Genomic DNA, 57,671 nt, shown 5'->3' on the forward strand with positions numbered 1-57,671 from the left:
GGGAAACTATGGAGGCGAGTACACTAATTAGAAAGGTACATATGGATTGTCCATTATGCGACAAAATACATGAGGTTGAGGAAAGAAAGCGCTTTGCTACAATCACTCTGAAAGGTGATAAAGTAACCTATGAAGAGAGATTTTATTTTTGCGCTAATTCGGATGAGGAAGAAAATGAATTTGAAACTGGATCTATGACAAATGAGAATCTTCTAAATGCAAGAAATGCCTATCGAGTTAAGCACGGATTACTTACTTCTGATGAAATTGTGGCTATAAGAGAGAGTTATGGATTATCTCAAGTAGATTTGGCAAGACTACTCGGATGGGGAGAAGCTACGATTTCGCGATATGAGAGCAAGGCAATTCAAGATGAAGCATATGATACTATGTTACGTTTGATTAAAGATAATCCGCTACAAGCTTTGGATTTTTTGAAGAAAAATGCTGATAAATTTCCAAGCGTAAAGAGATTTGAAGTGAGATCAAAAATAGTAGAAAAGTTGGATTCCTATGGAAAGGAATACCTGACACGACAAGCATTTGAAGGTGAGTATGTGAGTTTTGAAGAGCCATCTGATTCAAATGGCTTTGTTTTGTTAAACATTGATAAGCTTGAGGCGGCAATTTCTTATATTGCTGAGGAGGTATCAAATCTTTTTAAAGTAAAGCTAATGAAAATGCTTTGGTACGCGGATGCATTATCATGTAAAGAGAATGGATATGCAATTACTGGACTGGTATATAGACACAATGAAATGGGGGCACTTCCTATTGGACATTATAGTCTTATGAATCTTGAAAACTTGAATGTTCACGAGGAAGTAAGTATCAATTATGATTCTATGCTTCATATTTATCCTACAAAGGGTATGGATTATAGTGTGTTGAGCAATGAAGATAAAAAGGCTTTAGATGCTGTAATAAAGAAGTTCAAGAATTATAAAGCTCAAGAGATAGTTGACTACATGCATGAAGAAAAAGCTTATTGCGAAACAAAGCCCGGAGATATTATTCCGTTTTCGCTGGCAAAAGAAATAAGGAATTTTTGAAAGTCGAAAGATAATATTTGAACATGGAGGAGAAAGCTTTTATGGGGAGTAAGCTTTTGATTTTAGGAAATGGATTTGATTTGGCCCATAATCTTCCAACAAAGTATGAACACTTTTTAGATTTTGCTAAGTTGGCAATGAAAATCTATGGATACGAAAAAAAGGAAGAGGAACTTGATATATTTAAAAGTGATGTTAATGGTTGGATGGGACATGATTTTCTGAAAAAAGAGTTGATAAGGCTGTTCGGCATAAGAACGGTAAAAATAAATTTAGATCCTAATAGTGATGTTGAAGACCAATATGTAAGTGTTTCAGATTGTAGACTGGATAAGTTTCATGAATGCCTAGTGCATAATATTTGGTATAGATATATTAATAAACTATATTGCTATAAAAAAATGCGAGGAGAAAACTGGATTGATTTTGAAACTGAAATTTCTGAAATAATTAAATTCATTGATGAGCGATATAATAGCATTAATGAACCATTTTTAAATATATACAGAGAAATGAAGTTCAATAATAGTGTGGAGGATAAGTTTTCAGATTTTACTTATGTTCTTGATGCATATTGGGAATTAAATGATTCTGTTGGTTCATTTAATACGTACAAGGGGGCTTCATTAGCTTCGATAAGTTCAGTTCGGGATAGATTATATAAAGATTTAGAACAGTTAATTGTGGCCTTTGAAATTTATCTTACTGAGTTTGTTGAAACTATACCTATTATTGACAAATTAAATGTCATTTCTGAAATAAAGCCTGATTATGTAATAACATTTAACTATACCAAGACGTATGAAAAGATATATGGAATAGAAACGCCTGTGTGCCATATTCATGGTTGTTGTGAAAAAGATCGCTCAGAAGATGATAATAACATGGTTATAGGTATCGATAAGTATAGCATGGATAATGGTAATGAAACTGATTATTTTGCCATATTTAAGAAGTATATCCAGAGGATTAGGAAACGCAATGATGTAACCTATTCAGTTTGGTCTGATAAGATGAGAAAAAATTATCAAAAATACTCGGATAGTATAGAAAATGGGATAGATGTAGAGTCGGTTGTCTTAAATGTACATATTCCATCATATGCCTTTAAAATTCCTAAGAAAGCCTTTTCTGACGTATATACTTTTGGGCATTCATTGGACGTGACAGATAAAGATGTGTTAGAAAGGTTTTTAATACCAAATTATACAAGACTTCATATATTTGCTGTGGATAGGGCTGATGAGGGTAAGCTTATTACAAATCTGCTCAGCATAGCAGGGGAGTCTGTTGTGATTGAAAAATCAACAATTTCTCCCCCAATGATTGAGTTCTTGCCGTGTAAGTCAAAATAATACCAAGTATGAAAAGCTTATGTATTAAGATTTTTGAATAAAGGGCATTAGTGCAGTGACACTTAAAGAAGCATACAAGATACTTGGCGTATCCAAAGAGAATACCGACAGGGAGATCAAGGCGAAGTACAAGAAACTCCTCATCATGTACCATCCGGACTCAGATCCCACCGGGAAAAGAGATCCCGAAGATGATGACAAAATTCGCCTTGTCATTGAGGCTTACAGGAAGATCAGAGAGTCTGAGGGTGAGCCTTATTTTGATACCTACGAGTTCACCTGGGATGCTATGGAAAATAAGGATGCATATGCCCAGCGAAATATCTTCTTCCAGTTCAAGATCTATGACGAAGCCCTGCCACCCTCCAAAATGGCCAGAGGCAGATTCGTATGGGATCCCGACATGGAGGAGTTCCATCTCTTTGCAAAAAGCGTTCTCGAGGCCTGCAAAGAGACAATATCAGGCCGGGATATCATCCAAGAGCCGGATATAGTAAAGAACATCTTCCACCTCATGATGCAGGAGTATGTCCTTCCCGCAGATGCCGCCAGGAAGATCGGCAAGAAGATCCGGCAGGAGGGCGACTGTGAGGTATATTCCTTCTCCGGTTTTATCAAAAAAGAACCCGGAAGCAGCCTTGGATCTGCACCTGCCTCTGCCACGCCCTTAACCATCTACCTTCGTGAGGACAGAGCAGTGGTGGAAGAGCTTGTCACCGGCAGGATCCTTGGCACTATCTCCTTCGACGAAGATGAGCTGTACTATGTGGTGCTGCCCCTCCTTGAAGATCCCCAGGTGGAGGCCCGGGTGGCCATAACCAAAGTCGAGACTGTTCGCCGGGGAAAAGAGCGGGTGGTGGTTGCCATAGAACTGGCTATACCCACAGGGCTGACGGATAGGCCCGTGATTAATGGGAAGTTGATAAAAAAATTGTTGAGGTGAGACTACTATGTGGATAATAAAACAGATATTTGACGGAGACTTTGGCTGCGAGGAACTCGCTCCCGGAGAGAAACCCAAGGTTTCTGTGACACTGGAAAATGAGGATGGTCAGACGAAGATGGTTTCGGTGGAAGATCAGTGGCTTACGGAGATAGGACTGGATGTAGGCAGTGTTTGGCCGGTAGATGAATGATTCGTCTCTATTTTTCTTTATATTATGATTGCGAAAAATGTGGATGAAGCACATTAAAATTTGTGATTAATTAAGATGTGTTTTATTGAAGTGATATCAATGCAGAGATTATAATTAGTATATGGCTGCAGGATACTTGTTAAAAGAAGCAAACTTCATAGACAGACCGCTCTCAGATGATGAGATGTGGTCTGCTTTTGCATACCTTTTTTCAAGTAAGTCTGTGAATGATACGAGCTATAAGTTTGGATTTTTAAAAGCTATTATCGATAATCTTTACAATACTGACAGCAAGCTTATTCTTACATTTGATCAGTTATTTGCTAAGTTTACTGAAATATATTGGAATTTGGTTCTGAAGCACCATATCAGGCAGAAAAATCCAGGAAAGCTGAATCGTCAATCTGAGTTAGAAAAAGCATTAATCTATGGGAAAGAGAAGTATGGGATACTTGAGGATATTCCATTTGAGAGTCTTATTAATGATATGCAAATAGATATATGCCATAAGGTAAAAATGAAGTGTAAGGAAAATGTTGTAGGTGCTCTATATGCTGACTTGGGAGGATTGTTTTATTCTTTTTCTAAAAGTGGAGAATGGATTCAGATCAATCCAAGGATGTATGAATTTGTTTGTAAGCATAAGGTGGCTATTGAGAAATTAAACTACTACGAATGGGCAAAGTTTCTTGAAAAGGTTAATGAGGACAGTGCGGTTGATCATCTTCTTAGCAAGATAGATGAAAGCACAATGAGGACTCGCAGCAGCCTTGCATATTATAGGGATATTCTGTTTGAAGAATTTGAAAATAAATGTTTCTATTGTGGAAAGCCTGTTACAAAAAGAAGTGTTGAGGTTGATCATTTTATTCCGTGGTCATTTATAAAGGATGACCAAATTTGGAATTTTGTTCTCGCTTGTCCTGAGTGTAACAATAGAAAACGTGACAAATTGGCCCAGGTAGATTTTTTAAATAAGATATCTGATCGTAATGAAATTTTGATAGAAAGAGATCATAGTAGTGAAGCAGACTCAGCGAGACGTATAAAAATGATTTATGACTGGGCAAAGAAAAATGGATATAACGAGATATGGACTCCAAAGAAGACTACAGTATAAGCAACTGGTAATTACTATGTACAGATGAGGGAATCGTATGTTAGAACCCGGATTATATGAACAGGTCATAAATAAACAGATACAGTCTGAACTGCAAGGATCCTCAGAGGATTTAAAGCTTATAGATAAAATAGACGGGGCTGAAGCGTCAGAGGTATTAGCTCGCTATGTCTCTGAAATTGTTCACAAGGCGTTGGATCGCATATCAGAGGATGGAGATCTTGCTGCAAAGGTCAATCTTGTCAATAAAGTAGTTGGTCTGATTTCTAGTGACGCGGAAATGGATGACCTTAAAGAAATGGCAGTTGCTGAAAATGCGGAACAATTATTGGCGCTGTTATCTGAGTCAGATCCTATGTACAGGATTGGACAGAAGAAGGCTAAGGATATTGTGCGTCCTGAGACTTCTGTGGCACAGAGCAGCTTATTTACTGGCGCAATCCATGAACCACAGATGTACTCTGAATTGAAAAAGGAAATGCAGACTGCGGATCGCATAGATATGTTAGTCTCTTTTATAAAATGGAGTGGACTTAGGCTTCTATTCGAAGACCTTAAGAACTTCGTTGATAGAGGCGGAGAGCTCAGGATTATCACAACTTCTTACATGGGAGCAACAGATATTAAGGCCATTGAGGAACTTAGCAAGCTTCCCAATACGGATGTGCGCATTTCTTATGATACTAAACGCACAAGACTTCATGCAAAAGCTTATATTTTCTATCGTAGGACTGGATTTACCACAGCATATGTTGGTTCTTCCAATATGTCTAATGTGGCAATGTCTAGTGGCCTTGAGTGGAATATTAAGGTTACCACCAAGGATATGGAACCTACTATCAAAAAGATTGCTGCGACCTTTGACAGCTACTGGAATTCTTCCAATTTTGAACCCTATAGTGCGGATAGTTACGACAAACTTAAAAAGGCTCTTAATGCTGAAAAATATGGTGAAATCAAAGCTGGATATGGATTTATTGTTGATGTGAATCCTTATCCTTATCAACAGGAGATTCTCGATAGGCTTGATGCTGAGAGAGTGATCCGTGGAAGATATAAGAACCTTGTTGTTGCTGCGACAGGTACTGGAAAGACTCTGGTTGCTGCTTTTGATTACCGGAGATACTGTAAGAGAAAACCTGGAAAGCGAAACACACTTCTTTTTGTAGTACATAGAGAAGAGATTTTGAGGCAAAGCAGAGAAGTGTTCAGGGCGGTCCTCAAGGATCCCAACTTTGGAGAGCTTTATGTAGGTGGAGAAAAGCCAGAAAGCTTGGACTACCTCTTTGTTTCAATTCAAACTGTAGCTTCTCAGAAAATATATGATCTGCTATCTCCTGATTATTATGATTTTATTGTTGTAGATGAATTCCATCATGCTGCAGCACCGACATATCAAGGTCTTCTGAGTTCTTTTACGCCGAAGATATTACTTGGACTTACTGCAACTCCTGAAAGAATGGATGGTAAGGATGTTCTTGAATACTTTGATGGACGCATAGCTGCGGAGATCAGGCTTTCAGAAGCTATAGAGAGAAAGCTTCTTTGTCCATTCCAGTATTTTGGCGTATCTGATGAAACAGATTTATCTCAGATAAAATGGGTGAGAGGCGGCTATGATAAGAGCGAACTTAGCAATCTCTTTTCCATGAACAGAGTAGTCGCATTAAAACGTGTAAATCACATAATCAACTCTCTGAACCGCTATATTACTGACATGGACAAGGTTCATGGACTGGGATTCTGTGTCTCTATTGAGCATGCGAGATTTATGAGCGAATGCTTCAATGAGAGAGGGATTCCTTCTATTGCGCTGACTTCAGACTCATCTGATATAGAGAGGGCTAGTGCGAAGGCAAAGCTTTTATCGGGAGAAATCAAATATATATTCGTTGTGGACCTATATAATGAAGGAATTGATATTCCGGAGGTAGATACTGTACTTTTCTTAAGACCTACAGAGTCGTTAACTATCTTCCTGCAGCAGCTTGGAAGAGGACTTCGTCTGTCTGAAGGAAAGGAATGCTTGACAGTGCTTGATTTCATTGGTCAGGCCAATAAGAAATACAACTTTGAAGAGAAGTTTTCTGCGCTACTTGCCAACACTAAGCATAGCGTTCAATACGAGATAAAGCATGGATTTACAGCGCTTCCAAAGGGGTGCTATATCCAACTTGAAAAGAAAGCTTCCCAGGTGATCCTGAATAATATTAGACAGTCCTTTGATACCAGAGCAGGACTTATTTCAAGAATTGAGACATTTACTGAAGACAGCGGAAAAGAGCTTAACCTTCGGAACTTTTTACGCTATTATCATTTGAATGTTTTCAGCATTTATGCCAAATATTCTTTTGCAAGATTATGTGCAGATGCAGGCGTAATCAGTGACTTCAGTGAGCCAATTGAAGAGAAACTTACAAAAGCGTTTGCGAAGTTTGCTGCTGTGGATTCCTACAGATGGATACAGTTTTTGGTTGATATCTTACCTAAACTTTCTGAAACAAATATAGATGCTTTACCAGCAGAAGAAAAGCGTATGCTTCAGATGTTCTATGTGACTGTATGGTTTGAAGCAGTAGAGGATTGGAATGCTCCAAAGGTAAGGCAGAATTTAGATGATCTTTGCAATAGTAAAGTTATGCTCTCTGAGCTGATTGAACTTTTATCATATAACCTGGAAACGATCGATGTTGTAGGTGGCAGAGTAGATCTGGGATTTGACTGTCCCCTTGATCTTCACTGTACATATACCCGCGATCAGATTCTGGTTGCCATGGACTTCATAAAGCCCAATACTGTGAGAGAAGGAACCAAGTGGCTTCCTGACAAAAACGCAGATGTATTCTTTGTGACGCTGAATAAGTCAGACAAGGATTATTCTCCAACAACTATGTATGAAGATTATTCCATAAACGAAGAGCTTTTCCATTGGCAGAGTCAGAGTACGACTTCCGATACCTCGCCTACCGGCCAAAGGTACATTAACCATATGCGCGAAGAAAGTAAGGTACTGCTTTTCGTGAGAGAATTTAAGAAAGACATAGCAGGTGCGGCTCCGTATACATATCTTGGAACAGCTAAATACGTGAGCCATTATGGCAGCAGGCCTATGAGCATTACATGGCATTTGGATAATCCTATACCTGCTAAATACATCAAGCAAACAAGTAAATTGGAAGTTGGATGAGTATGAATGATGTAAATGTAGAATACTACAACGAGAACGCCGACGCTTTCTTTGCGGGGAGCGTCGGCGCAGATATGTCCTATATGAGAGATAAGTTTATTTCTTTTGTTCCTGCTGGATCAAGTATTCTTGATGCCGGTTGCGGAAGCGGAAGAGATAGCAAGGCTTTTTTGGATGCAGGGTATGAAGTTACTCCTTTTGATGCATCTACAGAGATGTGCAAACGTGCTACAGAGCATATCGGCAGAGAGGTTTTAAATCTTCGTTTTGAAGAGATGACATTTGATGGAGAATTCGATGCTGTCTGGGCCTGCGCTTCTCTTTTGCATGTTCCCGTAAATGAACTTCCGGAGATCATGAAGAAGATGAACAAAGCCCTTAATGACGGCGGAATTATGTACGCTTCCTTCAAATATGGTGAAGGAACTAAGATGCGTGGAGACCGCAAGTTCAGTGACTTCAATGAGAAGAGTGTGGTTCCGCTATTCGAAAAAGCAGGCTTTACCATACTTGTTAATGAGATAAGCACGGATTGTAGGCCCGGAAGGGATGACGAGAAGTGGATAAATGTAATTGCAAAAAGAAAGTAAGCTTAAAATGGGGAAAAAAGGGATTTTTATTGCTGCTGAGGACTATTGGAACGATCATCACTGAGAAAATTAAATAAATATATTGCTAACGCAAAGAGCGTCCCTTGGCATCGGTGAAACGTAAGTCACCCTCGCTGTGGACGCTCTTAATAATTTTTTTCCTGATCTTCGATGAAGCGAAAGCCATCTGAACCAGCCCCTCTCATAAGAAAAACTAATAACTAAGGTGAAGCTTAAGCCACCGTTGCTTTGTATTTTTTTATCTGATTATTTATACGAACGAAAATGGTTTTGTGGCAAAAGATTTTTAATCAATAAATCTCCTGAAATACTCCCTGGTCGCATCATCGCAAACATACACATAGGTCCCTTTGATGCCCCTGGTAAGCAGCACATAGTAAATGTTCTTGATATACAGATCAAGCTCTTCATCAGTGGCAGACTGCTTTCCGCGTTTATCAAAGTATGTGCTCTTATTTGTTTTAAGAAGGCCTGTATTGCTGTCATAATACAGGTCTTTTCCTATGATCACGAAGGCATAGTTAAGGTCATAGCCTGCAATAGTGTGAATGCAGCCTACTTCGTCGATGGCACCGTCACTGTTAACCCAGTTGTTGAGACAGTGGTTCCATCTTTTGTTTACACCCTCAATACTGATATCGTAAGCGGTGGGATCGTTCTTGGTTTTCCATTCCCAGGCGTAGCCTGCCAACATACGGCAAAGCTCAAGCTCTTTTTCCTTTTGATATAAAAGGTCGTTAAAAAGCCTGAAGGAATCAAACATCTTAAAGTCATAATTATCAAAAGTCTTTTTCTCTTTTGCTTCCCCATGTAAAACAGCATTTACATAGTTGATATATTCGTCACCGCCCTGGACACGCATCTGCATGCGAAGGAAATGGGTGGTATACGCAGTTATCCTGTCAGTGAAGTTCTTCTTAAGAGTGGCCCGGACTTTTTCATTGAAGATCTCAATGGTAGTGCCGGAGGGACCTGATAACTGCTCGGGATCATAGAAGAACACAGGAGTCTTGGCTATGGTAAGGATCCAGTCAAGCTCTGTGGCATCGGTTGGGAGACCAAGCTTTTTATTGTTATTGTCATGTGCCTGATAGCCGACGATGCTTCTTCTGACCTGGAGCTTCTGGGCTTCATCAACAAAGATGATATCCCAGGAGCCTTTTTTGACTGCTTCTGAAGCTCCCATGACATCTTTGGCTGCGAGGCCTTCGATCTTTTTGAAAAGACTCTTAAGTGTGGACCTGAGAGAGGTCTGTGGGATGATGAGAGCCATTTTTTTATCAGCAAAAAGCTTCTTGCCGGAATGAGGATCCTCATAATCTCTAAGGTATTTCATAAGATATACGGCAACGATGGTCTTGCCGGTTCCGGGACGGCCGTTTACTGTGATGGGGATATTTTTGCCGGCAAGGATTTCTGAAATGATATCGCTTGCCAGCTGCTTCTGGTCTCTGTTCAGCTCTTTAAAAGGAGAGTACTTGTAGAATTCACTGTTTCTGATGTGCTCAAGGGTGTGATCCGCAAGCTTGCAGCTACGAAGCTCTTCCCATAACTCATTGAAGCAATCGTCGTAGGAAGACTTTTCATAATAGTCTTTATTGGCAATACCATCATTTTTGTTGGTTATGACAAACTTCCCATCGGCTGCGATGAACTGAATGAGTTTGGACTCATAATCAAAAGTCACAGACTGATTGAACTGATCGGAGTATATAAAATGGACCTGATTAAAGATCTTTTTCTCAGGATTCTGATAATGCTGGCGCATGCGCTCGGTGACGTTGGTGGATTCACCGATATAGACTTTGTCTCCATTCTCTAGGATATAGAGCATAGGCCAGTTGCCGAGATATCCCTGATCTCCGTAGCTGTTGCTGGGGAAGGGATGACCGGAAATTATATACAGTTTTTCGCCAGTTGCTGAATTAGTCATTGAGTGCCTGCTTTCCTGAAAATAGAGATATTAACTATATTTAAAATGATAACATTTTTAACGATGCTACGAAAGTTTGGGGTAACGTCAGGTTTCATGCGTGTTATACTAGTGATGAAATTCAAATATGCTTGAAAGTGAGATAACGAGATGACTTTTGAAGAGACATGCGAAAGAATCGCCAGATTTACTGAGGAACGCGACTGGGATCAATTCCATACGCCCGAGAACCTGGCTAAATCCATAGTGATAGAGGCGGGAGAGCTTCTGGAGTGCTTCCAGTGGAGTCCTGATGCAGATGAGGAAGCACTTAAGGAAGAGCTGGCTGATGTGATGAACTATTGCATACAGATGGCCCAGAAGAAAGGCTTTGATATATGCGAGATCCTGAACAGCAAGATTGATAAGAATGAAAAGAAGTATCCTGTTGAGAAAAGCAAGGGGATAAGCACTAAGTACGATAAGCTGTAAGAAGTGCTTTTGATTCGAATTGAATAGATGTAGCATATAACGCAAAGAGCGTCCCTTGGCATCGGTGAAACGTAAGTCACCCTAGCTGTGGACGCTCTTTATATAATTTTTTTCTGATCTTCGATGAAGCGAAAGCCATTTAAACCAGTCCCTATAATAAAACAAAATAACTTATGTGATGCATGCGATATCATTAGAAATTTTTTATATTTTAATGAGATTATTACCTGAGAAAATATTCAGCAAACAAGTAAATAGGAAGTTGAATGAGTTTGAAAAATAAAACTGCGTAAATATGCATGAGAAGGGCGATTTTCCCTTGAAACGTAAATTGTGATTGTTGTATCATTATCTTGTTTGTGAAAAAACAAAATAAGTGTTTGGGGGTAGTAAAAATGATAAGTGAACAGTGTAAACTATTGGCTAGTGTTGCTGTTGTAAAAGGACTCAGTGACACAAATATGGGAATTTATGATGTTTTAGAAGAATTTATTAAAAATGTAATAATACATTACAATTTTAATTCTTTTTCTGTGGAAGAAATGACGGGAGCATTGAATGATAGTTTTGGATTTAAATTGCCGCCATCTATAATCAAGCAGTGCATAAGACATATGGATGTTGTAACTAGAGATGGTAAGGATAGTTATATTTGCGAGCCTGCTAAGATATCTTCAAAGATTTCATTAGGCAAAGGACAGTCTACAACGGTATTAGAGTCTATTGATGATTCTACTAAGAGAAATAATCAGCTTTTAGATAAGCTCTGTAAATATATAGAAAAGTGCGAGAATAGGCCACTGTCTGAAAATGAACAAAAAAATTATAAAAACTCCTTTTGTGATTATCTGATGGATAATAATTGGCTTAATGTTAAAGAACTTACATACTTTAACAATTTTATTCTTTCAATCGAAGACAATGAGGAGCTAAAAGACATTCTCAACGATCTGAAAGAAGGTGTCATTCTTTATGAGGGTGTTCGTTATTGCGGAGACTTAAGCGAACTGGGTTCGTGGAAGACAAATCTAACTCTTGTATGTGACACGGAAGTACTATTTTCTTTATGCGGATATAATGATAAGGCGTCACAGGAATCATGTGCTCAGCTGGAAGAGTATATTAAAGAGATAAATAAAAAAGGCAAAAAGATTTCATTTTGTTATTTTCCAGAGACCAGAGAGGAGTTAAATAGTCACTTCAAGAAAGCGAAAGATATCCTTGCTGGAAAGGATATTCTTGACCCCACCAAACAAGCAATGGTTCAAATATTGGATGGATGCTCCAGGTTCAGTGATATTGAGTTTAAGCGGGCGGGAATATTTGCTAAACTGCGTGCAAAGGATATCCATCAGATCGATAGGGACTTCTATGATGTTAGTAACGAGGATAACAAGACATATAATTTAGAGTCTTTGGACATAAAGGATAAGTATGCTTCTGTTTGGGGATATAGTCCAGAAGCAATTTTAAATAGTGCCAAGATACTGAGTCATATAAATATATTACGAAAAGCGGAGAGTAAAAAAGGCTTTGAGAATTGCAAATACATATTTTTAACGGCAACAAATAAGACTTTAAGGTTGTCAGCTTCTCCGGAATTTGTTAAAAACGGAGAGGTGCCGCTTGCTACAACTTATGACTTTTTGATAAACCATTTCTGGTTCAAGCTGAACAAGGGCTTTGGAAATGGCAATAAACCGAGAACAGTTGATATGATAATGAATGCTAGGAATGTACTTTTCGGTATTATACAAAGCAAGGCCTCAGATGGTTATGATCAGTTCAAAGAAAGTATTGGAAAGGTCTCTGAAGATGGCACAAAGATTGATGCAAGCTATTATGCTTCGATTAGTGCGGAATTTCGGAGTGTTTTGAGGCAGCCTGAGGACCTTACTCCCGAGAATGTATATGATGCAATTGCTTTTCTTGATAATTGGGATCTTGATGAAGCTATGCGTAGAAAAGAAGCGCAGGATCTTGAAGTTATAGAGAAAAACGGAATCATAGCTGAGAAAGATAAAGAACTGGCAGAGCAAAAAGCACAGTTACAAGCTGCTGAGGAGGAGAAACAAAAGTACGAAGATACTATAAGCGATAGAGAAAAGCAGATTGAGATGGTAAATAATGAAAAACAAAAATTGATTGACGATGCGAAAAAGGAGAAAGAAGAAAAAGACGAACTTGTAGATAGAATTAAGAAGCTAGAGGGCAGCGAGAAGAAAAGAAAGGAAAGAAATAGAAAAATATTTATAGGTATTATTATTACTGCTATAGTAATGTGCTTGATTGGTTTTATAATTCTATATGGGTATGGAACATATTATGATAAAGCATGGGCAAAAGTTACTGGAGCTATATTGGGATTAACAGATGTTGTTAGTATGTTAATAGCCGTTGTTAAATTTATTTTTTCAAAAAGAAACTCTAGTCAAGATGAAAAGTACAATAAGGCTGCCTGAGGAAATAAGCATAAACACAGAAAGGTCAAAAGTATTAAAATGAGGCTGTAATTTTTTGAGGGACCATTATGGGAATAGCTGCCTATTACTGTAAACAATCTGTGATAAAATGCTTATGATAAGAATTGAATAACTGTAGTTTTCAACGCAAAGAGCGTCCCTTGGCATCGGTGAAACACTCGTCACCCTAGCTGTGGACGCTCTTCATAATTGTTTTTCCTGATTTTCGATGAAGCGAAAGCCATCTGAACCAGTCCCTCTCATAAGAAAACCTAATAACTAAGGTGAAGCTTAAGCCACCGTTGCTTTGTATTTTCTTATCTGATTATTTATACGAATGAAATTTGAGTTGTGGCAAAAGATATTTAAAAGTTTTTTGGTACAATGGAATGGAACCAGAGAATGAGGTGGGGGAAGGTATATCGTGGGAATAATGTTTGCTTTCATTTCTCTTTTATTCATAGCTCTTTTAATTGCACTTGTAACCGTTGCTATTTCCAAAGGTAAGCTTCCCTATAACTTTGAATCACCTGAGAAGCGCGCCGGTAGGTATGGTGAGCGCTTTGCTACGCAGATCATTGGAGAAATACTGAAGGAGAATGACACTCTTTTAACCAATCTGCATATAGTGGCAGCAGGCAAGCAGTGCGAGCTCGACAATGTGGTTATCAATAATCGAGGCGTTTTTATCATTGAAGTGAAGAACTATACCGGAGAGCTATTTGGCGAGGAGGATGATGAGCAGTGGATCAAGAACAAGATAACGCTGGGAGGCTCTTTTTACCAGGAAACCATAAGGAATCCCATTAAGCAGGTTAACCGCCAGATCTACATTACGTCTCAGTATCTGAAGGAGTACGGCCTGGATACATGGGTAGAGGGATATGTGTTCTTTGTGGAGATGAATAGTCCTGTTGTCAGTAAGCGAGTGCTGGTAACCCAGAAGGATATTGATGATGCCATTCATTATGGGTATAACAATAAGCTTACGGTGGATAAGAAGAATAAGATAGTTGAGCTGCTAAAAATGAAATAAAATCCAACGCAAAGAGCGTCCATTGGCATCGGTGAAACGTAAGTCACCCTAGCTGTGGACGCTCTTATTTTTTCTTATCTTTATTGCTAATACGAACGAAAATGCTTTTATGGCAAAAGATTTTTGTTACAATGGAATAAGCGTATTCCTGGGAAGCAGGAGCTGGGGCTCTGATGCTGAAAAAAACTAATTGGGGGTAACTATGAAAATACTTATTGTTGGAAACGGATTTGATTTGGAACATAAATTGGGAACTCAGTACACTCAGTTTATGGACTTTGTAAAATGGATTACGACAAGAGAATATCCTATTCCAGAGGGCAAATGGAAAGATGATGCTGAGAAGCTCAAGAAATACAATATAGATACATATGAGAAACTTTCTTCATCAAATCCCCAAATAATAAAAGAATTTAATGAACTTATTAAGGACAATTTTTGGTTACATCATTTTGAAAAGGTTAGAGGAGAAAACAATAAAACATGGATTGACTTTGAAAGTGAAGTAGCTTCATTAATGAGGGTGATTGAGAAGTTCAGAGAAGCGTATCTTAATCGTGCTACATTCGAAAACGAAGCATTGGATAGTACAGATGAGGAACGATTTTTTTATTTATCAGTTATTTACGGATATGATATAAACACCGTATTTGCAAGGGAATTTGAGGGGAATACTATTGGTGGTAATAAAATAAGTAATGGAGCAAAAAAGTTTAATGGGAGTAGCTTTGATGGAAAGACATTTAATGATATAAGAGATCTTTTCTTGAAACATCTTAGAAAATTAGCACGTGCCCTTGAAATCTATTTTGTATATTGGATTGACCCGGCCCCTGTAGATATAATAAATCCGGCTATTATGAAAATTCATCCCAATAAGGTTATTTCATTTAACTATACTCATACGTTTGAAAAGGTTTATAGAAAAAATGATGTAGGGGTGGAGTATTGCTATATACACGGAGAAGCTAAGAAAAATTCTACATTTGAATCCAATGAAATGGTATTGGGTATTCATGATAATAGCGATAAAATCGGAGAATACGATTATTTAATTGGATTTAAGAAGTATTACCAGAAGCTGTTCTTTGGAACAGATACTACATATAAAAAATGGTTTAAAGAAATCGATGCCAATGATGATAAAAAACATGAAGTATTTATATTTGGTCATTCGTTAGATGTTACTGACAAAGAGATATTTGCTCCTTTACTAGACAATGAAAATGTTATAACAACTATTTATTGCAAAGATAAGAAAAAACGTGGGGAGCTTATTTCAAAAGTGATAGCGCTGATTGGTAAGGATAAAACTATCCAGAAAATGTATTCTGGGAAATTGATTTTTAAAGTGCAGCCCGCATCATTAGAAATAAAAGAAAGCGAATTAGAGGTAAAATCAGATATTTATGATCTGTATCGATTGGATGAATTAGAGTTTGATATTATTCAGGATTTACTGAAAAAAATTAGAGAGAAAATTACCGGAAGAGAGTTGAATTATTTTCATGCAACTAACTATGCTATAGACATTGGTGACGCTCTTGATAAATTTGAACTCCTCACAGATGACTTATTGGAAGGAATTAAGAAAATTATCTTTAGCACGATGAGTAGGGAGTCAAGAAATGAACCTTTTGATGTAATCGAGTGGTTCGATTTAGATGGTGGAGACAATCCCATTATCAGGCTCAAAACAGGTAAGCTTGTTGATTTTGCCAATTCATGTCTTACAGAGAAGAAAGAAAATTTAGCGGATAAGTATCCAAAGGAGAGCTTGGTGTGCAATAAGCAACAAAAAGAACCAAAAGATATGGATGAAAATGATTTTTGTGATGCTTTTAATCTTGCATACGAACAATTTGAGAAGTTGGGATTATTTGAACAGAATTACTTTGATTATTTTCAAGAATTGATAAGCTGTAATTATTCTGCTGCACATGAAGGGGTTAAACTATTAAAAGAGTTGTTAGTTTCAAAGGACAATGATTTTAAACAAATCTATATTGCTAAGTTAGAAAATTATTTTTATATGTAAAGAGTAAAATGAGTACAAAATATTTTTTTGAAGATTCTATGGAAGAATTGGATTTCAGTATCTTTTTGCTTATTAGCTTTAAACGATATTTGAATAATCCGGACGAAGCTTTTATTCTTCCGGCACAGCGAAGGCCTCTGCGTTGATCACCAGAGAACCGTCTTTGCCGCTTATACCTATGGTAAATGTCTTTATGTTCCCGTCTGAATCTTTATAGCAATAGCCGTTGAGCGACATATCTCCGGGAAAGTTTAAAGGAACGGCAATGGGAGCATCTTCCTTAAGTTCTGCAGAGCGAAACACCTCTGTGGGAATGAAGTCCGGATTGCCATTATCATCGATGTTGAGTTCCAGGGAAAACACCCTGAAGTCCTGTACGTTAACGTCTGTATGGAACAGGACAACTGTCTCATAATCTGCACTGTTAACTTCCATTGTCTCTGAAGCATCCACATAATCAGGATATAAGTTCTCCACATCAACAAGATAATCTGCAGATACGTTAGCGTTCTTCGTCGGCTCCGGGATGGAGACGGAAAGAGTACTATCCGCAGAACTATCCTCAGGTATATCTGTATTTTTTCCGCAGGCTGTTATACCGGCGCATAGGGTAACTACTGTGAATAGTAAAACTAATACTTTTTTCATAATGAGTTCCTCTTTTAGACAAAGTCTTTTTCCAAATTAGAGTATAGCATACCCCAATGCCAAGAAATAGGCACCAGCATGTGACAAAAGTAATATATTTTTTGATATAATATAATGCATGGGGATTCGAAGGAGGAGCACATATGCTAAGTAAACCAGGTAATGGCTGGAGCACATTTCAAATATGTGAAAAGTATTTTTATGATCTGAGCTTTCTTACTGATATATCTTTCGATTGGCTTGACCAGGCAATTCATGGAATGCGAACACTGAAACCTTTTGCTGTTCATGGCTTTTGTGAACCGGGGAGAATGGTGTGCATGGTGAGCTACCACGCTTGCTATGTTGTTTTTGAGAGGGATGATACAGGGAATAAGAACCGCGGGCATGAGGAGCTATATGATGTTGATCTTTCAATGATCGATTTTTGCAAGGCCCTCTATAACGACATTAAAACTTATTCTGAAGAGTGGGTATTATGGAATTATGGAGATCATATTGATGAGGAAGATGATGTCGATGAACGCGATTTGGCTGAGCGCAGGAACAAGCTCATGGAGAAGTTAAATGAGCTGGATGCGCTAATTCAGGAGAAGGAACAGTGCTGGGATTCGAGGCATTGCTTTTTCTGACAAATGAATACTTTTTTCCTAAGGTTTTTTCCAAGGTTACGAACCAAAACCAAAAGTTACGTTTCGTAACCTTTTCTATTGCCACAAATTCTTTTCCCAAATATAATGACCTCATCAGAGTCGACACTGATTAGGAGCAACTGCCATGGATGAAAAAGATAAGCAGATTTTGAATATGATCAGAAACGATGCTTTTGGGGATGATTTCTGAGCATGAGATCCTGTCTGGGTTTGAGCTATCCGAGTTATAGACCATGTCATTGGTTACCATGGAGTTAAGATGGCATAGGCGTCTATTTACGGGAGGATAGCGTATGTGCGATTTTTGTGAAGAACACGATGATTTATTTGAAAAACCGCTGTTTTATGAGAAGTTTAATCTGGGGATTGGCGGGGATGTTAATATTTGGATATATATTGATGCTGCGAAAAAGCAGATATGTATGCATCTGCTAAACGACAGCAATGGAAACACTTATGAGTACCATAGGGGATGCCGGTTTTGCCCGGTATGTGGTAAGGACTTTTTTGAAGTAAAAGAGTAATATTATTAGGCCTATGCCATCGCGGGAGGAGCATGGGGTTAGATAGAGGAGTTAATGAAATATTGAAGACCAAGAAAACATTGGTTTACTACCTAAAAAAATATAAAATTTAGGTAGTAAATTTTGTTTGGAGAAATATATGAGAAGATTTGATTATGGTTTTTTGCAAACAAGCATTCCTGCTAATATTGTGTCGTTATCTGCTATAATAGCGGATCTTCGCGCCAAAAGGCGATTGTGGAATCTGTAAAAGGTAGTAATGCAATTGAAGGTATCGTGACAACAGATGATAGGATCAGAGATATTGTAAATGGTGCTATTCCTGTTACGCATGATGAGAAGGAGATATCCGGATATAAAGAGGCTTTGAACCTTATTCATGCAAATCATGAGCATATACAACTGAAAGAGGATGTTATTAATTCGCTTCACAGGATGATGGAAGAAGAGGCGAATCCATCGGAAGCAGGAAGATATAAATCTCATGACAATATGATAATGGAGTACCTTCCTGATGGTACGAGACATATAAGATTTAAGCCTGTCTCAGCAGAAGAGACTTCCAAAGCCATGGAGCAACTTCTTTTAGCATATTATGCAGATTCTTTACATGTTACAAAGAGTTGGATGAAACCTTTATGGATATCACGCTAAAAAAAGCCAAGAAATCAGAACGTGTAGAGGCAGTTCTTTTAAATGCCATTGTTCCTATTTCAAAAGCTGATATTATGGACAAAGTTCCTGATATCAGTGTTAAGACAGTGGAGCTTGTTCTTAGCAAAATGTTAAAAGAAGACAAGATTGTCAAAATCGGATCCTATCGAGATGCCAGATATATGAAAAAATAAGAGTTATTTGAGGCGGATTAGGAGGAAAGGAAAAAGCATATGAGGAAAAGATTTTTTATTTTAGCAACTGTAATGCTTGTTTTGACGGTTGCTGGATGTGGAGCTAAAACTGAATCGGATGTAGAAATTATAGGTGGGGCTGATGGACCAACATCAATTTTTCTTGCATCTAAGAATAATAAGGATAGTTACACCCAGATTGATCAGGAAACAGCGAAGGTGATGATGGATCTTGACGATGGTCATGTTGTTGTGGATGTAAGAAGGCAGGATGAATTTGATGAAGGACACATTCCCGGAGCAATCTGCATCCCCAACGAGAGCATAATAGATTCAATGCCCTCGGAGCTTCCGGATCTGGACCAGATAATCCTTATCTATTGCAGAAGTGGCAGGCGTAGTAAAGAGGCTGCCCAGAAGCTTCATGATATGGGATATACTAATGTATATGAGTTCGGCGGAATCATAGATTGGACCGGAGAGGTTGTAACAGGGTAAGAGGACCGGAGAGTATCAGACGGAGGAGCGTATATAGCATGCATTCGAAGATTGTTCTTTGCTTAAGTGAAAAAGAGGATGAAGTTCTGGATAAACAGATAGCAATGCTCAAAGAGCGGAATCATGCGGAAGTGGTGAGACTTGGTGCTGATGAGGCGAGGGACTTCCTTGATTCCTGTGAGAGTGAGGTGCTGTTTATCAGTGATAATAAGGAACTCCTGGAAACAGCCGTAAATAAGGGCATTGCTACCAACGAACCTCAGAAGATGAGGGAATCCTACGCCAAGGCGATGGAAATGCTTAAAGCTCTTGGGATGACATAGAGATTTTTGAAAATTGGATATATGGCTCAATTTTCGCACGAGTATTTAAGGCATGGGAGGAAAAATGAATGGTTTTATATGTAAATGCGTGCGCCAGAACAGATTCAAGAACAAATCGAATAGCATCAGAATTTCTGGAAAAGATTGATGGAGAGATTAAAGAAGTAAAACTGTCTGAAGTCAGTTTCCCTGACACCAGTGAGGAATTTCTTAGGAAAAGAGACGGCTTCATAGCAGCGAATAATTTCGAAGATCCGTATTTTGACCTGGCAAAGCAGTTTGCCCAAGCGGACACTATAGTTATTGCCGCGCCTTATTGGGATTTATCTTTTCCTGCAGTGTTAAAGCAGTATATTGAACATATTAATGTTCTGGGAATAACTTTTGAGTATTCTCCGCAGGGTACACCCATTGCCTTATGCAAGGCCAAAAAGCTGTATTACATAATGACTGCCGGAGGTGCCTATGTGCCGGAAGAATTCGGTTTCGGATACATAAAGGCTCTTGCGCAGAACTTCTATGGCATAAAGGATGTGGAGCTGATCAAGGCAACCGGTCTTGATATACAGGGAAATGATCCTGATGAGATAGTGCAGAACTGTATTAATATGCTGCCGGAGGTGCTATGAGCAGAGTGTTACGACCACATCATGGAATGTGCTTTCAGTTCTATGAAGGCAAAGGCTACAGTGAAGACTTTACTGATCATATGGGGCGGATAATCAGGGAGATGGAAGCTGACCCGTCTCAGATCATCAAACTGCAGGTGGAGACGGATATTGTCTGTGAGAACTGCCCCAACAATATGGCAGGAGAGTGCTCTACAGCTGATAAAGTAAAAAGATATGACGAAGAAGTCCTGAGGGCCTGCGGCTTGGCTGAGGGCGATGAGATCTCTTTTGCCGAGTTCACAGACCTTGTGAGGGACAAAATCATCGACGCCGGAATCAGAAGTGATATATGCGGAGACTGCAGCTGGGACTATATCTGCAGAGAAAAGTGAAAAGGAGTAAAATAAAAAACATGAAAAAACTTAAGATAACTTTCAATTCTCCCGTAGTACTGGGATTTATATTTGTTAGTCTGGCAGTTCTTTTGCTGGGATTTGCCACTCTGGGCAAGAGCAACGAGCTGCTGTTTGTGACTTATCATTCGGCGCTGACCAATCCTTTGACTTACGTGAGATTTTTTACCCATGTTCTGGGACACAGCGGCTGGGAGCACTACATCAGCAATGCTTCATATATTCTTTTGCTGGGACCGATGCTTGAGGAAAAATACGGATCCAAGAGAATCCTGCAGGTGATGGTGATAACTGCCCTGGTTACTGGACTTATGAATTATATTCTTTTCCCGAATGTGGCTCTCTGCGGGGCCAGCGGCGTAGTATTTGCGTTCATTCTGCTGACTTCTTTTACGAGTTTTAAAAATGGGGAGATTCCGCTGACTTTTATCCTGGTGGCAGTGGTGTTCCTGGGGCAGCAGGTGTATGAGGGCGTGTTCCTTAAGGACAATATTTCCAATCTGTCCCATGTGGTGGGCGGAATTATTGGCTCATTTGTTGGATATAAGCTTAACAAGAAGCAGTGATGCGCAGAGGTTACTGGAGTTTTTGTCATGAATTACACTTACATTGTTGAATGTGCGGATGGCACCCTATACTGCGGTTGGACTAACGATCTGAAAAAGCGCATAGCTGACCATAACGCAGGGAAGGGTGCCAAGTATACAAAGCCTCGGCTTCCGGTAAAGCTCGTATACTCGGAGACTTTTGATACCAAGGAAGAGGCCATGAGCCGTGAATGGCACATTAAGCATCTCTCCCGTGCCAAGAAGCAGGAACTGATAGGTAGGGGACTTGTGAAATAACTGTAGAATAAATAGAAAACAACGAGGCTTATTTGTAATGGATAATCGTATTGAGTGGGCAAGAAAACGTGATGAATTGGTGTCAGCCATAGAGCAGCTTGGATTCCCCGGGGAGCTGGGGGTGCAGATCGCGGGGCAGCTTGGGAGCCCAAAGGCCATGGACCGAATGCTGGCATATCTCTATAACGTGAAGCCCGGGACCGCGGAACTGATCGTGGACGAGATGCTGGCCATCTGCAGCGATATAGATAGCTGGCACAATAAGAAAGCCGCAGAAGAAGCTAATGCCAAGTATAATGAGCTCCTGTATTACGGATTGGGCACGGAGGACTGAAGAATATTTGGAGGGGTAAACCATGTTAGAAATATTAAAAGCGAGGTTTCAGGATAATAAGAATCTTCATATGGAACTGAGTTGGCTTGACGTGGAGAAACGTTTGCTTGAGCATCCGGGCTCCATGGATGTTTTGAGAAGGATGGAGGAGAGCGGAGGAGAACCGGATACCATCGGCTATGACGAAAAGACGGGAAAGCTAATTTTCTGCGACTGCGCAAAGGAGTCCCCTTCCGGGCGCAGAAGCCTGTGCTATGACGAAAAGGCATTACAGGGGCGTGCTAAAAACCCGCCGTCAGGCAGCGCCGAATGGAAAGCAAAAGAAATCGGCGTTTTGATCATGACGGAGGAACTCTATCGCCGACTGCAAAGTCTCGGGGAATTTGATTTGAAAACGTCAAGTTGGATCACTACGCCGGATGATATTCGCGACAAGGGCGGTGCATTGTTCTGCGAACGACGTTACGGAAGGGTTTTCACATACCATAACGGGGCGGATTCGTACTATTCCGTGCGCGGGTTCAGAGGCTATACGCTTATATAAGTCTAAAGTGGTAAGGTGACTGCTTAGCATATGCTCTTTCTATACTCCTTGGGTGTCATCCCATATTTCTTTTTAAAAACATTCTGGAAATAACTCTGGGAAGAAAAACACAGATATTCACTGATCTCACTTATGGAGCGATCAGAGTAGTGGAGGAGGCTTCTGGCTTCCTCCAGTTTTTTTCTCATGATAAAAGAGCTGATGTTAAAGCCCAGTTCTCTCTTGAATTTCTTGGAGAGGGTGCTTCGCTCCATGCCAAGGTGATCAGCAATCTCTTCTACGGAGATGTCCTGATTGACGTGATTGGAGATATATTCGATGGCCCTGTAGATATCAATGGGCATTCCGGAAGGAATCTTTGCTTCCGAAACTCTCTTGGTAAAGTCCATAGCTGCCGTGGCATTAAGGAATGTGATGGCCGCAGAGTCCGTCATCTTTTCCACCTCCTGGATATAGGAGTCGGAGAGAAGATACGCTGTTTCCACATCCAGTCCGCCTTCAACAGCTTTTCTGGTGATGATGGCGATGGAGCTGATAAAGATGTTCTTGGCCTGGCGCAGTGAGTCACCCGCCACTTTTCCTTCAGTCATCCTTGGCGCATTTTTGAAGAATGCTTTGAGGCCTTCCACGTCACCTCGCTGAATGTATCCGTAGTATTCCTTCTCAAAGAGATACGTATTGTGGAAACGCTCATTTTCCTTGATATCCACAAGTTCTCTTGTATGCTTTCGCCCAATAGCTTGCTCTTTTCCCTGATCAAATACGTTGAACTTGGAGATAATGTCTATGGTCTCGCCATTCAGTTCCCTGTTGATCAGGGCAAGGATATTGAAAAACTGAGAGTTTGAAAACAGAGGAGTCTTGCGATAGAACTCCTCTATTCCCAGCTTGTATTCCACAGGCAGAGAGTACTCTTTTATCATGTGATCGATGATGTCAGAGGTTATTGTGACATTGCTTACAGGTCCTACGATTATGGTTTCACCGGTGTTAAAGTTCTGTATTATTCCTAAAAAGAGAAAGTCTTCTGTGGATCTGAAACTGACATTCTCGTTACTTTCTGTAAGAAGCCCCTTATATGCAGAGATAAAGTCCACCGGCAGCTCATTTGCAGGGAATGCCATAATAAGCTCGTCTTTCCTGAAGTAGTGGACAGGAATATATACCGCGTTGTATAGAAGATTTAGGAAGTCTTCGATTTTTCTTTTTCCAGCCATTATAATTCACCTAATTATAAATAAATTCACGTGCTTGCAATAATATTATCTTCAGATACACTACAATGTCAATAAAGAAAGAGATGCACTGTGTGTGATATTTAGAGGAGGATACAAAGAAATGGCAAAGAAACCACTTGGACTCGATAAATCCGGTGTCCAGAAAGTAATGAGAAAGGGAGATTATTTTGCGGACTCTTTGGGACAGTTCGCCCTTAATTCAATGTCAGGTCTTGTCGGACAGCTGACATACTTCTACACAGATAAGGCTGCGGTGGCTGCGGGAGCTGTTGCAACAGTGTTCTTTATCTGTAAGATCATTGACGCGTTCACAGATGTGATCATGGGAAACATTGTTGACCATACTAAGCCCGGAAAAGAGAAATACAGACCATGGCTTTTAAAGATGGCTATTCCGGCTCTGGTAATACTAATCATGCTCTTTACGGTGCCACAGGGTGTTTCGGATTATGTTAAGATAGCTTATATGTTCGTTACGAACATCCTTTTAACTGCAGTTATCTATACAGCAATCGCTATTCCATACGGTTCGCTTCTGGTTGTGAGGACAAACAGCCAGGAAGAGCGAGGCAACATGGGAATCTGGCGTGCAGCAGCCGGCTATGTTTCAGGAATGGTAATTGCTATCGGAATCATTCCTATCACTAACATGCTTGGCGGTGATCAGGCAGCCTGGATCAAGTTTGGGGTTGGCTTTGGACTGATGGTAGTTCTTGCACTTCTTATCTGTTACAAGAAGGCAAGAGAGTGCGCTGTTGAGACCGGAAAAGAAGCACTTCCTGCAGATCAGCAGGATGATGAAGAGCCGGTTCCGTTTAAGGAAGCTTTAGGAAACCTTTTCCGCAATAAGTACTGGGTAATGATCCTTATCATGGGTGTTATGTCAAATATCTCTTATGGTATAGGCGGATCTTCAGGAGCTTATTATTGCAAGCTTATCTACGACGACGACAACCTGACCGGTATTCTCGGTGCAGTTGGTCTTTTGCCTACACTGATCGGATTTATCGCTGTTGGTCCTATGATCAAGAAGCTTGGCGTAACCAGAACGCTTAAGGTTTCATTCTTTATCGGCATGGTTACTACAGCACTTCGTATCATAAATCCATCAGCCTTCTGGTACAACACAATTCTTGGATGCTTTGCAACATTTGCTAACATCCCTATGATGTGCCTTATGGGTGTTATGACTGCCATGACAATCGATTACAATGAGTATAAATTCGGTAAGAAGATGGTTGGTACAAGTAATGCAGCAAGTGGATTTGACGGAAAAGTCGGTTCCGGTCTCGGGGCGTCACTTGTAGGCTGGTGCCTGGCAGTTGCAAGCTACGATGGCCTTGCAGAGGTTACTACACCTGCAGTAAGACAGGCAGTATATACCTTTGGTATCTACATTCCACTTTTACTGTTTGTGGTAATGTTCATACTTACTCTTCGTTTTGACCTTGAGGCTAAGCTTCCTTCAATGAGAGAAGAGATCGCGAAAAGAAAAGCTAATAAGTGATAAGGAAATTTGAGGCGGTGAAATTCCGCCTCAAAAACCATTTATGGAAGAGGTGTAAATATGCAGCAGTATGAAACTGATCATTTAAATCTGGTACTGGATAACGCAGCCGAGTGCACTGTGCTTCTTAAAAAGAACGGGAAATTTCCTATAGAGAAGCCCTGCAAAATAGCAGCTTACGGCTCAGGTATGCGCTATACGATCATGGGTGGAACCGGGTCAGGAGAAGTCAATACCAGATTTTCATATACGATTGAAAAAGGTTTGGAAAAAGAGGGCTTTGAGATCACCACAAAGAAGTGGCTTGATGAGTATGACGAGGTAAGGAAAACCGCCAGGAAAGAGTACTATAAGACTCTTAAGAAGGAAGCCAAAAAGAAGCATGAAAACCCCATCATGTATCTAATGGGAAAAGAGCTTTTGGAGCCCTGCCACGGACTGGCTCTTGATGCTGAAGGCGGTGATGTGTGCATCTATGTTCTTTCAAGAAACTCCGGAGAGGGGAGCGACAGGAAGGTCGTAGAAGGCGATGTAAAACTCACAAGATCAGAAGTGAGGGACATCATTGCTTTAAATAAGAAATATGACAGATTCATGCTGGTTCTTAATGTTGGAGGACCGGTGGATCTAACACCGGTTATGGAAGTTGGAAACATTCTCATTTTGTCACAGCTTTGCTCTGACATGGGAAAAGTGCTCTCCGACATTCTTACAGGCAAACAGAATCCTTCAGGGAAGCTCTCCACAACCTGGGCAGCTTTTGAGGAGTACTCAGCTGAGGGCACATTTGGCGATTTCAATGACAATGAATACAAAGAAGGCATTTACGTGGGCTACAGGTATTTTGATACCTTTGGGCATAAGGCTCTTTTCCCGTTTGGCTTTGGACTTTCTTATACAGACTTTGATATCAGCTTTAAGGACGCAGAGGCGAAAGGCAGCGTAGTCACCCTCAAAGCTGTTGTAAAGAATACAGGATCTGCCGCAGGAAAAGAGGTTGTTCAGGCCTATGTGACACTCCCAGAAGGGGAACTTCCCAAGGCATATCAGGAACTGGCAGGCTTTGCAAAAACAGGTCTTCTTGCACCGGGTAAAGAGGAAGAGATTGTGATTTCTTTTGACCTTAAAGACCTTTCTTCTTATGACGAGAAGAGCGCCTCATACATTCTTGAAAAGGGTGAATATATCGTAAGAGTCGGAAACAGCAGCGCAGATACTGAGGTCATATGTGTGGCAGGCCTTGATGAGAAAGTTACTGTTCTTAAGACAAAGAATTGCCTTGGCGATCCTGGATTTAAAGATATTACAGCGCCTTCCTTTGACAGGGGGAATGTTCCTGCTAAGGCTAAGAGAATCCTTATTGATGCAAAAGACTTCTCCTGCGGCGAAGTTTCTTTTGACAGAGAATATGAGATTGATGATAAGGTAAAAGAACTTTCGGATGAGGAACTGTGTTTTTTGGAAATCGGTGGATTTGACCCAAATGCCAAGGGCCTTTCAATAATCGGGAATGCTGCAACTCATGTGGCAGGAGCAGCAGGTGAGACTACTTCTTTGCTTGAAAACAAAGGCATTAAGCCACTTATCATGGCCGATGGACCTGCGGGACTCAGGCTTTCCCTTGAGTACTACGAGGATGAAAAGGGTGCTCACGGCGCAGGCGGAGCAGGGATGATTCCCGAGAGCATGCAGGAAGCCATGGGCCCGGTGGCCAGATTCATAGCAAATCTTTTAACCGGCGGAAACAAAACCCCAAAGGGAGTGACTATAAAGGAACACGCTGCAACCAGGATACCCATCGGCACAGCCATCGCACAGAGCTTCAATGTGGAGCTTGCTGAGAGCCTAGGCGATATTGTCGGAGATGAGATGGAGCGTATGGGAATCAATCTGTGGCTTGCTCCTGCGCTCAACATCCACAGGAGCATCCTTTGCGGAAGGAACTTTGAGTACTATTCAGAGGATCCGCTTGTATCGGGACTTATGGCGGCGGCCATCACCAGAGGAGTTCAAAGGCACAAGGGCTGTGGCACAACCATCAAGCATTACGCAGCCAACAACGCTGAGACTAACCGTTACTGCAACAACTCCCATGTGAGTGAGAGAGCTATGCGAGAGATATATCTCCGCGGTTTTGGAATCTGTGTAAGGCTTTCACAGCCTCACGCTTTGATGACCAGTTATAACCTCTTAAATGGCACACATACAGCCGAGCACAGAGGGTTAATAGAAGATATTCTTCGCTGTGAGTTCGGCTTTGATGGAATAGTTATGACCGACTGGGTGATGAGCATGATGGACAGCAAGAACTCCATCTACAGAAACTCATTGTCAAATGAAGTGGCAAAGGCCGGTGGTGACCTGTTTATGCCCGGTGGCAAGAAGGACTATGAGAATGTTTTAAATGCGCTTAAAGCCGGAACTCTTGACAGAAAGCAGCTTGAGATAAACGCAACCAGAGTAGTCAGGATGGTGAGAGGATTAATCTTATGAATTTGTATGATCTTAGAATAGAATATGACAAAGCTCCTTTCGGACTTTCAGTAAAAAATCCAAGGTTTTCCTGGAAACTTAAGTCCGGCAGGACCGATACCATGCAGAAGAACTATCGCATTGTTGTCACTGAATCTGATAGCGGAAACACTGTCTGGGACAGCAAGGTGATAGAGTCAGATGCGTCAATACATGTGGAGTATGCGGGAGATGCTCTTTTAGATGAGACGGCATACAGTGTTCACGTGGAAGCCTGCGACAATCATGATGAAAAAAGCGAGATTGAAGGCGGTTTCGTTACCGGTATATTTGATCCTGCAAGCTTTCAGGCGCGCATGATCACCCACGACTTGTCAGGGGATAACAAGAGCTGTCCTGTGTTCTACAGTTCTTTTGCTACCAGGAAAAAGGTTAAAAGAGCTGTTGCCTACGTCACAAGCTACGGCGTTTATGAGATGAGCGTAAACGGAAAGACTGCAGGAGACCTGAGAATGGCTCCCGGGTGGACCAGCTACAAAAACAGGCTTCAGTATCAGATCTATGATATTACTGAGCTTATTGATAAAAGAAACTTCGTTGAGATCACAGTTGGAAACGGATGGTATAAGGGCATCCTTGGATTCACTCTAAAGCCCAATAATTATGGTGACAGGGTTGCTGCTTTTGCTGAGATTCACGTTTTCTATGAGGATGGAAGCTGCGACAAGATCTTTACTGATGAGAACTGGGGCGTAAGAGAAGGGCAGATTCTATCAAGTGAGATCTATATGGGAGAGTCGGTAGATACCACAAAAGCTGATTTTGCAGAGGGTAAGGTATCAGTAACGGAGTTCGATCCAAAGACCCTTGTTGCCCAGGAAAATGAGCCTGTCAGGGTAACAAAGAGGCTTAAACCCGTAAAGTTATTTACAGATCCCGAAGGCAATAAGCTTGTGGATTTCGGGCAAAACCTTACAGGTGTTGTTGAGCTTAATATAAAGGGCAAAAAAGGGCAGAAGGTAACAGTTAAGCATGCTGAGACCCTGGATAAGAACGGAGTCTTTTATCCTGAAACTTTGCGAAAAGCCGTGTCCATAGATGCGTTTGTGCTTAATGGAGAGAGGCAGGTTCTTTCTCCTAAATTCACTTTCCATGGCTTCAGGTATGCGAAGATCGAAGGCATTGAGGATCTCACAGAGGACATGTTCACAGCTCTGGTGATCCACTCTGATATGGAAGAGATCGGAGATTTTGAGTGCTCAAATAAGAAGGTCAATCAGCTCTATAGCAATGTGACCTGGAGCTTTAGGGATAACTTCCTTGATGTTCCGACAGATTGCCCTCAGAGGGACGAAAGGCTCGGCTGGATGGGAGATGCCCAGGTTTTTTGTTGGACTGCTTCAGAGATCAGAAACACAGCCAGGTTCTACAGCAAATGGATGAAGGATATTGGTGCCGAGTCATCTCTTGAAAAGGGTGTGCCTCATGTGGTTCCGGATATACTGGGCTCCTACAGTTCGTCAGCCTGGTCGGATGCAGCTGTTATCATTCCATGGGCTGTTTATCAGACCTATGGCGATACAAGGATTCTTTCAGATTCCTGGCAGTGCATGCATGAATGGGTTGATCATATAAGGAATCACTGCGGCGATAACGGCCTTTGGCAGACCGGCTTTCAGTACGGTGACTGGCTTGCGCTGGATAAGGAGGAGATGGCTGACAGGACCGGTGCGACAGACAAGTATCTTATAGCAAATGCTTACTATCTGTATGTGACCGATATTGTGAGAAAGACAGCCAAAGTTCTCGGACATTCCGATGCCGAAAAGAGATACTCTAAGCTTTATGAAAAGACCCTTGAAGCCTTCAGGAGTGAGTATTATACCTCGACAGGACGTATCGTAAGTGAGACACAGACCGGGGCAGTGATATCTCTTTTCTTCGGACTGGCAAGAGAAAAGGACAGAAAGCGAATCCTTGATGCTTTGGTTGAAAATATAGCTGCACACAAGAATCACCTGGTGACAGGTTTTGTAGGAACTCCATACCTTTGCCATGTGCTTTCCGAGAACGGTGCTCATGATCTGGCAACAGTTCTTTTTATGCGTGAGGACTATCCTTCATGGCTCTATGCCGTAAATAAGGGGGCAACAACGATTTGGGAGAGATGGAATTCCATCACACCGGAGGGTGACTTTGATGTGTCCGGAATGAACTCTCTTAATCACTATGCCTATGGTTCAATCGCAGACTGGATGTTCAGGAAGATAAGTGGAATCGAGCAGCTTGAGCCCGGATACAAGAGATTCAGGGTAAAGCCGATGCTGGTGAAGGGCATTTATTCTTTCGACAGGTCTTTTGAAACCATGTACGGAACCATAGAGAGTCATGTGAGCTGCAAAGATAGAAGGATAAAGGTTAAGGTTGTTGTTCCGGTTAATACTACGGCTGAGTTGACCCTTCCTGAGCAGACTGAGACTAAGGTGCTTGGTTCCGGAACCTATGAGTTCGACTATGCTACTGATACGGATCTGACTGTGGAGAGATACAGCATGGAGAGCACTCTTGGCGAGATATTACAGAATCAGCTTGCAAAGGACATGTTTGAACAGTTTGCTCCGGGAATGCTGGATAATCCCATGATCGGATATGCCATGGGCATGACTCTTACGGAGATGCTGGTTCAGGCTCCTGAAGCAAAGCCTATGTATGAAGCTGTAATAGCAGCTCTTAATGTGCAGGAAAAAGCAAATAACCAGGGCGGCGTTAAGCAGAGCGCCTATCAGATCGTCACTGATAACTGGGACAGCGGGAAGGTTGAAACATCTTCTATGCACGCGTTTTATCCAAAATAGCTTGCAGACAGGGAGAGGGTTAATTGGAAGATCAGGCCCTTTGATGAAAACGGTGAATATAAGACAACCTTTGTGGTTTTTGGATTCAGGTATGCCAGATTCATGGAAAAGAGATGTGGAAAGAGCTCAAAGATTTTTGGAGAAAAGATAAAACTTTCAGAAGAGAATGCGAAGTACCTGGTAAATGCAGGCCAGAGTTATGGTGAATGGGCTGAGCCTGAGGATCTTTGCTATTTAACAGGAACATATCTGGAGGACTACCTTCACGATGTCGAGATCTGCCAGCGTTTTGCCAAGAGAAACCGCGAGAAAATGGCAGAGATTTTATTAGAGAAGACAGGTCTTACAGCCGGTGAGTCTTTTCACACTGTTCATAACTATATAGACACTGATGGGATGATCCTGCGAAAAGGCTCTATTGCAGCCCATGAGGGCGAGAAGGTCCTGATTCCCATCAACATGAGGGATGGCTGCCTTATCTTCGAGTGCCTCGGCCACAACTGCGGTGATGATGAAATTGATATGGCTGTAAGCGACAATCTCGCCCTGGTAATTGATTCCATTACATTTAACAATTAAAAATACTCATAATAATGAAGTCCACGGTTCGTGCCGTGGACTTTTTCGTGCGTTTTTCGAGACATATTCCCTTAAAGTACGACTACAAGGACTTCAACCTTCTTCTATTTTAAGCACCTCTTTGTCAAATCCCAGATCTGCAAAACTTCTTGGGAAGTGTCCGCAGCTTTTCCAAACCAGGATCAGGTTAAAGAGCAGCAGGAGTATCTCAGCTATTGGCTGCGCAATCCAGATGCCGTCAACGCCAATGGCGTATCCGAGGGCAACCATAAAAAATGCATAGAGCATTACCTCCAGCAGATAGTTGAGATGGGCATATTTTAGTAGCCCGATAGTCTCGTACAAACTACTGAACATACTTGTTAACAGGTAAAAGATAAAGTTGAAAGCGTAAATTATCAGGATTTTCAGGGCAATATAGAAAACCTCCTGACTTTCACCCGCTTCAATGAATAAGTTCAAAATAGGCCACGCTGTGACCATAAAGATAATTCCGCCACCTATAGCGATTTTTAAGACGCTTTTCGCAACAGTACTGATGTAAGTGCGATATTTTTCCCTATCCCGGCTTCCATAGGCCGATCCGATCGTAACAAGAACCGCGTAAAATAAAGCCGTCATAACAAGTTCACCAAATTCTGCGCCATCACTTAAGGTTACAGCAGCCAGGGCATCCTTATTGCCGATGTGAATAACAAGACTATTGCGCAGAGCCGCGGACAGTATGTAATAACTCCAGCAAAGCATCTCTGGAAGACCTGTTCTAAGCGATTCTTTCACGCCACTAATCTGGAACATAGGACGAATATGGTAAAACATGGAATCGGGGTCTTTATGGCTTATACGAAGGTATAGCAGGATAAGGAAATCAGATATTGCAAGGCTGAGGGCATAACCACCCCAGATACCTGCCATGGTTGGCATTATACTTGAAGTAACACCTGTTATTATAATTTGAAGAGCTATAGAAAAGATGCCGAGAAAGGCAGCATTTTTCCTATTTTCATTAAAAATCAGATTCGTAAGCAGGATTATGAGTACCCCTAAGAAAGGACCGCACAGAGTACTCACAAGAAGAGCCTGGGTACTTGCGTCTCTCAAATGAGCGTATTCGCCTTCAGCTCCCAGTGCGGTGATTAGCGGATAGTGGAAGATCCAGCAAATAAGCGTAAAGGATAGCATAATAAAGAAACACCAGGTAAGGCCTGTGCATAAGTGCACACGGGCTTTTTCGATGTCTTTTTTACTGAGGTCTCTTGCACAGATGGCCTGTACTCCGGCAACGGGGCATGCTATCAACGCCATGATTACAGTGATGAGTGGATAGGCAATTCCAAAAGCCGCCAGTCCATCGCTGCCAAGATGTTGGGAGATAAAATAATCCAGCATCATTTCCTGCAAAGATTGGACGATATCTGCCACCAGCATAAATCTTACGGCTTTATAGAAGATTTTTTTGATTGGTTTTTCCTTATTAGTTAATGTCATGATCGTCCTTTCTGCTTTATTTCAAATACATTTCGGTTGTAACTAAGACTCAGGAAATGCATTTTTCTGGCAGAGATGTTTTCAGCAAGATTTGAGATTACGTAGCTTCGCAGCGAATCGACCTTCATATCGCTATTTGTCAGATCAAATATAATTCCATCATCCTTGATGATGACTTTTAGACTATCGCCCAGGAGAATAGAGCATTCCGCAAGAACCTGCTTTTTCGGGTTGTTCTCGCTTATCATCATTAGGGTCTCTTCTACCAGCAGCATTACTTTGTTTACGGTTTCCTTTGAACAACCGCTCTGCTCCAGGTCTTTTCCTATGCTATCCCTCACAGATATAACGTTTTCAGGGGTGATTGCAAGTTCGTAAAAGAGTGATCTTCTGGAGTTTTCTTTATCGGCAATAAACAAAGGATAGTTTTCCTTGCCGTAGCGTCTTTTTACATATCGCACAGAAATTACATAGCTGATGGGCTGAGCCAGCATCAGGCAAATTCCCATGCCGTTTATACCGCCTATCCATGTACCAAGGACTGCCAGGGGCAGGGAAATAACCAGATCTCTAAGGGCACAGATAAGCACTCCCAGAGGGATTTTGTCCACGACTATGTAGTAGGAGGAGTCCAGATACAGGCGGCAGGTGAATATCATGCTAAGAGACAGAAAACGCAGCTCCATAGTAGCGATGCGGATGTATTGAGGATCTGTGACGCCAATGATCTGAACGATGTAAGGTGCAAATATCAGGATAAGTCCTGTTACCAGGGCGCTTTCTATACGTTCAGTTCTTTTGGCATGATGCCAGATTTCGTGAACGCCGCCGTAGGTCTCTTCTCCAAGATAAAGGCTAATGAGAGGGGTTATGGCTGCGCCAATTCCGTCAAAAAGAATCTGAAGTTCTTTTACCAGAATGATCACAGAAGCTACGAAGATCATGTCTGAACCAAAGAAATACACCACCAGGCGGTTACAGGCAAAGGTAAATATAGCGATGAACAGGTAGGTGCTGGAGTCTACAATGCTGTATTTGACTATGTTTCTCACTATGTCTGGAGAGTAATAGAGATTAAGACGCAGGGAATTATTCTTTTTACAAAAATGGATAAAAAGAGTCAGGAAGGCTGCGATAACACTTAGAAAAGAAGCTAGTCCCAGTCCCTCTATGCCCATAATGCGGCACAGGATAATGGATAAAATGATATTGCCAACACCGGAAATAAGATCGGCTACGGCGCTTACGGTTTCGTCTCCGTCGGAGTAGACCATGCCTGAAAGCAGGGAATTAACGGGGGTCAGCATAATGACAAATCTGATCCACTTAAGATATCCCTTGGCCATTTCGTATATTTCAGGACTTGCGCCATAAAAACGAAGATAGGAATCTCCAAAAAGCAGCAGTAGCAGCAGTAAAATTCCGCCGATGACTATGGTGCTTAAAAGACCTGTACCAAAGGTCCTGTCTGCTTCTTCCTTCTGGAAGGCGCCTACGTGGTGGTTATACAGAATTGGTGCTCCCAGTGAAAACATAAGTGCAAAGAAACTGGACAGGGAATAAATAGGCATGACAAGGTTAACGCCGGCTACTCCAGCCTCTCCAAGCATCAGTCCGGCGATAAAGGTATCTGCCATAAGTACCGCAGTTACCAGCAGAGAGGTTAAGGTGCCTCCTGCCAGCATCGTGTAATATTTTGATGAGATGAAAGTCTTGTTACGTCGCATATATTTATTATACCACGAAGATGGTACCGCTATTGCGTTACATTTTTCGTGCGTGGAACGACATTGGTACCAGGTACCAGTAATTTAGTTTATATATTTTTAACAGAAGAAATAAACGGGGAATGATAAAATAATATTACGTTGTAGCATTAGAACGGAGTATATTTTTATGGAAAAAATATATGAAAGCCTCATTTCTATACCTGAAAAAATAGCAATTCTTGCGAAAGAAAAGCCTGATGATAGTGCTATTATTGCCTCCGATAGAATTCTTACATACAGGAATCTGGATGAGATAAGCAATAGGGTGGCATATGCAATTATATCAATGTGCCCGGATTTGAAGGAAGAATCTACTATAGGTCTTCTTTTGGATAGAAAATCATATGTTTTTCCTTTTGAGATTGGAATTGTGCGAGCAGGATTTGCATACATTCCAATGACAGATGAATATCCTGAGGATAGAATCAACTACTGCATGGAGAATGCAGATAGCACACTTCTTATAACGACCAAAGCAATTCTAGGCAAAAAAACCGGTCTTGATACCGGTAAATATAAAGTATTGCTGGTCGAAGAAGTGCTTTCCTATGAAGGGGAATCTTTGCCTTTGCCTGAAATAAGAATGGAAAGGCTTTCTCATATTTTCTACACTTCCGGGTCAACAGGGATTCCTAAAGGAGTCCGAAATACTGTATTGGCAGATTCAAAGATAGTTACTGTAACGGAAGACGATTATCCATTTTTTGAATTCTTTAAAGAGCCTAAAATATGTCTTGCAGTAACCCAGATATCTTTTGTTGCTTCTTTGATTGATTATCAGGTTATTTATAGCGGTGGTTGCATTGTTTTTGCAGAGGAAAAAGACTATAAGGATATGACTCTGCTTATCAATAAGATGCTGGATCACCAGGTTCAATGTTTTTTTGCGACTCCATCATTTGTAAACAATCTTCTTTTAATAAAACAATCAGGACCTGCACTGGCTATTCTTGATTGTCTGGTTTTGGTGGGAGAAAAACTTGATTCCAATATTCTTGATCCTATATTTAAAATCAATCCATGGCTGCACATTGTTAATGCCTATGGAATGACAGAATCCAATTCGTCTGTTTTCAGCAAACTAATAGTAAATGAAGATAGAGAAATCAGCGTTGGTGAGCCTTCGCCCCTGATGACGATCGTAGTTCTTGATGAAGAGGGGAATATCGCACAGACAGGTGTAACCGGTGAAATTATCATAAGTGGAGATGCTGTCACTCAGGGGTATCAGAAGCTTGAGGATAAGAGCAGGGAAAGCTTTATTTTGATCAACGGCAAGAAATTCTATAGAACCGGAGATCTTGGCTATTTTGATGAAAAAGGTGAGGCACATTTATCAGGCAGAGTCGATGATATGGTTAAATATCATGGACAGCGAGTTGAACTTGGTGAAATCGAAAGTGTTATTAGGCAATATCCGGGAATTGAGCTATGCAAGGTTCTGATGAAGAACAACGGAATAGAAGATTTTCTGGTGGCTTTTTTTACTTCAGGGGAAGAATTAAGTAACAAAGAAATCATAGAATTCTTAAAGCAGAAGCTCCCTCCCTACATGGTGCCCGGAGTGTTTGTTCATCTTGATGAGATGCCCCTGAATACAAATAAAAAAATAGACAGGATGAAGCTCCTTGAAATGGAAACTGACTTTGGCGGCGGAGACTATGAGGAGCCTGAGACAGAACTGGAGGCAGAGCTTTGCAAATATTTTGCAGATGTCCTTGGGCTTAAGAGAATAAGCGTGATAGGGGACTTTTTTGACTATGGTGGAACATCACTTTCAGTATCGAGGCTTCTTTCGGAACTTGATAAAGGTGGCTACAGCGTATCCTATGGTGATGTTTTTGAAAATTCCACTCCAAGGGCACTGGCTTTCTTTATTGAAAACGCAACGAGTAAAGCTTCCATACCACCTATGGACAGGGATGAGTATCCTCTGACCAAAACGCAGCTTGGAATATATCTTGAGGGATTAACAGGCGGAAGTAAAGAAACCTATACAACTCAGTATATGATGGAAGCAGATCCTGATATCGATGAGAATCAGCTTATTGATGCTGTAAATAAACTCTTTGATGCTCATCCTGCCCTTAAATATATGATAAGGTGCCGGGAAAATGAACTTCCATATATGGAGATGGTTCCTGATTATAAAATAGAAGTTCCCGTATTTGAAGGTGAAAGTAAAAATCGTATCGATTTTATTGGCAGTTACATGCCTGTAGTAAAAGTGCTCGATAATCTGCTGTTTAATTTTGCTGTCTATAAGACTGAAAAATGCTGTTATCTGATATTAAAGTCACATCTTATTGCATCTGATGGCACGTCACTTAGTCTTATCATTTCCGATCTTAACAGAGCCCTTGGTGGCAAAGAACTGCTGAAGGAGGAATGCTCAATTCAGCAGGTGGGCATGTATGAAGAAGCGCTTATTAAAAACGGAGCTTATGAAAAGGCAAGGGAATACCACAAAAATCTCTTTTCCAAAATGGATAGTATAGATCAGCTTATGGGAGATCTGAACAATCCCCTTACTCCCGGTGTCAGTATGAATTTCAGATATGAGCCCGGTACACTTAAGGCGCAGGAGGTGAAGGAGTTCTGTACCAGGACTCAGGTTTCAGAGAGTGCATTTTTCATGGGAGCAATGGCACTGCTTCTGGGAAAATATCTTTATGCAGATCAGATATCCTTCTCAACAGTTTATAACGGCAGATCCGTAAAGGAGATGGATAATACCATCGGAACTCTTATCAAGAGAATTCCTGTTTACGGAGATCTGACAGAGAATCTGGCTGTGGCACAGTATCTTTCTGCCATGAGCAGGCAGGTATTTGCCAACATGAGCAATGATATTTTCTCTTTTGATGAAGTATTAAAAAGCTGCCCTGTAAACGAGGATGTGGAGCTGATTTTTCAGGGAGATCTTTTTACAGATAATATGGGCATGGATGCCGGAAAACAAAGACTTAAGAGTGACTCATACTTTATGGAACAGTACCATACGGGTATGGTCACAGGCTGCATGTCTATTCAGCTTTTCTCTACAAATGGTCTCTACAACATGACAATAGAATACAGAAATGAGAGATTTTCCGAAAGCTGGATAAACCGTTTTGCCGATCACCTTTTCATCATTGCCGATCAGCTGCTTTCATGCGAAAAAATTGGCGACATCGTTATGATGAATGACGATGACAGGGCTATAATCGAGAAGTTCAACGACAAAAAGATTGAAATGGAGTTTGTTCCTGTCCATAAGCAGATAATGCTTCACGGAAAGAAGACTCCTCAAAAGACGGCTGTAATATGCCAGGAAAAATCCCTTTCCTTTGAAGAGCTTTATCTTTTGGCAAATCAGGGAGCTGAAAAGCTGCTTTCTTACAAGGTTACAAAGGACGTTCCGGTGGGCGTACTTTTAGATAGATCAGTTTATGTTTACGTCACTGAAAATGCAATCCTAAGCGCCGGAGGAGGGTTTGTTCCTTTTATACCTGAATATCCTGATGACAGAATAGATTTTTGCATGAGGGATGCCGGGATAGGTCTTTTGATCACTACTGAGGCTTTAAAAAAGGAAAGAGAAGGCCTCATAGGAAAAGAGTACAAAATACTGACTCTTGAGGAAATCTATGGTGTAGCTGACCTGTCAGAGATAAAGGCAGATCAAAGGTATAAAGACTTTGAAGCTTATAACTCAGAAAAAGAAAATCTTGCTTATTGTATCTACACCTCCGGTTCTACAGGAAGACCTAAGGGTGTGATGATTGAGCACGGAAATATTGCCAATTATGTGCACAGAAATGAGAAGTCTGTTGAGATAATGCACTATGCAAAAGAGGGAAGGGTGAGTCTTGCTCTTGCTTCCTTCTCCTTTGATGTCTCTGTTGTAGAGGAGTTTGTTCCACTGTGCAACGGAAATACTGTTGTTATCGCAACGGAGGATGAGATACATAATCCGGACAAACTGGCAAAGACTATCATCGATAACGGCGTTGACGGTATAACCTGTACTCCGACTTACCTTTCAAGCCTTATTTCGATTCCATCGTCAAGAGAAGCAATTAAAAATATCACCTTCTTTGATGTAGGTGCGGAAGCTTTTCCTTTATCGCTTTATGACAAGCTGCGAAGTCTTAGGACAGACAGCGTCATCCTCAATGTATACGGACCCACAGAATGTACCATGGGGTGTTCTGCGGATGTTGTGGAAAATACAGGTGCCATCACGATTGGTGAACCCATAGCCAACACTTATTTTTCTATCTTTGATAAGTTTGGAAATGAGCTTCCGGTGGGAATACGAGGAGAGCTTATTATCGGCGGAGATCAGGTAGGAAGAGGATATGTGGGACTTCCTGAAAAAACTAAGGCATCCTTCTTTGAGCATAAGGATTATAAGGCTTATCACAGCGGGGATTTATGCTCATGGACAGATGAGGGCAAGGTAAGAATATTCGGACGAATTGACAATCAGGTTAAACTGCGCGGATTCAGAATTGAGCTTGATGAGATAGAAAGAGTAATGGCTGAATTCAAGGGAATCAAAGCTGCGGCCACTAAGATTGTAAAAACTTCCTCCGGGGAATTCCTGACAGGATATTATGTGTGTGAGGATGCACCTGATGAGGACGCATATAAGGTTTTTCTAAAGGAAAAGTTGCCTGAATACATGGTACCTCAGGTTATGAAACAGGTGGAGAGTATGCCGCTTACCGTTAATGGCAAGATTGACAGAAAAGCTCTTCCTGATCCTGACGTTTCAGAATTCAAGGCAGAATATGTTGCGCCGGAAAATGAAATTGAAAGAAGACTTTGCGAGGCATTTGCCAAGGCACTTATGCTTGATGACAAGATAGGAACTGCTGATGATTTCTTTGAACTTGGAGGAGATTCCCTAAAGGCAATGGCGGTACTGTCGGATGCGGCCATAGATGGACTGACTGCGGCAGATATTTTCCAAAAGAGAACACCAAAGGAAATCGCAGATGCTGTTAATGAAAGAAATGCCCTTGGTAATCCGGACGAGCGTGAAAAGAGGGCAAGGTCTGTTCCTCACATACTGACGCCAATGCAGATTAAGATGATCGATTATCAGCTGTATAATCCCGGATCCTCCATGTGGAGCAATATGCATTTTCTCATAAGACTTGGAAAAGAAATAGATCCGGAAAAGCTTTGTATCGCATTAAAGAAGGCCATAGAGAACCATCCCGGACTTTGCGTCATCTTTGAATATAACGATGATCTGGAGCTTCAGCAAAGATATGCGCCTGAGGTCATGCCCGGTATAGAAATTGAAGATATAGAAGAGGAGGATATAGAAGAACTTAAGAAGACCCTGGTGAGGCCTTTTAAAAGAATATTGAAATCCTGTCTTTTCAGGACACGCATCTTTAGGTCAAAAGAGGCTTCATATCTGTTTTTTGATGTGCATCATCTGCTTATGGATGGCGGTTCTCTTGGTGTTCTGCTCCAGGACATTACTGATGCTTACTATGGCAGAGAGCTTAAGAAGGATTACTACTTTATGCTGCTTGAAAACATGGAAAAAGCCCGCAAGGACGGAACCTATGAAGCGGATAAGAAATATTTTGATGAGCAGTTTGGATCTGCATCGAAAGAATATCTGGTTATACCAAAGCCGGATCATGAGTCCAACAAGAACTCTTCTGCAGGAAGGATAAAGAGACTTAAGTTTAATGCAGAGGAAGTAAAAGCAGCTGAAGAATATTGGGGTGTTACACATTCCTGCATGGCAATTGCCAGTGCTCTTATCGCCTTATCAGAGCATGAAAAAGTAAGTAAGGTTATGAGTAACTGGATATTTAACGACAGGCTGGCTCCGGAGTCTGAAAATGTCGTAGGTCTTTTAATCAAGAATCTACCTGTAGGAGTTGATATGGATGCCTTTGATGATTTGCAGGAACTCCTTTTAGAGGTCAAAAGGCAGATTGGTGAAGGAATTGCCCATTCTTCATACGATTACTTCGCAGAAACTGATTCTGCATTTTATTCAGATCCCATGGAGGTTAATCTACAGCTTGGAATAAACGGAGACGAGCTTGATGAACTTTCTGCGGAGCCTGTTGAACTGGATGATCCATATTCAGCGGCCAGCGCCAGACTCGAGCTTGAGCTTTTGGAAAATGAATATGGTGATGGCGGTTTTGACGCAGAGCTTGAGTATGTGAAAGAGATATTTGATGAGGATAATATATATCGTTTCCACGATACTTATGTAAGGATGCTGGAAAAGCTTATAAGTGACGGCTCAAGAAAATAGAGCTGTATTTGAGAAAGGCGAGAGGTTCGTTTTATCAACATGGAAAAAATAAAGTTATCGGATCACTTCACGATTTCCAGAATTTTGCTGTTTTCCCTGCCCAGCATCGGTATGGAGATTGTGGACAGTACCTATCAGGTAGTAGATGGTTTTTTTATTTCCAACTATATCGGTGAAAGTGCCTTTGGTGCGGAAAACCTCATTTATCCGCCTCTGCTGATCATTATGAGCCTGGGACTTATGTTCGGAAGTGGTGCCAGTGCTCTTTTATCAAAGGAGATGGGAGAAGGACATGGTGAGCGGGCTAACAGGCTTATGACCATGCTTACCGGAATCCTGACCGGTGTAGGCATTGTTCTGTCGCTTGCGATGTTTTTACTTATGCCAAGGGTGGCAAGATGGGTGGGTTCATCTGATGAAATGCTTGGAAACTGCATCGCCTACGGGCGGGTACTGAGCTTATTCATGCCATTTCAGATGCTCAGTATGGCCTTCCATGCTCTGCTGATTGCAGCAGAAAGGCCGGGACTTGGACTGGCAGTGACTATATCCAACGCTGTTTTGAATATCATTTTGGACTGGGCCTTTGTGGTCATATTTGGATGGGGCCTGGAGGGTGCTGCTGTGGCAACAGGCTTATCCTGGATCATCAGCGCGGCCATTCCGTTTGTTTTTTTTCTTAGAAAAAATAGTGAATTGCACTTCACAAAGCCGGTATTTGACCTGAAGGCTCTGGCTCAGACCGTATACAATGGTGCATCAGAGATGGTGGATGCTGTGGCATACGCTGTTGTGGCGGTAATTTTTAACTTGCAGCTGATCCGGTACTTTGGTGATGCAGGTGTGGAAGCTTATGCGGTATGTGAGTATGTTGGCGGCTTCTTTAATGCGGTGTTCTATGGAATCAGCATGAGCATCGTTCCTGTAGTTGGATATCATCTGGGACAGGCCAATAAGAAGGAGCTCCATAGCCTCTGGCACAGAGGAATGATTTTGATGGGCTCATGTGATCTGGTTATTACCATGATCTGTATTGGCTTTGCAAGGCACATAGCCAGCGTCTTTGTGGGATATAATTTGGAGTTGACAGCACTGTCTACTCACGCACTTAAGCTGGTTTCGCTTTATCTTTTATTAAATGGCGTTACGATATACGCAGGCTCCTATTTTACAGGATTAAATCAGGGGACGGCATCTCTTGTCATAGCGCTTATTAAGGGAATAATTGGGCCACTGCTGTTTATCTGGATGCTGCCAGTGGTATTTGGACCTGATGCAATATGGCTGGCAACCCCGGGATCTGAGTTTATTGCAGCGATTGCGATGTGTTTGTTCATAGTATGGTGGTGGCTGGGGGCTGAAGACCGCCATCTGGGCGAGAAGGAGGAATAAAATATGGCAATGGTACTTATGCTGAATGGAAGTGCTCATGAAAATGGTAATACTGCTGAGGCACTAAATGAAATGGCCGCTGTTTTCAAGGATGAAGGAATCGAAACAAAAGTGTTTCAGATTGGGAATCAGGCTATTTATGGCTGCGCAGACTGCGGATACTGCGAGGAAAATGGTAAATGTACCTTTGAAAATGATGCTGTCAATGAAGTAGCTGCTTTGCTGGAAAAGGCTGACGGACTGATAGTAGCAAGTCCTGAGTACTTCAATTCCCCCAGTGGAACAGTGCTGGCCTTTTTGGACAGATTGTTCAGAAGTGCACGGTTTGACATGGGGATGAAGGTTGGAGCCGGCATTGTGACAGGAGATAGCAGCGATCCTGCCGGAAGTATTGATACATTAAATCAGTACTTTGCAATTGGTGGGATGAAGATCGCATCCATATCCTTCTGGGGGCAGAATTCCGATAATAACCCTGATAAAAAGGAGCCGTTTTGGCAGGTGCGACAGCTTGCCCGTGATGTCAGTTCAATGATTAAAGCCCTGACGGCTGTAACGGAAAATGGGGAAGAGCCTGACACTGACATAGAGGATATGTATAAAACTGATTACACTGACGGGGATTTTGAACAAATCATTAAGCGACCTACCAACGTGTTTATTTTAGATGAGGAGAATCCGGTTTTCCCTGATCCGAGATATGCATCTCCTACAGGCCTTTTGGCAGTCGGCGGCGGATTGTCAGTCGAATGGCTTATAGCCGCCTATAGAAAAGGGATTTTTCCATGGGCTGATGATGGACTGCCGATGATGTGGTTCTGCCCGAAGGAACGCTTCGTCCTTAGGCCTTCCGATATCCATCTGTCCAAAAATATGGCAAAGGTTATGAGAAACCATACGGTTACACTGGAGGTGAATCGTGATTTTGCAGATGCCATGCACCATTGCAGGGCAGTAAGGGAAGAAAAAGGAGAAGAAACCTGGATAACTGATGAAGTTGAAGAATTATATCTTGAGCTGTGGAAGGCCGGATATGGATACTGCGCAGAGGCGTATATCGATGGAGAGCTTGCAGGCGGATCGTACGGAATCCGCATTGGGAAATGTCTGATTGCTGAAAGTGGATTTTCTTTGTTGCCCGACGGATCGAAGATGTGCATGTATTTGCTTGCAAAAAAGATGGAAGAGGATGGTGATCTTCTGTTTGATGCCCAGGTATATTCGGAATATCTGGCCCGTATGGGATTTAAATCAATATCATATGATGAGTATGTGGAAATAATGAACAGGGGATTACAAAATAGTTAAAAACTTAATAGGAGATATCGAGTGCTATCGGCGTAGACCATGAACTGGTCTGCGCCATTTTTAATGAACAATATTTTAAAAAGTGTAGTTTATTTAATCGTATTTCCGGTTGATTCTCTTATTATGATATCTGTTTCTACATATGTTTTTTTGTAAGGAGTATTTGGATTTGCGATCCTGGAAAGCAGAATATCCGCAGCAATAAAGCCCATGGAGCTTGAATGGATCTTCACCGTGGTAAGACTTGGCTCGATGATGGTGGCTTCGGGCGCATTATCAAATCCGCAGACCGCAACATCCTTCGGAACTTTTTTACCAAGCTGCCTAAGGGCCTTTATGGTGCAGATTGCAAGGTAATCGTTGGCACAAAAGAAAACTTCAGGCATTTTCCCAAGCTCGCTGATCCTTGCTGCGAGATAATCTGTATCTTTGTACGGACTCGAGTCGTCATCAAGAATACAGGATCCGGTGTCGATGCCAATCCCGCTATCTGTCATGGCTGAAACGTAGGCCTGCCACCTCTCATGGAAGGACTGGCAATGGAATCTGTCACCAACAAATGAGATGTTTCTCTTTCCGCTTTGGATAAATGAACTGATCAGGCGGTAGACGCTTGTAACATTCTCCATGTAGAGAGTATCAGCTGCCAATCCGAATTTCTGAAGAACAGGGGTATCTACAAAGAGAATGGGAATATTCAGGCTGCAGAGGAATTTGCTGTATTTTTCGGAAAAGAGCTCTATACAGAGAATTCCTGCTATATTGTCCATGGAAAAATTAGTTGGGAGGCTTAAGGATTCAATATCATTATCTTTAATAATGTTGATTGAAAGCTTGTAGCCCAGTGAATCTATTCTGTTCTGAAATGCCTCAAGAAGCTTGGTTCCTGAATGGGATGCACCGGGAAAAGAATGAGTGAACAGGGCTATTTCTGTCTTGCCGTCCTTTAATGCTAAGAGCGTACTTGTTGCTGTATCAGCGGTATCAACTAAACTAAACTGCTTGTAGCCCATGGCTGTAGCCATCTGACAGATCTTACTCCTGGTTTCCGAAGATACGCTTCCTGAGTTGTTAAGTGCTCTGGAAACAGTATTTCTTGACATTCCAAGTGCGTCTGCAATTTCCTGTAATGTTACTCTTTTTCCCATAATGGATGTCTCCTCAATACTTTCTGAGTCTTTTTATATTCGGTAAATATCATAACGCTGCAATAACAATGTGTCAAATGCACCAATTTCTGTATGACAAGTGTGCATAATTCACAAAAAAGAAACCCATAAAACACTGAATTTCACGAAAAGATGTGTCATATGCACTTTTAGATTGATACAAATGACACATAATGCTATATTGTTTCTGTCAAGCGATAGTGCAAAAGCACTAAGGGAGGAATTATGCATAGAATAAAAACATTGCTTTTGATTGGCATTATGACCATCGTCAGTGTTGGATGCTCATCCAAAGCCGCAGAACCGGATACTGCTTTAGATGAAACAACAGGGGAAACCGTGCAGTCAGCGGATGAAAAGTATCTGGGAGAGAACATTGAAGATCATATCGTTTTTCCGGCATCAGTGGAGGGACTTGTGGGCGATACAATGCCGTTTTACGACGAGGGAAAGTACAATGTCTTTTACCTGGCAGACCAAAGAGACGGTAAGCAGGGATATCACCCTTGGGGGCTGATCCAGACTACAGACTTTGCCTCATATGATGACAAGGGAGTTGTTTTGAATTATGGAGACGCTGTAGAAGACCAGGACATAGCTCTTGGAACCGGAAGTGTAATAAAGGGAAATGACGGTAAGTACCATGCTTTTTATACAGGACATAACGATATGTTTGAGCCAAAAGAAGCAGTGATGCATGCTGTCAGCAGCGATCTTATAAATTGGGAAAAGATTCCCGAAGATACACTTTATGCAAACGAGAATTATGCGCAGAACGACTTCAGGGATCCGTATGTTTTCTATGTTGAATCAGAAAAGTGCTATTCAATGCTTGTTGCAACAAGACAGAACAACATCGGAGTCATTGCAAGATACACTTCAGAGGACTTAAAGAGCTGGGAAGATGCCGGTGTTTTCTTTGAAAATGATATGGGAACCGATTCAAATCTGGAATGCCCGACACTCCTTTCTTATAAAGGAAAGTGGTACTTGTCATTCTCTGATCAGTGGCCTCACAGGCTTGTTCATTACAGGATAGCAGACAATTTTGAGGGCCCGTTTGAGATCCTTTCACAGGACATCTTTGACTGCAACGGCTTCTATGCAGGAAGAATGGAGACAGACGGAGAGAACTTATATGTTGTCGGATGGAACGGAACGAAGAAAAAGCATACAGACAGTGAGGACTACGACTGGGGCGGAAATATGGTCACTCATAAGCTTGTGCAGCATGAAGATGGAAGCCTCACACCTGTTTTAAACCCTGAGCTTGAAAAGCTTTTATCTAATGAGCTTTCGCTTACACCGGTCAAGATGACTGATTCAGCTTCTCTTTCGGAGGGCGTTATATCTTTTGCCGGTGAAAAATATGAGATGGCGGGATTTAAGGAACTTCTTGGCAGTTACCTTATTAAGACCACGATCAGGGGTTTTGATAAAGACGGTATGTTTGGGTTCTGCTTTGATACAAACGAAGAAAGTGTCGGAAGCCTGAACATTGTGTTTAACGGCGCCAACAACAGGATTGAGTTCTACAACGGCAGCAATATTATGGAAAGAACTGCTCAGTCATATGTTGATTTCAATTTAGCAGATAAAAATGAGCTGAATGTTTCACTGCTTGTTGCAGACGGCGTTGTGTGCATGTATGTCAACGATGAGATTGCTTTCACAACAAGAATGTACATGTCACAGGGTTCTGATTTTGGGGTTTTTAGTGTTGAATCAAAGGTAAGTTTTGAAGATTTGAAGGCATTTAAGTAAGGAAAGATAGTTGTCTTTTGGGAGAAGGTTTAGGAAGCATATATCGTTTATAGGAGGGGAATGTTATGGGATTAGATTTAAAAAAAGTAGTGGCAGTTGCATCAAAATATAAAGTTGCCCTGGGGGGAATGCTCGCGATCGTTGCAACCTGCACAGGAATTACGGCATGCGGAACTAATGAAGAAGCGCTTGGGCAGTCAGCTATAGTAACAATCGAGGATGAGATTGTTGCGCTTGCGAGTTCATGGCCTTCATCTTTTATTTCGAATGACTATATCGAACCGGAATTTGTTGATGATGAAAACCGCACCAATAATGCTTTTAACGTTGCAGATTTTGGAGAGCAGGGAAATAACGGATGGTTTTACAGATATGGATCATCACAGGACCCGGCAAGGTCTAAGAGACTTGAATCCTATGATGGAGAGAGATACTTTCAGCCCGGACAAAAGGGATTAGAGATAAAGTCCAATTTTATTCATACCGCGGAGGAAGTCGCATCAATACTGGAGTGGCGAGCTGCAAAGGGCGGAGATATAAATATTGACCTTGCATATGTCAAAAACGTAAATAATGATAAAAATCCCATGTATCCTGATGGCATAACACTGTATGTTTACAAGGGGGATGAACCTATCGGAAGATACAAGGTCGATGCAAAGACAGACAAGGAAGAAGTTGTAGAAGAGTCCTTAAAAGATATTCATGTCGATGAGCTGGAAAGCCTGTACTTTGTTGTGGATCCGAACATGAACAACGCTTACGACGGTGGTTCATTATATGTTGCCATTTCCGATGTAAATGCCGACGGTCCTACAGCGAAAAAGGATACAGACAGAATTGATAATAATGCTTATTCCATTGATGATTTCGGCCACCAGGGAAATAATGGCTGGACTTATATGTGCGGAAAAAGCATCGCTGATGCAAAACTTGTATCAACAGAAAAGAACGGAGAGTACATGAATTCTACATCTCCAAATCTTTCAATCAGCCAGTTCTTTATTCATCCATCAATAAATGATGAGGCAATGCTGTGCTGGCAGCCTGCAGTCGATGGTGCCGTTGAAATTAGAGGAACTTACACCAAGTTTGAGCAAAACGACGGAAATCCTGACTGGCCGGATGGTGTAACTGTCTCTGTCTACAGGAACGGAGAAAAGCTTTTTTCCCAAAAAGTTGCAGCACCAAAGAAAGGCAAGAATGAGATTTCTTTCAGGGAAAAGAATGTAAGCGTAAGCACGTCAGACAGATTATACTTTGTGGTTGATGCAGGAGGAAATGCGTCTTACGATGGCGGCGCATTCGATATTGCAATCCTTGACAGGACCGGTGCAACAACCGAAAAAGACGTTGTTATTGCCGGAGATGATACAAGAGAAAACTACGCAGACGTTAAATATGACTTTGGCAAACAGGGAGAAAACGGCTGGTTCTATCAGGAAGGTTATGGAGATGACCCAAATGACGTATGCAATATGCGCATCTTTGACGAAGAGGAGTACAGATATTTTGACAGCAGCTACCTGGAGATAAAGAGCGATTTTGTATGTCCCGGAAAAGGAAAATCTGCTGTTATCAAATGGAAGGTCGCAAAAACAGGAACAATCAGGCTTAATACTTCCTATACCAAGTTTAAGAACGAGGATAAGAATCCAAGCTGGCCGGACGGAACCAGGGTTACTCTTTATCATAATAATACGGTTCTTGCACAGGAGGAATTTGCGCCAGACACCAAGCAGGAAATTTCAAAGCGCATGGATGTTGAGGCCTTAAAAGTAAATAAGGACGACTATATTTCCATGGTCATCAATTGTAAGGAAAACAACGCCTATGACGCGGGAAAATACGAGTTTTCCGTTTTTGACCTCACCGATGTTACCACAGAAAATGATATATCGATCAACGAATGCGAGACAAGGCAGAACTTTGCTGATGTTAAATATGATTTTGGTGAGCAGGGGAAAAATGGCTGGTTCTACCAGGAAAGCATAGGAGATGCTCCGTTCGTCGCCTACAATATGCGAAAATACAGCCCTGATGAAGAGCGATACATTGATTCACGCGATCTGGAGATAAAGAGAGATTTTGTGAATCCCGGAAAGGGCAAGTCCGCAGTTATCAAGTGGAAAGTCGCCCAGAATGGAACGATCAGGATTGATGCTTCATATACAAAGCTTAAGAACGAGGATAAAAATCCGGATTGGCCGGATGGAACAAGGGTGACACTGTATCATAACGGCACAGTTTTAGTTCAGCAGGATTTTGCTGCTGACCTCAATGAAGTTACCAAAAGACTGGATGTTGCAGGACTTGATGTTGCCAAAGATGACTATATATCAATGGTCATCAATTGCAAGGAAAACAATGCCTATGATGCAGGCCTTTATGAGTTTTCCATAAAGGGATTGTCTGCGCTTACGGGACAGACAGAGAGAGACGTTATAAATTGGGATAAAGGCCGTTCAAACAACGCATCACTCCAGGATGATTTTGGAAAGCAGGGAGAAAACGGCTGGTGCTTCCAGTCAGGATACTATCAGGATCCATACTTTGCTGTGAACGTTGAGCGACTTGAAGAAAATGGCGAGAAATACACGACTCTTGACGGAATAGAGATAAAACGTGATTTCATCATGCCTGCTAACAAGGGAAGATCTGCAAATGTGAAGTGGGTTGCAGCTGAAAATGGCAAGATCGACATAATGGCATCCTATACAAAACTTCTTAATGAAGATAAAAATCCGGATTGGCCGGACGGCGTGACAGTGTATCTTTTCAAGAACAGAGAAGTCCTGAAAAAAGAGGATTTCGCGCCACTTACCGATGAGAAGATCACGAAGGATCTGTCAGTAGAGGATGTTGAGGTATGTGCCGGAGATTGCATTACTCTTTTGGTAGATGGAAAGGCAAATACCGCTTATGACGGCGGAAACTTCACTTTTGTGATCGAAGATGCAGAGCTTAGGACCATGAAGATGGTCAATAACAGCGGGAGGAACTATGCAAATCTTTCTCATGATTTTGGGAAGCAGGGCAGTAACGGTTGGTACTATCTTGAAGGCAGAAGAATAGACAAAGCAGAGGTTTTGTCAAAGAAGACTGCTGATGGAACAGGGTTTATTTCAAGAAAATTAAGCGGCCTCGAAGTGAAGAAGGACTTTGTGCAGCCAAGGCTCAATGCCGATGCAATGTACAAATGGGTTGTGGCAGTTGACGGAGAAATAGATATAACCGGTCAGTATGTGAAGTTTGGCCATAAAGATCCCAATGCAGACTGGCCTGACGGCGTAACTATCGAGATCTTCAAGAATAACTCCAGACTGTATAACACTGTTTGCAACTGCTCGAAAGGTGAAGGAAACGATAATACAAGAGCTGTAAACATCAAAAAACTGCAGGTTAAGAAGGGGGACATCCTTACTTTTGACATAGGCTGCAACAGGAATAATGCCTGGGACGGAGGAAGGCTTGAAATTGATATTGCTGATTCTGAAGGAATCAAGGTTTCAGTAGGCGATGAAGTCAGGACCAACAACACTGTACTCGGTAATCTTGAATCATTCGAGCAGGGTAAGGATGGATGGTGGTTCCTTGAAGGAAAAGACTTAAACAGTGCAAAAGTCCTTGTATATGCTAATGAGGATAAGACTGCTTTTATTTCTCCTTCCAATAAGAATCTCGAAATGAAGAAAGACTTTGTTCATCCCGGAGAGAAGAAGGCAGCAATATATCAATGGGTAGTGTACGAAGATGGAAAAATCGAAGTGCTTGGCGACTATACCAAATTCGGGCAGACTGACGCAAATCCTGATTATCCGGATGGTGTGGGACTTAAGGTGTTCTTAAATGAAAAGCTCCTTGAGGAAAAAGATATAGCGGTTTTGCAGGGAGATGGTAATGATAACAAGGCAGACTTCATGTTTACTCAGCTTGACGTCAGGAGAGGTGATAAGCTTTCATTTGTTATTGACGGAAAGAATAATATAGCCTATGACGCAGGTAGATTGTCTGTGAGTGTTTATGCGGCAAAAGAGAAGGCTGAAGGTGAGGAACAGAGGACTAACAACACTAATCTCTTTGAATCATTTGGTGAGCAGGGTACAGATGGCTGGACCTATGGAATGTGCGACTGGGATGGAAAGAACTTTGAAGAGCTTTCCTATGATCCTGATAATGAAAGATACTATAATAACGGAAAACCTGAGCTGAAAAGGGATTTTGTAGAGCCCGGAAATGGCAGAAACGCTGCATACAGATGGGAAGTAGCTAATACAGGTAAAATAAAGGTTTGCGGAAGCTACACCAAGTTTGCCAATAATGAAGACCCTGATGCCAACGGCATTTGCATGAGAATTTTCGTAAACGGCGAAGAAAAGAAGTGGTTTGGTGGAATTACCCAGGGCAACTTTGATTCTGAAAAAGAGATAACATTCGATGAAGAGTATATCGTTCACGAAGGTGACATCGTAATGTTTGCCGTAGATCCTGACGGAAACGACAGCTACGATGGCGGAAGACTTTCTGTAGTTATCAAAGATGCTGACAAGAACTCAGATGATGAGGAAAATGGAGATAAGCCCTCCCCCGGAGAAGGTGGCAATGATGAGAATCCTGGTGAAGATGATGGAACGCCAGAAAATCCCGGAGAAGGTGGCTCTGATAGCGAAGGCAGGAGCAATAGCACAAGTATTGCTGGCGCTTTCGGCGAACAGGGCTCAGATGGCTGGCACTACGGAATGTGCGACTGGAACGGCAAGAATTTTACAGAGCTTTCCTATGATTCTGATAATGAAAGATACTATAATAGCGGAAAACCTGAGCTTAAAAGGGACTTTGTAGAGCCGGGAAATGGCAGAAATGCAGCTTATCTCTGGATCGCAGCAAACGATGGAAGTATCAGGATCAGCGGAGAATATGTGAAGTTTCCTAACAGCGAAGATCCTGATGCCAACGGAACCTGTATGAGAATATTCCTTAACGGGGATGAGAAGCTTTGGATTGGCGGAGATACGCAGGGCAATTTCAGCTCAGAGATCAAAAAAGATTTTTATCAGGAATATGAAGTGAAAAAGGGTGACGTGATCATATTTGCTGTGGATCCTGACGGAAACGACAGCTACGATGGCGGAAGACTTTCTGTAAGTATCGAGCCTGTGGAGTAAGGACCTCCGGTATCAGGTACCAGTAATGAGGATTCAAAAGAGGTGTCTGCGGCATAACCAATGAACTAATAAAAAGAATCTCTTGAAATCAGATATGGATATGCTACTATCCTATTGTGTAAAATACGTCTGATTTTTAGAGGTTCTTTTTTTGACAGTGGTACCAGGTGCCAGTAAGCCAAAAGCTTACAGGAACAAGGAAATGTTCCACTCGCCATGCGGAAAAGAGGAGAAAATGAGAAAAGAATTGTTGGCAGTATTTAGCGGATTTCCAGAGCATCACTTTTCAGGGGAAATAACAAAGCGGCTCCGCGCCGAACTTATAGAGCGTAGGAGCATTGTGTTTATCACTGCATGTCCTCTTGACTATGAACAAAATGATGACGATTGCGATGGCATGTATCAGATGTTCGCAGAGCATGGATTATCTTTTGAAAAGCATTGTGTGATCGATAAGCGCACAGAACCTGAGATGGCAAAAGAGCTAGTTCAGAATGCGGATTGCATCTTTCTTATGGGAGGAGGTGCCTGCGAGGATCAGCTTAATTTGATTTCTGAAAAGGGGTGCTACGAAGCTCTGATAGATTGCCATGCCGCTATCTTTGGCGTCAGTGCAGGTTCCATGAACATGGCCCGTAAGACAGTGGATTTCTTTGAGTCAATAGAAGCCTTCGATGGACTGGGACTTACCAACATTACAGTTAGCTGCCATCATGATCCAGAGGATACGTGGCGCTATGAACAGACACTTAGAATGTCCGAGGGCCGCACGGTTTATGCCATGGAGGATATGAGCGCCTTCTTTATCAAGAGAGGTCGCATAGACGTTGTAGGAACAATCTACAAAGCTAAGGATAGACAACTCAAGGAGCTCACTGGGGAAGATATCAAAGAGCTGGAGCAGGACGAGTTTCGAAGAGTATTTGACACCATCCCAGACCAGTTCGACAAATTCCGCCCACGTTACAGCGAAGAGCTCTTTACTTATCTGAATACGGAAGCAGGAATCGGCCCTGGCAAAAGAGTTTTGGAAATTGGCCCCGGAACAGGTCAGGCCACAGAACCAGTGCTTAGAACAGGCTGCGAATACTATGCTATTGAGCTTGGCCAGCATCTGTGCAGTATGATGAAAGAGAAATATAGCGAATTGCCTAATTTCAACATTGTAAATGACGATTTCATAACCCATGATTTTGGTGACATGAAATTTGACATGATATATTCTGCTGCTACGATCCAGTGGATTCCTGAGACCGTGGCATTTACCAAAACATTTGATCTTCTAAAACCAGGCGGAACGCTGGCAATGATGCTGACCAGTGCAGACTACAAATCAGCCAACGAGGTCCTGTACACCAAAATACAAAAACTGTATGATCGTTACTACAAGCCGGATATCCAGTACACCCATGGGAAATTTCGTTACACAGCTGCTCCTGAGTACGGTTACACAGAGGTGACGCGACGCGAGTTTAAAGGCCAGCGTGTGTTCAGCGCCGATGAGTATGTGGCCTTTTGTGGAACCCACAGCGATCATGTGGTGATCCCTGAACCCCTACGCACAGAGTTCTTCGATGGCCTTCGAAAGGCAGTTCTGGACGCAGGCAACCGCATTGTTTTTAATGACACCTATGTCCTGTACATAACCAAGAAGCCATGAGCTGCTAATTGAGAAAACATGGGAAAAAGGTGCTACGGAAATAAGTCTTGATGCAACCGAACTAGGAAGGCCTCCCGCACAGTGGTACCAGGTCCCACTTATTTGTTTATTAGATAGTCGGATTATTGAGAAAAACCAAGTATCTAATCTCAGCTTAGATAATGCTTTATGCGCTATTTTTGTAATATCTAAATTTAAACAAATAGCCTAAATAAAGGAAAATGCAAAAATTAGATACCTGATTTTTTGCAAAAAGTGATATACTAGTGTTAAATTTAGATAAGGCATTTCTGTAAAAAGGAGCATGTTTAAATGAGCGAGATGAAAATAAAAAAAATAACTATTCAGAACTTTAAGTCATTATATGACGTTTCGTTCGAGCCAGGTAGAGTCAATGTGTTTATTGGTGCCAATGGTTCCGGAAAATCTTCTGTGTTAGAGGCAATAGGTGTCCTTAGTGCAGCAATGACAGATAGAGTTAATTCAAGCAGTTTGCAGAGGAAAGGTGTGAGACTTAGTACGTCGGCTCTATATAAATCTAAGTTTCTGTCTATTGAGAAGGAATCAAAAACTGTGGACTTCTCACTGGAATGGAAATTGGATGAGCATGATTATGATTACATAAGCCATTTGACTGTTCCGAATGATGATGATTCTTGGAAGTATTTTGCAGAAAGCGTTTCCTGTGACGGAGAAGCCGTATATGGTCGTAGTAACAGAACCAGTGCGCAGTTAAATAATAAGATTGGGTATTTTACAATATCTGAGTCGCTTGCAGAAAAAGAATATTCTACAGCCGCCAAATATATTGGAAATTACGGAATATATCAGCCGGATACACTTACTCTAAGAGGAACAGTTGCGGATCCGGCGCAGATCAATCCTATTGGCCTCAATGGTGGACGTCTTGCAGAGGCAATACAGGATCTTCTTCATGAGGATGATGGAGATTACATGTTTGGGTCAATGTTCATGGAGGATATGCTGGAGCTGATAGACTGGGCATCGGAGTTTAAGGTCAGCAAGCCGAAGAAGACAATTCTTAACCCAGGTGTTCCTACGACTCAGCAAATCATTGAATTTAAGGATAAATATCTGAAAGATACAGCATCATTTACAGGCTATGACGCAAGTGAAGGTGCATTATATGTTTTGTTTATGCTAGCACTTGCTATGCATGAAAAAGCTCCGCAGATGTTTGCAATAGATAGTTTTGACCACGCCATGAATCCGAGGCTTGCCCGTAAAGTTACGGAAATATTTAGCCAGAAAATAATTGAAGAAGGTAAGACTGTGTTCATAACTACACACAATCCGCTTGTCCTCGATGGACTTAATTTATCGAATGATGATATCAGATTGTTTACGACAGAAAGGAACAGGCAGGGACATGTCGAGATAAAAAGGATACAGGTTTCAGACAAACTCCTTTCGATGAATCAGCCATTATCAAGACTTTGGATAAATGGAGTATTAGGAGGCGTTCCGGAGTTGTTATGAGCAAAGTAATAGGAATAGTCTCAGAAGGTCCGACAGATTATCTTGTACTAAAGGCAGCGATAGACACGATTACAGGTGAGTCCAACCGATATCTTTCGCTTCAACCAGAACGGGATATGATTGGAAGATTTGGCAATGGTTGGAAAGGCGTATGGAGATGGTGTAAGGAAACAGAATCTGTTAATGTGCTGATGAAAGAGATTCAGCCCCAAATCGATGCTATTGTCATACAGATGGACGGAGACGTGATCAGAAAAGAAAAGGAAGCGCATTGTCTATGCGACACAACGTCATGTGAGAATAAGGGAAAAGTGTTTCCTCTTTACTGCGATAAACATGTTTCTGAATGTCCTGTAATCATTCCCTGTGAAAGCCATGAAAGTGGGATTGAAGCAATGATGGAGCATGGTGAGGAACTTCTTAAATCTGCACTTGATGCTGATGATATGAGCCAGATTGCGATTACTATCCCATGCGACAGCACAGATGCTTGGGTAGTTGCTGCATATGACGGAACGGATGATATCGAGACACGAGAAGATCCATGGAAAACAATTATAGCCAAAAAGAAAACCTATCATGGCATTCGCGTAAGAGGAGATAAGAAAAATGTGCTTACTTATGCAGTATTTAGTGATAGGGTAGCCGAAAGCTGGAATGAAGTAACTCAGAAATGCATATCTGCCAAAAGATTGGAACAAGAAGTAAAGAGAGTTTTAGGAATCTGAAAAGCTTTTTGAGGAAGATGACTACAAAGCTACAGATATGGAGTATTACAAGATCAAACCATCACTTACGGATTACCTTGAGATATATGTTGAAGAACATAAAGATGAGATCATAATGCTTATTTCGCAAAAGTAGCACTGGATGAAAAAACAGTAATTGATGTTTTGAATGACTTTTGGAAAAATGAGTTTAAGATAGTAGAGCAGTTCGATAGAACAATTTATTTGGAATCATATGATAATCAGGAGTTAATGCTGGGGGTGTATTTTGCGTCCTACACGCCAAACAAATTCCGAGAGTCGGAACTTATTGGTGAGGATTTTCAATACCGGCAATACCTGACAATTGCACTTCCAAAAGATAGATCAAATAAGGATATAGTGTTTAAGATAATAAGCTTTTTTCTGCATCTAGCAAGGAGCAAGGACCATGAAATGCTTATTGCATCGCCTATGCATGATGACATATGTTATCATGCATAGGCGATCAGGTTAAATGGGAAGAAACCTTTTATAGGAACTACTCTGACTACATTACAGTGGTACCAGGTGCCAGTAATTCAGAAGATCTGTTCCGGTTCAAGGATGAATACGGAATTACCGGAGATATAGAAAAAAAATATTAAAAGGATGGCAGTAAAAATGAATAATGAACAGTTAAAGAATTACTTTTTTGGAGCCTACAGCTTTTCTGAAACCGAGGATGGATATCTGCAGGCATTCCAGTACACCGCTGATCAGATGAAATATTTTGAAGAAGCGAATGATTTCTGGTACGACCGCTGTATGGCCTCCACTGCCAAGACCATTGAGATGGTAACGGATGCTACAAAGGTTTCATTTGATTACAAATTCTTCTGGACCGGATCCCAGGATTCCTTTGAACTTTGTATCAATGGACTTGCTGACAGCATCGTGTATGTCAAGGATATTGATACAGAGGGATATATAGAATGGGATATGCCTGAGGGCGAAAAGAGCGTAGTGATCTATCTTCCGGCTGATGCTACAGTTCTAATTAAGAATTTTGAGATCAACTCAGAAGCAAAAAGGACTACCAAAAATGAGCGCGTGCTCTGGCTTGGCGATTCCATCACTCAGGGCTTTGGACCGTTGCGTTCCGCTCAGACCTATGTAAGTGTAGCCAATAGAATACTTAATTATGATGTTATCAATCAGGGAATCGGCGGATACATTTATGACAAGAAATCCTTAATGCCAATGCCCGGATATGTTCCAGACAAGATCATCGTAGCCATGGGCACCAATAATAATCATGACCCAGCCAAGACTTCCGATGTTACAGAGTATTACGATACTCTGACCGAGATCTACGGAAGCGATATTCCCATCCTGTGCATCTCTCCCATATGGAGAGGAGACAATCCTGCGGACTATGATAATTTCGTAAGATACTGCGATATGATAAAGAAAACCGCCGGAAGCTACAAGAATGTAACTGTATTGGACGGATTTACTCTTGTACCTCATCTGAGCGAGTATTACCTTGACAATCTTCATCCTAACCTTCTTGGCGCAGAGGTATACGGCAGGAATCTTGCAGAGTTTATCAGAAGAACAGAGTGGTAAAAAGAGTACATTTTATGCCCTTCAGGCAACTTTCTTCTTTTTTAGATAAATCATCAATCCGGAATAAACCAGTATTGCGAAGATGGCTCCGGCGATGAGGACGGCATAGTTTTTTTCCATGAGGAGTTCCCCGCCAAAGGTATAGACGAAGATGTGCGGGAATCTAAAAATATAGGTCAGGATGAACCAGACCGGTAATGATTCCTTGGAATAAAAGCCTATCCAGGCGTAGGTGTCCTTGGGTAGCGGAAGCAGCATAAATAAGAAATGGATAAAGACAGGATTTTTAGCAATGATCCTGTCTTCTATTTTTCGTATTCTTTCTTCTGAAAACATGAAATAGAGCGGCTTCGCCCCAAGACGGCGTCCGATGCCAAAGGCAATTGTGTTACCAATGGTTGCTCCAAGATCACAGAGAAGAGCTCCTTTCAGTCCACCCAGCATGAAGCCGGCCGCAAGGTAGAAGGGGGTGCCGGGGATACAGGTTGACATTGTCTGAACTACGATCAAAAGACAGAATACTACCCAGCCCAGAGCGCCTCTTGATGCTATGAATTCTTGT

The 57,671-nt window shown here is 41.6% G+C and carries 42 protein-coding genes and 1 pseudogene (1 of these 43 cut by a window edge); 36 read left to right on the plus strand and 7 right to left on the minus strand.

Translation table 11 applies throughout. The features are described from left to right. Positions 1 to 8 precede the first annotated feature (8 nt). The 7 genes from T359_RS0106720 (at position 9) to T359_RS0106750 (ending at position 8,440) form a co-directional block, all read left to right on the plus strand. On the plus strand, positions 9 to 1,052 hold the full coding sequence (locus tag T359_RS0106720; protein ID WP_026516801.1) for a type II TA system antitoxin MqsA family protein: 1,044 nt from the start codon (positions 9 to 11) through the stop codon (positions 1,050 to 1,052). 41 nt (positions 1,053 to 1,093) lie between these two features. Further along, positions 1,094 to 2,407, plus strand: a complete 1,314-nt coding sequence (locus T359_RS0106725; protein ID WP_026516802.1) for an AbiH family protein — start codon at positions 1,094 to 1,096, stop codon at positions 2,405 to 2,407. Positions 2,408 to 2,462: 55 nt separating this feature from the next. Then, positions 2,463 to 3,350 (plus strand): J domain-containing protein, encoded by an 888-nt coding sequence (locus T359_RS0106730; protein WP_026516803.1) that lies wholly within the window; start codon positions 2,463 to 2,465, stop codon positions 3,348 to 3,350. Between the two features lie 7 nt (positions 3,351 to 3,357). Beyond that, positions 3,358 to 3,543: a hypothetical protein gene (locus T359_RS0106735; protein ID WP_026516804.1), complete on the plus strand. Its 186-nt coding sequence runs from the start codon at positions 3,358 to 3,360 to the stop codon at positions 3,541 to 3,543. 121 nt (positions 3,544 to 3,664) lie between these two features. Then, positions 3,665 to 4,663: an HNH endonuclease gene (locus tag T359_RS0106740; RefSeq protein WP_051545056.1), complete on the plus strand. Its 999-nt coding sequence runs from the start codon at positions 3,665 to 3,667 to the stop codon at positions 4,661 to 4,663. 37 nt (positions 4,664 to 4,700) lie between these two features. Continuing rightward, a complete protein-coding gene (locus T359_RS0106745; RefSeq protein ID WP_026516806.1) occupies positions 4,701 to 7,850 on the plus strand; it encodes a DUF3427 domain-containing protein in 3,150 nt (1,049 codons plus the stop codon). Then, positions 7,847 to 8,440, plus strand: a complete 594-nt coding sequence (locus T359_RS0106750; protein ID WP_081795447.1) for a class I SAM-dependent methyltransferase — start codon at positions 7,847 to 7,849, stop codon at positions 8,438 to 8,440. The genes T359_RS0106745 and T359_RS0106750 overlap by 4 nt, the downstream gene beginning before the upstream one ends. Before the next feature lie 307 nt (positions 8,441 to 8,747). On the opposite strand, the gene T359_RS0106755 is transcribed toward T359_RS0106750, so the two are convergent. After that, positions 8,748 to 10,394 carry a DUF2075 domain-containing protein gene (locus tag T359_RS0106755; protein WP_155840028.1) on the minus strand — a complete coding sequence of 549 codons (1,647 nt, stop codon included), beginning with the start codon at positions 10,392 to 10,394 and terminating at the stop codon, positions 8,748 to 8,750. 150 nt (positions 10,395 to 10,544) lie between these two features. Here T359_RS0106755 and T359_RS0106760 point away from each other — a divergent pair, with 150 nt between their 5' ends. From T359_RS0106760 to T359_RS0106775, 4 genes are all read left to right on the plus strand, one after another. Beyond that, a complete protein-coding gene (locus T359_RS0106760; RefSeq protein WP_026516809.1) occupies positions 10,545 to 10,865 on the plus strand; it encodes a nucleotide pyrophosphohydrolase in 321 nt (106 codons plus the stop codon). Positions 10,866 to 11,260: 395 nt separating this feature from the next. After that, positions 11,261 to 13,327: a hypothetical protein gene (locus T359_RS0106765; protein WP_026516810.1), complete on the plus strand. Its 2,067-nt coding sequence runs from the start codon at positions 11,261 to 11,263 to the stop codon at positions 13,325 to 13,327. 433 nt (positions 13,328 to 13,760) lie between these two features. After that, positions 13,761 to 14,363 carry a nuclease-related domain-containing protein gene (locus T359_RS0106770; protein WP_035783899.1) on the plus strand — a complete coding sequence of 201 codons (603 nt, stop codon included), beginning with the start codon at positions 13,761 to 13,763 and terminating at the stop codon, positions 14,361 to 14,363. Between the two features lie 202 nt (positions 14,364 to 14,565). Then, positions 14,566 to 16,401, plus strand: coding sequence for an AbiH family protein (locus T359_RS0106775; protein ID WP_026516812.1), 1,836 nt, complete (start codon positions 14,566 to 14,568; stop codon positions 16,399 to 16,401). A 111-nt stretch (positions 16,402 to 16,512) separates the two neighbouring features. Here T359_RS0106775 and T359_RS0106780 read toward each other — a convergent pair whose 3' ends face one another. Continuing rightward, the gene (locus T359_RS0106780; RefSeq protein WP_026516813.1) at positions 16,513 to 17,049 is read right to left on the minus strand and encodes a hypothetical protein; all 537 of its coding nucleotides are present in this window, start codon (positions 17,047 to 17,049) and stop codon (positions 16,513 to 16,515) included. Between the two features lie 143 nt (positions 17,050 to 17,192). Between T359_RS0106780 and T359_RS0106785 the strand changes: the two genes are divergently transcribed. The 12 genes from T359_RS0106785 (at position 17,193) to T359_RS0106840 (ending at position 22,642) form a co-directional block, all read left to right on the plus strand. Next, the gene (locus T359_RS0106785; RefSeq protein WP_026516814.1) at positions 17,193 to 17,681 is read left to right on the plus strand and encodes a hypothetical protein; all 489 of its coding nucleotides are present in this window, start codon (positions 17,193 to 17,195) and stop codon (positions 17,679 to 17,681) included. A 314-nt stretch (positions 17,682 to 17,995) separates the two neighbouring features. Continuing rightward, positions 17,996 to 18,226 (plus strand): hypothetical protein, encoded by a 231-nt coding sequence (locus T359_RS0106790; protein ID WP_026516815.1) that lies wholly within the window; start codon positions 17,996 to 17,998, stop codon positions 18,224 to 18,226. A gap of 237 nt (positions 18,227 to 18,463) precedes the next feature. Next, positions 18,464 to 18,880, plus strand: a complete 417-nt coding sequence (locus T359_RS0106795; RefSeq protein WP_026516816.1) for a hypothetical protein — start codon at positions 18,464 to 18,466, stop codon at positions 18,878 to 18,880. Continuing rightward, complete coding sequence (locus tag T359_RS0106800; RefSeq protein ID WP_026516817.1) at positions 18,865 to 19,074, plus strand: hypothetical protein; 210 nt, start codon at positions 18,865 to 18,867, stop codon at positions 19,072 to 19,074. The genes T359_RS0106795 and T359_RS0106800 overlap by 16 nt, the downstream gene beginning before the upstream one ends. Before the next feature lie 39 nt (positions 19,075 to 19,113). Further along, positions 19,114 to 19,572 (plus strand): rhodanese-like domain-containing protein, encoded by a 459-nt coding sequence (locus T359_RS0106805; protein ID WP_026516818.1) that lies wholly within the window; start codon positions 19,114 to 19,116, stop codon positions 19,570 to 19,572. A 38-nt stretch (positions 19,573 to 19,610) separates the two neighbouring features. Next, a complete protein-coding gene (locus T359_RS0106810; protein WP_026516819.1) occupies positions 19,611 to 19,895 on the plus strand; it encodes a hypothetical protein in 285 nt (94 codons plus the stop codon). Between the two features lie 68 nt (positions 19,896 to 19,963). After that, positions 19,964 to 20,524, plus strand: coding sequence for an NAD(P)H-dependent oxidoreductase (locus T359_RS0106815; RefSeq protein ID WP_026516820.1), 561 nt, complete (start codon positions 19,964 to 19,966; stop codon positions 20,522 to 20,524). Beyond that, positions 20,521 to 20,898 (plus strand): DUF1284 domain-containing protein, encoded by a 378-nt coding sequence (locus T359_RS0106820; RefSeq protein WP_026516821.1) that lies wholly within the window; start codon positions 20,521 to 20,523, stop codon positions 20,896 to 20,898. The genes T359_RS0106815 and T359_RS0106820 overlap by 4 nt, the downstream gene beginning before the upstream one ends. 20 nt (positions 20,899 to 20,918) lie before the next feature. Further along, positions 20,919 to 21,485 (plus strand): rhomboid family intramembrane serine protease, encoded by a 567-nt coding sequence (locus T359_RS0106825; RefSeq protein WP_026516822.1) that lies wholly within the window; start codon positions 20,919 to 20,921, stop codon positions 21,483 to 21,485. A gap of 27 nt (positions 21,486 to 21,512) precedes the next feature. Next, entirely contained in the window at positions 21,513 to 21,764 is a 252-nt protein-coding gene (locus T359_RS0106830) for a GIY-YIG nuclease family protein (protein ID WP_026516823.1), read from the plus strand. Positions 21,765 to 21,801: 37 nt separating this feature from the next. Then, on the plus strand, positions 21,802 to 22,098 hold the full coding sequence (locus T359_RS0106835) for a hypothetical protein (RefSeq protein WP_026516824.1): 297 nt from the start codon (positions 21,802 to 21,804) through the stop codon (positions 22,096 to 22,098). Positions 22,099 to 22,120: 22 nt separating this feature from the next. Continuing rightward, positions 22,121 to 22,642, plus strand: a complete 522-nt coding sequence (locus tag T359_RS0106840) for a DUF4256 domain-containing protein (RefSeq protein WP_026516825.1) — start codon at positions 22,121 to 22,123, stop codon at positions 22,640 to 22,642. 23 nt (positions 22,643 to 22,665) lie between these two features. Here the strand turns inward: T359_RS0106840 and T359_RS21435 are convergent, their stop codons facing one another. Further along, positions 22,666 to 23,859: a helix-turn-helix domain-containing protein gene (locus T359_RS21435; RefSeq protein WP_051545058.1), complete on the minus strand. Its 1,194-nt coding sequence runs from the start codon at positions 23,857 to 23,859 to the stop codon at positions 22,666 to 22,668. A gap of 121 nt (positions 23,860 to 23,980) precedes the next feature. On the opposite strand from T359_RS21435, the gene T359_RS0106850 reads away from it, so the two are divergent. From T359_RS0106850 to T359_RS23265, 4 genes and pseudogenes are all read left to right on the plus strand, one after another. Further along, positions 23,981 to 25,387 (plus strand): MFS transporter, encoded by a 1,407-nt coding sequence (locus T359_RS0106850; protein ID WP_026516826.1) that lies wholly within the window; start codon positions 23,981 to 23,983, stop codon positions 25,385 to 25,387. 60 nt (positions 25,388 to 25,447) lie between these two features. Continuing rightward, positions 25,448 to 27,880 (plus strand): beta-glucosidase, encoded by a 2,433-nt coding sequence (locus T359_RS0106855; protein WP_026516827.1) that lies wholly within the window; start codon positions 25,448 to 25,450, stop codon positions 27,878 to 27,880. Next, positions 27,877 to 30,714 carry an alpha-L-rhamnosidase gene (locus tag T359_RS19610; protein WP_081795449.1) on the plus strand — a complete coding sequence of 946 codons (2,838 nt, stop codon included), beginning with the start codon at positions 27,877 to 27,879 and terminating at the stop codon, positions 30,712 to 30,714. Before T359_RS0106855 ends, T359_RS19610 begins: the two co-directional genes overlap by 4 nt. 216 nt (positions 30,715 to 30,930) lie before the next feature. Next, positions 30,931 to 31,194, plus strand: a pseudogene (locus T359_RS23265) (RNA-splicing ligase RtcB); the annotation flags it as partial. Between the two features lie 192 nt (positions 31,195 to 31,386). Here the strand turns inward: T359_RS23265 and T359_RS0106870 are convergent. Together T359_RS0106870 and T359_RS0106875 are read right to left on the minus strand one after the other, a co-directional pair. Continuing rightward, on the minus strand, positions 31,387 to 32,781 hold the full coding sequence (locus T359_RS0106870) for an MATE family efflux transporter (RefSeq protein ID WP_026516829.1): 1,395 nt from the start codon (positions 32,779 to 32,781) through the stop codon (positions 31,387 to 31,389). Beyond that, a complete protein-coding gene (locus T359_RS0106875; RefSeq protein WP_081795451.1) occupies positions 32,778 to 34,508 on the minus strand; it encodes an MATE family efflux transporter in 1,731 nt (576 codons plus the stop codon). Before T359_RS0106875 ends, T359_RS0106870 begins: the two co-directional genes overlap by 4 nt. 169 nt (positions 34,509 to 34,677) lie before the next feature. Between T359_RS0106875 and T359_RS0106880 the strand changes: the two genes are divergently transcribed. From T359_RS0106880 to T359_RS22105, 3 genes are read left to right on the plus strand one after another with little or no spacing between them, the layout of a single operon-like run. Continuing rightward, positions 34,678 to 40,833, plus strand: a complete 6,156-nt coding sequence (locus tag T359_RS0106880; protein ID WP_026516831.1) for a non-ribosomal peptide synthetase — start codon at positions 34,678 to 34,680, stop codon at positions 40,831 to 40,833. 39 nt (positions 40,834 to 40,872) lie between these two features. Further along, entirely contained in the window at positions 40,873 to 42,225 is a 1,353-nt protein-coding gene (locus tag T359_RS19615; RefSeq protein WP_051545059.1) for an MATE family efflux transporter, read from the plus strand. 3 nt (positions 42,226 to 42,228) lie between these two features. Further along, the gene (locus T359_RS22105) at positions 42,229 to 43,533 is read left to right on the plus strand and encodes an NAD(P)H-dependent oxidoreductase (protein ID WP_081795453.1); all 1,305 of its coding nucleotides are present in this window, start codon (positions 42,229 to 42,231) and stop codon (positions 43,531 to 43,533) included. A gap of 89 nt (positions 43,534 to 43,622) precedes the next feature. Here the strand turns inward: T359_RS22105 and T359_RS0106895 are convergent, their stop codons facing one another. Then, positions 43,623 to 44,681 (minus strand): LacI family DNA-binding transcriptional regulator, encoded by a 1,059-nt coding sequence (locus T359_RS0106895; protein WP_026516833.1) that lies wholly within the window; start codon positions 44,679 to 44,681, stop codon positions 43,623 to 43,625. 246 nt (positions 44,682 to 44,927) lie between these two features. On the opposite strand from T359_RS0106895, the gene T359_RS0106900 reads away from it, so the two are divergent. From T359_RS0106900 to T359_RS0106935, 6 genes are all read left to right on the plus strand, one after another. Further along, the gene (locus T359_RS0106900; RefSeq protein ID WP_026516834.1) at positions 44,928 to 46,466 is read left to right on the plus strand and encodes a glycoside hydrolase family 32 protein; all 1,539 of its coding nucleotides are present in this window, start codon (positions 44,928 to 44,930) and stop codon (positions 46,464 to 46,466) included. A 65-nt stretch (positions 46,467 to 46,531) separates the two neighbouring features. Continuing rightward, positions 46,532 to 51,631 carry a hypothetical protein gene (locus tag T359_RS0106905; protein ID WP_026516835.1) on the plus strand — a complete coding sequence of 1,700 codons (5,100 nt, stop codon included), beginning with the start codon at positions 46,532 to 46,534 and terminating at the stop codon, positions 51,629 to 51,631. Between the two features lie 235 nt (positions 51,632 to 51,866). Beyond that, complete coding sequence (locus T359_RS22110; protein WP_197027067.1) at positions 51,867 to 53,291, plus strand: methyltransferase domain-containing protein; 1,425 nt, start codon at positions 51,867 to 51,869, stop codon at positions 53,289 to 53,291. A 312-nt stretch (positions 53,292 to 53,603) separates the two neighbouring features. Then, positions 53,604 to 54,791: an AAA family ATPase gene (locus T359_RS0106915; protein ID WP_242839062.1), complete on the plus strand. Its 1,188-nt coding sequence runs from the start codon at positions 53,604 to 53,606 to the stop codon at positions 54,789 to 54,791. Further along, a complete protein-coding gene (locus T359_RS0106920; protein WP_035783906.1) occupies positions 54,788 to 55,519 on the plus strand; it encodes a hypothetical protein in 732 nt (243 codons plus the stop codon). Before T359_RS0106915 ends, T359_RS0106920 begins: the two co-directional genes overlap by 4 nt. A gap of 642 nt (positions 55,520 to 56,161) precedes the next feature. Continuing rightward, positions 56,162 to 57,109, plus strand: a complete 948-nt coding sequence (locus T359_RS0106935; RefSeq protein ID WP_197027068.1) for an SGNH/GDSL hydrolase family protein — start codon at positions 56,162 to 56,164, stop codon at positions 57,107 to 57,109. Between the two features lie 21 nt (positions 57,110 to 57,130). Here the strand turns inward: T359_RS0106935 and T359_RS0106940 are convergent, their stop codons facing one another. Continuing rightward, positions 57,131 to 57,671, minus strand: the 3' portion of a protein-coding gene (locus T359_RS0106940) for a TVP38/TMEM64 family protein (RefSeq protein WP_026516841.1). 119 nt of this gene lie beyond the right edge of the window; the window shows 541 of its 660 coding nt (coding positions 120–660); its start codon lies beyond the right edge, outside the window; it ends in the stop codon at positions 57,131 to 57,133.

This window comes from Butyrivibrio sp. MC2021 (assembly GCF_000621605.1).
In the GTDB taxonomy this organism is placed as follows: domain Bacteria; phylum Bacillota; class Clostridia; order Lachnospirales; family Lachnospiraceae; genus Butyrivibrio.

What these genes read in the sequence shown, in the direction of transcription:
- T359_RS0106755 (WP_155840028.1), bottom strand. Translation starts at nt 10,394, where the DNA reads ATGACTAATTCAGCAACTGGCGAAAAACTGTATATAATTTCCGGTCAT.
- T359_RS0106780 (WP_026516813.1), bottom strand. Translation starts at nt 17,049, where the DNA reads ATGAAAAAAGTATTAGTTTTACTATTCACAGTAGTTACCCTATGCGCC.
- T359_RS0106760 (WP_026516809.1), top strand. Translation starts at nt 10,545, where the DNA reads ATGACTTTTGAAGAGACATGCGAAAGAATCGCCAGATTTACTGAGGAA.
- T359_RS0106745 (WP_026516806.1), top strand. Translation starts at nt 4,701, where the DNA reads ATGTTAGAACCCGGATTATATGAACAGGTCATAAATAAACAGATACAG.
- T359_RS0106880 (WP_026516831.1), top strand. Translation starts at nt 34,678, where the DNA reads ATGGAAAAAATATATGAAAGCCTCATTTCTATACCTGAAAAAATAGCA.
- T359_RS0106870 (WP_026516829.1), bottom strand. Translation starts at nt 32,781, where the DNA reads ATGACATTAACTAATAAGGAAAAACCAATCAAAAAAATCTTCTATAAA.
- T359_RS0106920 (WP_035783906.1), top strand. Translation starts at nt 54,788, where the DNA reads ATGAGCAAAGTAATAGGAATAGTCTCAGAAGGTCCGACAGATTATCTT.
- T359_RS22105 (WP_081795453.1), top strand. Translation starts at nt 42,229, where the DNA reads ATGGCAATGGTACTTATGCTGAATGGAAGTGCTCATGAAAATGGTAAT.
- T359_RS19610 (WP_081795449.1), top strand. Translation starts at nt 27,877, where the DNA reads ATGAATTTGTATGATCTTAGAATAGAATATGACAAAGCTCCTTTCGGA.
- T359_RS0106915 (WP_242839062.1), top strand. Translation starts at nt 53,604, where the DNA reads ATGAGCGAGATGAAAATAAAAAAAATAACTATTCAGAACTTTAAGTCA.
- T359_RS0106830 (WP_026516823.1), top strand. Translation starts at nt 21,513, where the DNA reads ATGAATTACACTTACATTGTTGAATGTGCGGATGGCACCCTATACTGC.
- T359_RS0106840 (WP_026516825.1), top strand. Translation starts at nt 22,121, where the DNA reads ATGTTAGAAATATTAAAAGCGAGGTTTCAGGATAATAAGAATCTTCAT.
- T359_RS0106725 (WP_026516802.1), top strand. Translation starts at nt 1,094, where the DNA reads ATGGGGAGTAAGCTTTTGATTTTAGGAAATGGATTTGATTTGGCCCAT.
- T359_RS0106810 (WP_026516819.1), top strand. Translation starts at nt 19,611, where the DNA reads ATGCATTCGAAGATTGTTCTTTGCTTAAGTGAAAAAGAGGATGAAGTT.
- T359_RS19615 (WP_051545059.1), top strand. Translation starts at nt 40,873, where the DNA reads ATGGAAAAAATAAAGTTATCGGATCACTTCACGATTTCCAGAATTTTG.
- T359_RS0106820 (WP_026516821.1), top strand. Translation starts at nt 20,521, where the DNA reads ATGAGCAGAGTGTTACGACCACATCATGGAATGTGCTTTCAGTTCTAT.
- T359_RS21435 (WP_051545058.1), bottom strand. Translation starts at nt 23,859, where the DNA reads ATGGCTGGAAAAAGAAAAATCGAAGACTTCCTAAATCTTCTATACAAC.
- T359_RS0106900 (WP_026516834.1), top strand. Translation starts at nt 44,928, where the DNA reads ATGCATAGAATAAAAACATTGCTTTTGATTGGCATTATGACCATCGTC.
- T359_RS0106825 (WP_026516822.1), top strand. Translation starts at nt 20,919, where the DNA reads ATGAAAAAACTTAAGATAACTTTCAATTCTCCCGTAGTACTGGGATTT.
- T359_RS0106735 (WP_026516804.1), top strand. Translation starts at nt 3,358, where the DNA reads ATGTGGATAATAAAACAGATATTTGACGGAGACTTTGGCTGCGAGGAA.
- T359_RS0106800 (WP_026516817.1), top strand. Translation starts at nt 18,865, where the DNA reads ATGGATATCACGCTAAAAAAAGCCAAGAAATCAGAACGTGTAGAGGCA.
- T359_RS0106720 (WP_026516801.1), top strand. Translation starts at nt 9, where the DNA reads ATGGAGGCGAGTACACTAATTAGAAAGGTACATATGGATTGTCCATTA.
- T359_RS0106875 (WP_081795451.1), bottom strand. Translation starts at nt 34,508, where the DNA reads ATGCGACGTAACAAGACTTTCATCTCATCAAAATATTACACGATGCTG.
- T359_RS0106740 (WP_051545056.1), top strand. Translation starts at nt 3,665, where the DNA reads ATGGCTGCAGGATACTTGTTAAAAGAAGCAAACTTCATAGACAGACCG.
- T359_RS0106905 (WP_026516835.1), top strand. Translation starts at nt 46,532, where the DNA reads ATGGGATTAGATTTAAAAAAAGTAGTGGCAGTTGCATCAAAATATAAA.
- T359_RS0106835 (WP_026516824.1), top strand. Translation starts at nt 21,802, where the DNA reads ATGGATAATCGTATTGAGTGGGCAAGAAAACGTGATGAATTGGTGTCA.
- T359_RS0106770 (WP_035783899.1), top strand. Translation starts at nt 13,761, where the DNA reads ATGTTTGCTTTCATTTCTCTTTTATTCATAGCTCTTTTAATTGCACTT.
- T359_RS0106895 (WP_026516833.1), bottom strand. Translation starts at nt 44,681, where the DNA reads ATGGGAAAAAGAGTAACATTACAGGAAATTGCAGACGCACTTGGAATG.
- T359_RS0106790 (WP_026516815.1), top strand. Translation starts at nt 17,996, where the DNA reads ATGTGCGATTTTTGTGAAGAACACGATGATTTATTTGAAAAACCGCTG.
- T359_RS0106765 (WP_026516810.1), top strand. Translation starts at nt 11,261, where the DNA reads ATGATAAGTGAACAGTGTAAACTATTGGCTAGTGTTGCTGTTGTAAAA.
- T359_RS0106850 (WP_026516826.1), top strand. Translation starts at nt 23,981, where the DNA reads ATGGCAAAGAAACCACTTGGACTCGATAAATCCGGTGTCCAGAAAGTA.
- T359_RS0106775 (WP_026516812.1), top strand. Translation starts at nt 14,566, where the DNA reads ATGAAAATACTTATTGTTGGAAACGGATTTGATTTGGAACATAAATTG.
- T359_RS0106750 (WP_081795447.1), top strand. Translation starts at nt 7,847, where the DNA reads ATGAGTATGAATGATGTAAATGTAGAATACTACAACGAGAACGCCGAC.
- T359_RS0106935 (WP_197027068.1), top strand. Translation starts at nt 56,162, where the DNA reads ATGAATAATGAACAGTTAAAGAATTACTTTTTTGGAGCCTACAGCTTT.
- T359_RS22110 (WP_197027067.1), top strand. Translation starts at nt 51,867, where the DNA reads ATGAGAAAAGAATTGTTGGCAGTATTTAGCGGATTTCCAGAGCATCAC.
- T359_RS0106785 (WP_026516814.1), top strand. Translation starts at nt 17,193, where the DNA reads ATGCTAAGTAAACCAGGTAATGGCTGGAGCACATTTCAAATATGTGAA.
- T359_RS0106815 (WP_026516820.1), top strand. Translation starts at nt 19,964, where the DNA reads ATGGTTTTATATGTAAATGCGTGCGCCAGAACAGATTCAAGAACAAAT.
- T359_RS0106855 (WP_026516827.1), top strand. Translation starts at nt 25,448, where the DNA reads ATGCAGCAGTATGAAACTGATCATTTAAATCTGGTACTGGATAACGCA.
- T359_RS0106805 (WP_026516818.1), top strand. Translation starts at nt 19,114, where the DNA reads ATGAGGAAAAGATTTTTTATTTTAGCAACTGTAATGCTTGTTTTGACG.